The organism is Microbacterium sp. SORGH_AS_0505, from assembly GCF_030818715.1.
Lineage (GTDB): Bacteria > Actinomycetota > Actinomycetes > Actinomycetales > Microbacteriaceae > Microbacterium.
The window spans coordinates 2,261,725-2,318,587 of sequence record NZ_JAUTAT010000001.1 but is presented as its reverse complement, the minus strand read 5'-3'; the positions used below and the strand labels follow the sequence as shown (position 1 = coordinate 2,318,587).

The 56,863-nt window shown below is 69.4% G+C and carries 51 protein-coding genes, 3 tRNA genes, 1 other RNA gene and 2 pseudogenes (2 of these 57 running past the window's edge); 21 read left to right on the top strand and 36 right to left on the bottom strand.

From position 1 onward, the window contains the following. The 4 genes from QE428_RS11420 to QE428_RS11405 all read right to left on the bottom strand — a co-directional run. On the bottom strand, positions 1–733 hold the 5' portion of the coding sequence (locus tag QE428_RS11420) for a DUF808 domain-containing protein (RefSeq protein ID WP_091353323.1). The gene continues 176 nt to the left of window position 1, outside the view; only the first 733 of its 909 coding nucleotides appear in the window; it begins with the start codon at positions 731–733; its stop codon lies off the left edge, out of view. A 31-nt stretch (positions 734–764) separates the two neighbouring features. Then, positions 765–3,746: a bifunctional [glutamine synthetase] adenylyltransferase/[glutamine synthetase]-adenylyl-L-tyrosine phosphorylase gene (locus QE428_RS11415; RefSeq protein ID WP_307469264.1), complete on the bottom strand. Its 2,982-nt coding sequence runs from the start codon at positions 3,744–3,746 to the stop codon at positions 765–767. A 4-nt stretch (positions 3,747–3,750) separates the two neighbouring features. Beyond that, positions 3,751–5,088 carry a type I glutamate--ammonia ligase gene (gene glnA, locus QE428_RS11410; RefSeq protein ID WP_091353318.1) on the bottom strand — a complete coding sequence of 446 codons (1,338 nt, stop codon included), beginning with the start codon at positions 5,086–5,088 and terminating at the stop codon, positions 3,751–3,753. Between the two features lie 79 nt (positions 5,089–5,167). Beyond that, complete coding sequence (locus QE428_RS11405) at positions 5,168–5,350, bottom strand: hypothetical protein (protein ID WP_091353315.1); 183 nt, start codon at positions 5,348–5,350, stop codon at positions 5,168–5,170. A 91-nt stretch (positions 5,351–5,441) separates the two neighbouring features. Here QE428_RS11405 and ppgK point away from each other — a divergent pair, with 91 nt between their 5' ends. Then, positions 5,442–6,263: a polyphosphate--glucose phosphotransferase gene (gene ppgK, locus QE428_RS11400; protein WP_091353312.1), complete on the top strand. Its 822-nt coding sequence runs from the start codon at positions 5,442–5,444 to the stop codon at positions 6,261–6,263. Positions 6,264–6,283: 20 nt separating this feature from the next. On the opposite strand, the gene rnpB is transcribed toward ppgK, so the two are convergent. From rnpB to QE428_RS11385, 3 genes are all read right to left on the bottom strand, one after another. Next, positions 6,284–6,644, bottom strand: an RNA gene (gene rnpB, locus QE428_RS11395) — RNase P RNA component class A. 31 nt (positions 6,645–6,675) lie between these two features. Continuing rightward, complete coding sequence (locus tag QE428_RS11390; protein WP_307469255.1) at positions 6,676–8,439, bottom strand: bifunctional 3'-5' exonuclease/DNA polymerase; 1,764 nt, start codon at positions 8,437–8,439, stop codon at positions 6,676–6,678. Then, positions 8,397–9,128, bottom strand: a complete 732-nt coding sequence (locus QE428_RS11385) for a zinc ribbon domain-containing protein (RefSeq protein WP_091353306.1) — start codon at positions 9,126–9,128, stop codon at positions 8,397–8,399. The genes QE428_RS11390 and QE428_RS11385 overlap by 43 nt, the downstream gene beginning before the upstream one ends. A 107-nt stretch (positions 9,129–9,235) precedes the next feature. Here QE428_RS11385 and QE428_RS11380 point away from each other — a divergent pair, with 107 nt between their 5' ends. Further along, the gene (locus QE428_RS11380) at positions 9,236–10,735 is read left to right on the top strand and encodes an amino acid permease (protein WP_133399540.1); all 1,500 of its coding nucleotides are present in this window, start codon (positions 9,236–9,238) and stop codon (positions 10,733–10,735) included. Between the two features lie 23 nt (positions 10,736–10,758). Here the strand turns inward: QE428_RS11380 and QE428_RS11375 are convergent. Next, positions 10,759–10,834, bottom strand: a tRNA-Val gene (locus tag QE428_RS11375). A 151-nt stretch (positions 10,835–10,985) separates the two neighbouring features. On the opposite strand from QE428_RS11375, the gene aceE reads away from it, so the two are divergent. The 6 genes from aceE to QE428_RS11345 all read left to right on the top strand — a co-directional run bounded on the left by aceE (position 10,986) and on the right by QE428_RS11345 (position 18,534). Continuing rightward, complete coding sequence (gene aceE / locus QE428_RS11370; protein ID WP_307469249.1) at positions 10,986–13,712, top strand: pyruvate dehydrogenase (acetyl-transferring), homodimeric type; 2,727 nt, start codon at positions 10,986–10,988, stop codon at positions 13,710–13,712. 8 nt (positions 13,713–13,720) lie between these two features. Further along, positions 13,721–14,923, top strand: coding sequence for a CdaR family transcriptional regulator (locus QE428_RS11365; protein ID WP_133399538.1), 1,203 nt, complete (start codon positions 13,721–13,723; stop codon positions 14,921–14,923). A gap of 87 nt (positions 14,924–15,010) precedes the next feature. Further along, positions 15,011–15,928, top strand: coding sequence for an ACP S-malonyltransferase (locus tag QE428_RS11360; protein WP_307469246.1), 918 nt, complete (start codon positions 15,011–15,013; stop codon positions 15,926–15,928). Then, the gene (locus tag QE428_RS11355) at positions 15,925–16,926 is read left to right on the top strand and encodes a beta-ketoacyl-ACP synthase III (RefSeq protein WP_307469243.1); all 1,002 of its coding nucleotides are present in this window, start codon (positions 15,925–15,927) and stop codon (positions 16,924–16,926) included. The genes QE428_RS11360 and QE428_RS11355 overlap by 4 nt, the downstream gene beginning before the upstream one ends. 70 nt (positions 16,927–16,996) lie before the next feature. Further along, positions 16,997–17,245: an acyl carrier protein gene (locus tag QE428_RS11350; RefSeq protein ID WP_065570643.1), complete on the top strand. Its 249-nt coding sequence runs from the start codon at positions 16,997–16,999 to the stop codon at positions 17,243–17,245. Positions 17,246–17,295: 50 nt separating this feature from the next. Further along, complete coding sequence (locus QE428_RS11345) at positions 17,296–18,534, top strand: beta-ketoacyl synthase (protein ID WP_133399535.1); 1,239 nt, start codon at positions 17,296–17,298, stop codon at positions 18,532–18,534. A gap of 170 nt (positions 18,535–18,704) precedes the next feature. Here the strand turns inward: QE428_RS11345 and QE428_RS11340 are convergent, their stop codons facing one another. Next, on the bottom strand, positions 18,705–19,208 hold the full coding sequence (locus tag QE428_RS11340) for a DUF3145 domain-containing protein (protein WP_065570645.1): 504 nt from the start codon (positions 19,206–19,208) through the stop codon (positions 18,705–18,707). 199 nt (positions 19,209–19,407) lie between these two features. On the opposite strand from QE428_RS11340, the gene QE428_RS11335 reads away from it, so the two are divergent. Beyond that, complete coding sequence (locus QE428_RS11335; protein ID WP_165971350.1) at positions 19,408–19,554, top strand: hypothetical protein; 147 nt, start codon at positions 19,408–19,410, stop codon at positions 19,552–19,554. A gap of 64 nt (positions 19,555–19,618) precedes the next feature. Then, complete coding sequence (locus QE428_RS11330) at positions 19,619–20,239, top strand: hypothetical protein (RefSeq protein WP_307469238.1); 621 nt, start codon at positions 19,619–19,621, stop codon at positions 20,237–20,239. Between the two features lie 265 nt (positions 20,240–20,504). On the opposite strand, the gene QE428_RS11325 is transcribed toward QE428_RS11330, so the two are convergent. After that, a tRNA-Ile gene (locus tag QE428_RS11325) sits at positions 20,505–20,578 on the bottom strand. Between the two features lie 14 nt (positions 20,579–20,592). Beyond that, entirely contained in the window at positions 20,593–21,669 is a 1,077-nt protein-coding gene (locus QE428_RS11320) for a DMT family transporter (protein WP_133399533.1), read from the bottom strand. A gap of 41 nt (positions 21,670–21,710) precedes the next feature. Here QE428_RS11320 and def point away from each other — a divergent pair, with 41 nt between their 5' ends. Together def and QE428_RS11310 are read left to right on the top strand one after the other, a co-directional pair. Beyond that, positions 21,711–22,277: a peptide deformylase gene (gene def, locus QE428_RS11315; protein ID WP_307469235.1), complete on the top strand. Its 567-nt coding sequence runs from the start codon at positions 21,711–21,713 to the stop codon at positions 22,275–22,277. A 9-nt stretch (positions 22,278–22,286) separates the two neighbouring features. Next, positions 22,287–22,676: an ester cyclase gene (locus QE428_RS11310; RefSeq protein WP_091353270.1), complete on the top strand. Its 390-nt coding sequence runs from the start codon at positions 22,287–22,289 to the stop codon at positions 22,674–22,676. A gap of 3 nt (positions 22,677–22,679) precedes the next feature. Here the strand turns inward: QE428_RS11310 and QE428_RS11305 are convergent, their stop codons facing one another. Then, positions 22,680–23,423, bottom strand: a complete 744-nt coding sequence (locus QE428_RS11305; RefSeq protein ID WP_307469231.1) for a DUF4328 domain-containing protein — start codon at positions 23,421–23,423, stop codon at positions 22,680–22,682. Between the two features lie 72 nt (positions 23,424–23,495). Here QE428_RS11305 and QE428_RS11300 point away from each other — a divergent pair, with 72 nt between their 5' ends. Continuing rightward, entirely contained in the window at positions 23,496–23,933 is a 438-nt protein-coding gene (locus tag QE428_RS11300) for a hypothetical protein (protein ID WP_307469228.1), read from the top strand. Between the two features lie 64 nt (positions 23,934–23,997). Here the strand turns inward: QE428_RS11300 and QE428_RS11295 are convergent. Both QE428_RS11295 and QE428_RS11290 read right to left on the bottom strand, forming a co-directional pair. After that, positions 23,998–24,073, bottom strand: a tRNA-Asn gene (locus tag QE428_RS11295). A gap of 61 nt (positions 24,074–24,134) precedes the next feature. Then, positions 24,135–24,902 (bottom strand): ATP-binding cassette domain-containing protein, encoded by a 768-nt coding sequence (locus QE428_RS11290; protein WP_205803075.1) that lies wholly within the window; start codon positions 24,900–24,902, stop codon positions 24,135–24,137. Between the two features lie 100 nt (positions 24,903–25,002). On the opposite strand from QE428_RS11290, the pseudogene QE428_RS11285 reads away from it, so the two are divergent. Beyond that, positions 25,003–25,686, top strand: a pseudogene (locus QE428_RS11285) (HNH endonuclease). A 77-nt stretch (positions 25,687–25,763) separates the two neighbouring features. Here the strand turns inward: QE428_RS11285 and dnaG are convergent. The 3 genes from dnaG to dusB are packed head-to-tail and all read right to left on the bottom strand — an operon-like array spanning position 25,764 to position 30,143. Continuing rightward, positions 25,764–27,614: a DNA primase gene (gene dnaG / locus QE428_RS11280; RefSeq protein ID WP_091353263.1), complete on the bottom strand. Its 1,851-nt coding sequence runs from the start codon at positions 27,612–27,614 to the stop codon at positions 25,764–25,766. Beyond that, positions 27,614–29,011 (bottom strand): deoxyguanosinetriphosphate triphosphohydrolase, encoded by a 1,398-nt coding sequence (locus tag QE428_RS11275; RefSeq protein ID WP_240741329.1) that lies wholly within the window; start codon positions 29,009–29,011, stop codon positions 27,614–27,616. The genes dnaG and QE428_RS11275 overlap by 1 nt, the downstream gene beginning before the upstream one ends. Beyond that, positions 28,983–30,143 (bottom strand): tRNA dihydrouridine synthase DusB, encoded by a 1,161-nt coding sequence (gene dusB, locus QE428_RS11270; protein ID WP_133399528.1) that lies wholly within the window; start codon positions 30,141–30,143, stop codon positions 28,983–28,985. The genes QE428_RS11275 and dusB overlap by 29 nt, the downstream gene beginning before the upstream one ends. Before the next feature lie 63 nt (positions 30,144–30,206). Here dusB and QE428_RS11265 point away from each other — a divergent pair, with 63 nt between their 5' ends. Further along, complete coding sequence (locus QE428_RS11265) at positions 30,207–30,701, top strand: glutathione peroxidase (protein WP_091353256.1); 495 nt, start codon at positions 30,207–30,209, stop codon at positions 30,699–30,701. Between the two features lie 67 nt (positions 30,702–30,768). Here the strand turns inward: QE428_RS11265 and QE428_RS11260 are convergent, their stop codons facing one another. Further along, entirely contained in the window at positions 30,769–31,446 is a 678-nt protein-coding gene (locus QE428_RS11260) for a DsbA family protein (RefSeq protein WP_307469214.1), read from the bottom strand. A 60-nt stretch (positions 31,447–31,506) separates the two neighbouring features. Here QE428_RS11260 and QE428_RS11255 point away from each other — a divergent pair, with 60 nt between their 5' ends. After that, positions 31,507–32,070: an AAA family ATPase gene (locus tag QE428_RS11255; protein ID WP_307469211.1), complete on the top strand. Its 564-nt coding sequence runs from the start codon at positions 31,507–31,509 to the stop codon at positions 32,068–32,070. A 3-nt stretch (positions 32,071–32,073) separates the two neighbouring features. Here the strand turns inward: QE428_RS11255 and QE428_RS11250 are convergent, their stop codons facing one another. Next, complete coding sequence (locus QE428_RS11250; RefSeq protein WP_307469209.1) at positions 32,074–32,880, bottom strand: isoprenyl transferase; 807 nt, start codon at positions 32,878–32,880, stop codon at positions 32,074–32,076. Then, a complete protein-coding gene (gene recO, locus QE428_RS11245; protein ID WP_307469207.1) occupies positions 32,877–33,605 on the bottom strand; it encodes a DNA repair protein RecO in 729 nt (242 codons plus the stop codon). Before recO ends, QE428_RS11250 begins: the two co-directional genes overlap by 4 nt. Before the next feature lie 35 nt (positions 33,606–33,640). On the opposite strand from recO, the gene QE428_RS11240 reads away from it, so the two are divergent. Further along, positions 33,641–34,327: a trimeric intracellular cation channel family protein gene (locus QE428_RS11240; protein ID WP_091353241.1), complete on the top strand. Its 687-nt coding sequence runs from the start codon at positions 33,641–33,643 to the stop codon at positions 34,325–34,327. Positions 34,328–34,360: 33 nt separating this feature from the next. On the opposite strand, the gene leuA is transcribed toward QE428_RS11240, so the two are convergent. Beyond that, complete coding sequence (gene leuA, locus QE428_RS11235) at positions 34,361–36,121, bottom strand: 2-isopropylmalate synthase (protein WP_307469204.1); 1,761 nt, start codon at positions 36,119–36,121, stop codon at positions 34,361–34,363. Positions 36,122–36,307: 186 nt separating this feature from the next. Here leuA and QE428_RS11230 point away from each other — a divergent pair, with 186 nt between their 5' ends. Next, positions 36,308–36,934, top strand: a complete 627-nt coding sequence (locus QE428_RS11230) for a hypothetical protein (protein WP_307469201.1) — start codon at positions 36,308–36,310, stop codon at positions 36,932–36,934. A 7-nt stretch (positions 36,935–36,941) separates the two neighbouring features. Here QE428_RS11230 and QE428_RS11225 read toward each other — a convergent pair whose 3' ends face one another. The 12 genes and pseudogenes from QE428_RS11225 to lepA form a co-directional block, all read right to left on the bottom strand. Further along, the gene (locus QE428_RS11225; protein ID WP_307469198.1) at positions 36,942–37,871 is read right to left on the bottom strand and encodes an NADP-dependent oxidoreductase; all 930 of its coding nucleotides are present in this window, start codon (positions 37,869–37,871) and stop codon (positions 36,942–36,944) included. Between the two features lie 33 nt (positions 37,872–37,904). Further along, positions 37,905–38,801, bottom strand: a complete 897-nt coding sequence (gene era / locus QE428_RS11220) for a GTPase Era (protein ID WP_091353227.1) — start codon at positions 38,799–38,801, stop codon at positions 37,905–37,907. Further along, entirely contained in the window at positions 38,798–40,114 is a 1,317-nt protein-coding gene (locus QE428_RS11215; RefSeq protein WP_307469192.1) for a hemolysin family protein, read from the bottom strand. The genes era and QE428_RS11215 overlap by 4 nt, the downstream gene beginning before the upstream one ends. Beyond that, a complete protein-coding gene (ybeY, locus tag QE428_RS11210; protein ID WP_091353220.1) occupies positions 40,111–40,578 on the bottom strand; it encodes an rRNA maturation RNase YbeY in 468 nt (155 codons plus the stop codon). Before ybeY ends, QE428_RS11215 begins: the two co-directional genes overlap by 4 nt. Continuing rightward, positions 40,575–41,699 (bottom strand): PhoH family protein, encoded by a 1,125-nt coding sequence (locus tag QE428_RS11205; protein ID WP_373457705.1) that lies wholly within the window; start codon positions 41,697–41,699, stop codon positions 40,575–40,577. The genes ybeY and QE428_RS11205 overlap by 4 nt, the downstream gene beginning before the upstream one ends. Continuing rightward, the gene (locus tag QE428_RS11200; RefSeq protein ID WP_091353211.1) at positions 41,650–41,997 is read right to left on the bottom strand and encodes a histidine triad nucleotide-binding protein; all 348 of its coding nucleotides are present in this window, start codon (positions 41,995–41,997) and stop codon (positions 41,650–41,652) included. The genes QE428_RS11205 and QE428_RS11200 overlap by 50 nt, the downstream gene beginning before the upstream one ends. Positions 41,998–42,041: 44 nt before the next feature. Next, positions 42,042–42,780: pseudogene (locus QE428_RS11195) on the bottom strand (16S rRNA (uracil(1498)-N(3))-methyltransferase). Between the two features lie 2 nt (positions 42,781–42,782). Continuing rightward, positions 42,783–43,898, bottom strand: coding sequence for a molecular chaperone DnaJ (gene dnaJ / locus QE428_RS11190; protein WP_307469188.1), 1,116 nt, complete (start codon positions 43,896–43,898; stop codon positions 42,783–42,785). Between the two features lie 31 nt (positions 43,899–43,929). Further along, entirely contained in the window at positions 43,930–44,964 is a 1,035-nt protein-coding gene (hrcA, locus tag QE428_RS11185; RefSeq protein WP_307469185.1) for a heat-inducible transcriptional repressor HrcA, read from the bottom strand. A gap of 70 nt (positions 44,965–45,034) precedes the next feature. Further along, positions 45,035–46,252 (bottom strand): radical SAM family heme chaperone HemW, encoded by a 1,218-nt coding sequence (gene hemW / locus QE428_RS11180; RefSeq protein ID WP_307469182.1) that lies wholly within the window; start codon positions 46,250–46,252, stop codon positions 45,035–45,037. Further along, positions 46,252–46,902 (bottom strand): DUF1990 family protein, encoded by a 651-nt coding sequence (locus QE428_RS11175; RefSeq protein ID WP_307469179.1) that lies wholly within the window; start codon positions 46,900–46,902, stop codon positions 46,252–46,254. Before QE428_RS11175 ends, hemW begins: the two co-directional genes overlap by 1 nt. Before the next feature lie 9 nt (positions 46,903–46,911). Then, entirely contained in the window at positions 46,912–48,762 is a 1,851-nt protein-coding gene (lepA, locus tag QE428_RS11170; RefSeq protein WP_091353190.1) for a translation elongation factor 4, read from the bottom strand. Positions 48,763–49,053: 291 nt separating this feature from the next. On the opposite strand from lepA, the gene QE428_RS11165 reads away from it, so the two are divergent. From QE428_RS11165 to rpsT, 3 genes are all read left to right on the top strand, one after another. Further along, a complete protein-coding gene (locus QE428_RS11165; protein ID WP_307469173.1) occupies positions 49,054–53,706 on the top strand; it encodes an ExeM/NucH family extracellular endonuclease in 4,653 nt (1,550 codons plus the stop codon). Between the two features lie 84 nt (positions 53,707–53,790). Continuing rightward, positions 53,791–54,525 carry an alpha/beta fold hydrolase gene (locus tag QE428_RS11160; protein ID WP_307469170.1) on the top strand — a complete coding sequence of 245 codons (735 nt, stop codon included), beginning with the start codon at positions 53,791–53,793 and terminating at the stop codon, positions 54,523–54,525. A gap of 127 nt (positions 54,526–54,652) precedes the next feature. Continuing rightward, positions 54,653–54,913 (top strand): 30S ribosomal protein S20, encoded by a 261-nt coding sequence (gene rpsT, locus QE428_RS11155; protein ID WP_065570668.1) that lies wholly within the window; start codon positions 54,653–54,655, stop codon positions 54,911–54,913. Positions 54,914–54,981: 68 nt separating this feature from the next. On the opposite strand, the gene holA is transcribed toward rpsT, so the two are convergent. The 3 genes in view from holA to QE428_RS11140 are tightly spaced (at most 20 nt apart) and all read right to left on the bottom strand, a layout consistent with a single transcriptional unit that may run on beyond the window. Then, positions 54,982–56,016 (bottom strand): DNA polymerase III subunit delta, encoded by a 1,035-nt coding sequence (gene holA, locus QE428_RS11150; protein WP_307469166.1) that lies wholly within the window; start codon positions 56,014–56,016, stop codon positions 54,982–54,984. Positions 56,017–56,036: 20 nt separating this feature from the next. Next, positions 56,037–56,675, bottom strand: coding sequence for a Pr6Pr family membrane protein (locus QE428_RS11145; RefSeq protein ID WP_307469164.1), 639 nt, complete (start codon positions 56,673–56,675; stop codon positions 56,037–56,039). Positions 56,676–56,693: 18 nt separating this feature from the next. Continuing rightward, positions 56,694–56,863, bottom strand: partial view of a ComEC/Rec2 family competence protein gene (locus tag QE428_RS11140; protein ID WP_307469159.1) — the final stretch only. The gene runs 2,134 nt beyond the window's last position; the window shows 170 of its 2,304 coding nt (coding positions 2,135–2,304); the start codon falls outside the window, past its right edge; the stop codon is at positions 56,694–56,696.

Genomic DNA, 56,863 nt, shown 5'->3' with positions numbered 1-56,863 from the left:
CACCGTGCAACAGGTCCGTCGTCCAGTGCCAGCCGACCTTCCCCACGTTCTCGAGCACGAGGTGGCCGCCGACCCACAGCATGGCGACGGTGCCGAGGATGCTGATGCCGCGGAAGACGGCGGGCATCGAGCGGACGATGCGAGCGCCGTTGTGACGCACGCGCTTGACCGGGCTCTTCGCCATCTTGAGACCGATGTCGTCGATCTTGACGAGGAGGGCGACGGCGCCGTACACGAGGAGCGTCATCATGAGGGCGATGACGGCGAGGATGGCCAGCGTCTGCCACACGCCCAGATCCTCCTCGAGGCTGTCGAGGGCGATGAGCATGATCTCGCTGGACAGGATCAAGTCCGTCCGCACGGCGCCGAGGACGAGCTTCTTCTCGTCGCGCTCCGCCTCCTCCTCCGCGTGCAGATGGAACCCGAACCATTCGAGGACCTTCTCCGCACCCTCGAAGCACAGGAACGCTCCACCGATGATGAGGAGGTACGGGAGGACCCACGGGGCGAACGCGGTCAGCACGAGCGCGATGGGGATGATGATGAGGAACTTGTTGACGAGCGATCCCAGAGCGATCTTGCCGACGATGGGGAGCTCGCGGGCAGGCGTCACGCCCTGCACGTACTGGGGCGTCACCGCGGCGTCGTCGATCACGACGCCCGCCGTCTTGGAGGATGCCTTGAGGGCGGCGCTCAGGATGTCGTCGACGACGGCCAGCAGTCCAACGGACATAGGTGGTGACCCTTTCGGTCTGGTTCGGCGATCAGCCGTAGAAGTGATTCTCGAAGGCACGTCGTGCGCGACGCGCCGTCCGCAGCCAATCCTCCTCCACCTGAGTGGCGGAGCGGGGCTCGTACTCCAGAAGCCTGCCGATACCGTCGAGCTTGCCTCGGTCACTGGGCAGGACATCGCTCGTCTGGCCTGACAACAGGGTGTTCGCCGATCGGAGCCGGCTCGCGAGCCACCATGCCTCCGACAGCCGTTCGGCCGCGTCATCCGGGATGAGGCCCGTTGCCCGCGCAGCCTCCAGCGCAGCCGTCGTCGACGTCGTGCGGAGCCCCTCGATGTCGGCGCCGTGCTGCAGCTGCAGGAGCTGGACGAGCCACTCGACATCGCTGAGGCCGCCGGGGCCGAGCTTCAGGTGCCGCGATCGGTCGACACCCTGCGGGAGCCGCTCGTTCTCGACGCGGGCCTTGATGCGTTTGATCTCGCGCAATCCCTGCGCGTCCGGATCCTGCGGGTACCGGAGGTCGTCTGCCAGCGCCATGAACCGCTCGATCAACCGGATGCTGCCTGCGACACCGCGGGCGCGCAGCAACGCCTGCGCTTCCCAGGACAGCGACCACCGCCGGTAGTACTCCGCGTACGAGTCGATCGATCGAGCCATCGGACCGTTGCGTCCCTCAGGGCGGAGTCCGGCATCGAGGTCGAACGGCGCCCGCTGGTCCTCGGAGTGCGTCCGGAGGCCCTGCACGATCTTCAGCGCGAGTTCCTGGGCTCGTTGCGGCGGAACGCCGTTCGCGTCGTAGACGAACATGACGTCGGCGTCCGACCCGAATCCGAGTTCGGCGCCACCGAACCGGCCCATCGCGATCACGGCGAAATCGAGCGCATCGTCCTCGGGCGGCACGACCTCGCGCCAGACCGCCCGCAGTGTCGCCTGGATCGTCACCTCGCTGATCGAGGTCAGCCCCTGCGCGAGTTCGGCGATGGTGAGCTCGCCGAGCAGCCCGCCCAGGGCGAGACGCAGCAGCTCGCGGCGGCGGAGCGCGCGAACCGACCGCATGGCGTCGTTGATCGACTCGTGCCGAGCCTGGATCGCGCGGGCCTCCTGCTGCAGCGCGAAACCCGACCGCGGCCGCAACTGCTCCGACGAATCGAGCCAGGCCACCGCCTCGGGGATCCACTCCATGAGGTCGGCCGCGTATCGGGAGCCCGACAGGACGTGCGTCAGCCGCTCCGCCGCGCCCGACGAGTCGCGGAGCATGCGGAGGAACCACGGCGTGTCCCCGAGCCGCTCGCTGATCCGCCGGAACGAGACCATGCCGTAGTCCGGGTCGACGCCGTCGGCGAACCATCGGATCATGACCGGCATGAGGTGCCGCTGGATGGTCGCCTTGCGGCTCAGACCGCTGGTGAGCGCACCGATGTGGCGGAGGGTCCCCGCCGGGTCGCGGAATCCGATCGCCGCCAGACGGTCGTGCGCCTGAGCCGAGGAGAGCGCACCCTGCTCGTCGGCGGGCAGCGCAGCCACCGCAGACAGGAGCGGCCGGTAGAAGAGGCGGATGTGGATCTCGCGCACCTGGAGCTTCACGCGCTCCCACACCGCGCCGATGCCCGCGGCATCCGATGCCAGTCCCGTCGCTCGAGCGAGCACGCGCAACTCATCGGAGGAGGTCGGCATCAGGTGCGTCCGCTGAAGTCGACGCAATTGCAGGCGGTGCTCCATGACACGGAGCGTGCGGTAGTGCTGACCGAAGGCGGCGGCATCCGTCCGACCGATGTACCCCTCGCCGACCAGGGCGACGAGGGCCCTCAGGGTGCTCTGCTGGCGGATGCCCTCATCGGCGAGGCCGTGGACGAGTTGCAGCAATTGCACGGTGAACTCGATGTCGCGGATGCCGCCCGGTCCGAGCTTGAGCTGGCGTGCGACCTCATCGGCCGGGATGTGGTCGGTGACGCGCTCCCGCATGCGCTGCACGCTGTCGACGAAGTTCTCACGCGCGCTGCTGGTCCAGACCAGCGGCTGCACGGCGGCGGAGTAGGCCTCTCCCAGTTCGAGGTCGCCCGCGAGAGGTCGCGCTTTGAGGAGCGCTTGGAACTCCCAGCTCTTCGCCCACCGCGCGTAGTAGGACAGATGCGAATCGAGCGTGCGGACGAGAGCGCCCTGCTTGCCCTCGGGACGCAGGTTGGGGTCGACCTCCCACAGCGGTGGTTCGATCTCGACGTCCGAGATGCCGCGCATCGTGAGGGTCGCGAGGCGGGTCGCGATGTCGACGGCGCGTCCTTCGGTGAGGTCGGTCCCCTCCTGCACGCCGGCGACGAAGATGACGTCGACGTCGCTCACGTAGTTCAGCTCGCGCGCACCGGTCTTGCCCATCGCGATGACGGCCAGCCGCGTCGCGGCGACCTCCTCGCGCGGGTACATCCCCGACACGGTCCTCGCCCGTGCCGCGCACAGCGACGCGTCGAGGGCGGCGCCGGCGGCGTCCGCGAGAGCCGCCGCGACGTCGGGCAGCACCTCGGTCGCGTCGTCTGCCGACAGGTCGTAGGCCGCGATCAGGGCGACGATCCGGCGGTAGCGGACACGCAGGGCGACCCACGCGGACTCATCGGATGCCGCGGCGAACCCCTCGGCATCCGCGTCGACGGCCTCGAGGAGGGTCTCGCGCATCGCCGTCGCCGATGGGAGCATCCGCCCGGCTCCGACGAGGTGCGTGAGCTCCTCCGGGTGGCGCAGGAAGAAGTCCGCGAGACCGGACGACGCTCCGAGGAGAGACCAGAGGACGTCCGACGCTTCCGTCAGGACGCGCGTCAGCGCATCCGCGTCGCGGCGCCCGATGCGGACGCTGGACTGAACGGCACCGTCGGGATCGGCCGCCCGCCCCGCCGCGACCACGAGGTCAGCCCGATCGATGCCGGTGAGCGAACTCAGTTCATCCAGCGCATCGGACGATGCCGCGAGATCGGAGAAGCCCGCACGGGCCAGGTCGGTGAGCGCCGCCCGTCGCTCGATGGAGGCCATCGCCTCAGAGCATCTCGAGGTTCTTCTGCAGCTCGAAGGGCGTGACCTGCGACCGGTACTCCTGCCACTCGCGACGCTTGTTCAGGAGCACGTAGTTGAAGACCTGCTCCCCCAGCGTCTCGGCGACGAGCTCGGACTCCTCCATGTATTCGAGGGCGTGGTCGAGGCTCGACGGCAGCGGACCGTAGCCGAGGGCCCGGCGCTCGGCATCCGTCAACGACCACACGTTGTCCTCGGCCTCGGGCGGGAGCTCGTACTCCTCCTCGATGCCCTTGAGGCCCGCGGCCAGCATGAGCGCGTAGGCGAGATAGGGGTTCGCTGCGGAGTCCAGGGCGCGGTACTCGACCCGAGTGGACTGACCCTTGTTGGGCTTGTACATCGGCACGCGCACGAGCGCGGAGCGGTTGTTGTGACCCCAGCAGACGAAGCTCGGCGCCTCGTCGCCGCCCCAGAGGCGCTTGTACGAGTTCACGAACTGGTTCGTGACGGCCGAGATCTCGTTCGCGTGACGCAGGAGGCCGGCGATGAACTGACGGCCTGTCTTCGACAGCTGATACTGCGCGCCCTCTTCGTAGAAGGCGTTCATGTCGCCCTCGAAGAGGGACATGTGCGTGTGCATGCCGCTTCCCGGCTTGCCGCTGAGGGGCTTCGGCATGAACGTCGCGTAGACGCCCTGCTCGATCGCGACCTCCTTGACAACGGTGCGGAAGGTCATGATGTTGTCCGCCGTCGCGAGCGCGTCGGCGTACCGCAGGTCGATCTCGTTCTGTCCGGGGCCGCCCTCGTGGTGGCTGAACTCGACCGAGATGCCGAGGTCCTCGAGCATCCGCACGGAACGGCGGCGGAAGTCGTGGGCCGTCCCGCCCGGGACGTTGTCGAAGTAGCCCGCCGAGTCGACCGGCTCGGGCCCGTCGGGACCGAAGGAGGACGACTTCAGCAGGTAGAACTCGATCTCGGGATGCGTGTAGAACGTGAAGCCCGCATCGCCCGCCTTCGCGAGCGCGCGCTTCAGGACGTTGCGCGGATCGGCGACGGCCGGCTGTCCGTCGGGCGTCGTGATGTCGCAGAACATGCGCGCCGTCGGGTCGATCTCACCCCGCCAGGGCAGGGTCTGGAACGTGGACGGGTCCGGGTGCGCGAGGAGATCGGACTCGTACGACCGGGTCAGACCCTCGATCGCCGAGCCGTCGAAGCCGAGGCCCTCGGCGAACGCACCCTCCACCTCGGCGGGAGCGATCGCGACCGATTTCAGGGTTCCGGTCACATCCGTGAACCACAACCGGATGAACTTGACCCCCCGTTCCTCGATCGTCCTCAGAACGAAGTCACGCTGCTTGTCCATCGCATCCTTCCCGGTGCCGAGCCGACTGCCAGACTAGCGGTCCGACGCCTCCGCCGAGTGACGCGACGCGGCGCCCCGGTCAGTCGTCTTCGGCGGCATCCTCTGCAGCCCACGCGCGCGAGCGCTCCCGCATGATCTCAGGCGCGCGCGACGCCTCCTCAGCCGTGTCGAAAGGGCCCGCACGGTCGACGGACGGGGCTTCGAACCCCTGCTGGACCTCGCCGGTCTTCAGGTTGTACCAGTACTTGTCGGCGTCGCTCATGGGTCCTCCTCGGCCTCGTGGCGTTCATCCTACGGATGCCGCGGCCGGACGCCTACGGTCTGCCCGCCGGGAGCGCACTAGGCTCGAAGGCATGACTGGGACCGCCACCACCGCCGTCGGAATCGACATCGGAGGGACGGGCATCAAGGGTGCCCTCGTCGACCTCTCGCAAGGAACCCTCCTCACCGACCGGATCAAGGTTCCGACGCCGAAGGGCGCCGAACCGGACGACGTGCTGACGGCCGTCCGTGAGGTGCTCGAGAAGCTCGACGTCACCGACGCCGACGTCCCGCTCGGTGTGGCCTTCCCCGCGATCGTGAAGAACGGCCGCACCCTGTCGGCCGCCAACGTCGCCGACACCTGGATCGACTTCGAGGCCGAGGCGTTCTTCGAGAAGGGCCTCGGACGCCAGATCCACTTCGCCAACGACGCTGACGTCGCGGGCGTCGCCGAGATGCGGTACGGCGCCGCGAAGGACCGGAACGGCCTCGTCCTTCTGACCACGCTCGGCACCGGCATCGGCACCGCGATGATCTACAAGGGCGTGCTCGTCCCGAACACGGAGCTCGGCCACCTGCACCGCCCGGGTCACAAGAAGGACTTCGAGCACTTCGCGGCCTACTCGGCCATGGAACGCGAAGAGCTGGAGTGGGATGCCTGGGCTGACCGCCTGCAGCAGTACTACAGCCACCTCGAGTTCCTCTTCACCCCCGACCTGTTCGTCGTGGGCGGCGGCGTCTCCAAGCACGCCGACAAGTTCCTGCCCCTGCTCGATCTGAAGACCGAGATCGTCCCCGCCGTGCACCGCAACAATGCGGGCATCATCGGAGCGGCCGCCCTGGCGCTCGCCGGCGACGACTCCGGCGCGTCGGTCGACGAGGGCGAGGACCTCGCGGGTACCACCGCGCGCTGATATCCAGGGGCCGGCGGAGGCGAATGGGCCGGCCTGTACGCCGGGTTCTGTCCGGGGGTCGAAACCCCGTGGACGGTCATCTCTCTCGGCGACACGTTGCCGTGCCGCTCCAGCGGTCTACCCGGGGACTCGGCGGGCCGCGTCGGCATCCCCTGTCTGACCTTGCTCCGGGCGAGGTTTACCGTGCGGGTCGTGTCACCACGACCCCGGTGGTCTCTTACACCACCCTTTCACCCTTACCCCGGTCGGAACCGAGGCGGTCTGCTCTCTGTGGCACTGTCTCGCGGATCACTCCGGGTGGGTGTTACCCACCGCCCTGCCCTGTGGAGCCCGGACGTTCCTCGGTGCGCTCTCGCGCCACGCGACCGTCCAGCCGACCCATTCGCGGGGTCGAGTCTAGTCGTCCGGACGGTCAGTCCTTCGCCGCGTCGATCCGCACCTGCAGGTCGAGACGGAAGTCGAGCGGGATGTCGCCGAACAGCAGCCGGGTCGCCGCGTCCGCGGCCAGGCGCACCGCGTCCGCAGCCTGTTCCGCGTGCGCCGCGGGTGCGTGGACGATGACCTCGTCGTGCAGGAAGAACCCGAGATGCGCCTGCCGTGAGTGGAGCGCGCCCGACCGCGGTGCGGCATCCGCGTCATCGACCGGCGGCAGCGCAGCCAGCCGGGCGCGGAGGTCCCCCAACCACGCGAGAGCCCATTCGGCGGCCGTGCCCTGCACGACGAAGTTCCGGGTGAACCGGCCCCGGTCGCGCGCGATACGCCGGGCCTGGGTGCGGTCCGTCTCGGTCGCGTCGGGGTCGCCCGCTCGGCTCTGCACCGCGCGCCATCCAGGCGAGGGAGCCGGGCTGGACCGCCCGAGCCAGGTCGAGACGACGCCGCCCTCCTCCCCCACGCGGGCCGCGTCGTCCACGAGACCCATCGCCCGCGGGTATGCCCGTCGGAGGGCTGGGACGAGGCGGCCGCTGTCGCCCGTCGTCGCGCCGTACATCGCTCCCAGCAGGGCGAACTTCGCTTCGGAGCGGGTGCTGACCACGCCGCGCGAGACGATCCCCTCGTAGAGATCGGTGCCGCGCGCGCTGTCGGCGAGGGCGGCATCCCGTGACATCGCCGCGAGGACACGCGGCTCGAGCTGGGCGACGTCGGCGACCACCAGCGTCCACCCCTGATCGGCGCGCACGGCGGGCCGGAGCTGCCGCGGCAGCTGCAGGGCGCCGCCGCCCGACGATGCCCACCGACCCGTCACGACACCGCCCGGGACGTACACCGGTCGGAACCGGCCGGCGGGAGCCCATTCCTCACGCCACGCCCAGCCGTTCGCCGTGTACATCCGCATGAGCCGCTTGTACTCCAGGAGCGGAGCGACGACCGGGTGGTCGTATTCCGTGAGCTCCCACTTGCTCGTGGACGTGGCCGCGACGCCGACGCGATGCAGCGCCCGCAGGAGCTTCGGCTGCGAATCGAGGCTCGCGCCGGGATCACCGAGAAGTCCGCGGATCTCGGCGGCGAGGGCGACGATGCGAGCGGGTGGCCGACCGCCGGCATCCCGCTCGCCGAGCATCCCGGTCAGGATCTCGTCGTGGACCCTGCCGTCCCACGGCACGCCTGCCGCATGCATCTCTGCCGCGACGAGCGCACCGACGGACTCTGCTGCGACCAGCAGTCGAAGGCTCGGCGAGCCGGCGGCGATCACCTCCCGTTGCCGTTCGAACTCCGCGAGGGCGGCTTCGATGTCGTGCGGCGCCTCGCGGGAGCCGGGATCGAGATCGAAGAGGGCGCTCGGGCCATCGTCGGCGACGGATGCCGCGGCATCCCATTCCGTCGCTCGTCGAAGCGCCTCCGCATCGACCGCGAGCGCGCTGTCCCGCAGGATCGCGTGTGCGAGGCGGAGATCATGGCAGCGAGCGACGCGGACCCCCGCCGCGATCAGCGCCGGGTACCAGTGCGAGGTGTCGCTCCACACCCAGCGGGTGGACTCGTCCGCCCGTCGGACCCGATCCGCGAGGCCGGTGGCGTCAGCGAGCACGCGTTCCGTCGGGCGGCCGTCGACATCGAGCAGGACGAGGGAGATTCGCCCCTCGGCAGCGCCCACGACGATCCACGGGACGGCACCCGCCGCGGGAGCACCCGGATCGGTCAGAGCCCGGAGTCGTCGTCGCGGACCAGGATGCACCCGCACTCCGGGCAGGTGACGACGTCGTCCTCCGCCGCGGCACGCACGACGTTGAGGTCGGTGCCCGAGAGCACCATGTGGCAACCGCCGCACGTGCGGCGCTGCAGGTGACCGGCACCGTTGCCGCGTGCGGCGAGACCGTCGTACATCGCGACGAGATCGGCGGGCAACGATGCGGCGATCGCCGCACGATCGCGGGTCGCGGCGTCGAGGCGGGTCGTCGCCTCGGCGACGGTGGCCTTGGCCTCGGCGCTCAGTCGCGCGCCTTCCTCGTTCACCGAAGCGATGAGCGCCTCTTGCTCCGCCACCGCGGCGTCCGCAGCCTCGAGGCGCTCCATGAGCTCGAGCTCGGCGTCCTCCAGGTCGCTCTTGCGCCGGGCGAGCGACGCGATCTCGTGCTCGAGGCCCTGGGCGTCCTTCGCACTCGACGTCGACGCCAGCAGATCGTTGTCGCGCGCCGTGCGGGCGTCGACGACGGCGACGTCGGACTGGATGCGTGCGAGCTCGGCCTTCGCGTCGTCACGCTCGCCGAGGCGGCGGGTGAGCTCGGCCGAGTGGGTCGCCCGCACCGACAGCAGCTCCTTCACACGCGCGGCCTGCGCGGGGTTCTGTCGCGCGTGATCCGCACGACGCACGGCGATGTCGGCGTCGGCGAGATCGAGGAGGCGGCGCTGGTCGGTAAAGCTGGCTTTCACGTCCTCCAACCTACCCCGCGGGTGACCGGCCGTCGGGGCGTGGTCTTCAGACGGGATGCCGCGACGCACTAGCATTGCGTGCCGGAATCGCGCGGGAGGAGATCAGCATGAGTGTGCTGCGCACCAAGACGGTCGAGCAGTCGATCGCCGACACGGAGGAGCCGGAGTTCCGGCTCAAGAAGTCGCTCTCGGCCCTCGACCTCACGGTCTTCGGCGTCGGCGTCGTCATCGGCGCGGGAATCTTCACGCTCACCGGGCGCGCCGCCCACGAGGTCGCCGGTCCCGCGATCGTCATCAGCTTCGTCGTGGCCGCCATCGCGTGCGGGCTCGCCGCCATGTGTTACGCCGAGTTCGCCTCCACGGTCCCCGTGTCGGGGTCGGCCTACACCTTCTCCTACGCATCGCTCGGCGAGCTCTTCGCCTGGATCATCGGCTGGGATCTGATCCTCGAGATGTTCCTGGGGGCGAGCGTCGTCGCGCAGGGGTGGAGCGCCTACCTCGGATCGCTCATGGAGCAGCTCGGCGCCCCGATCCCGGCCGCGATCGGATACGGCGGGTCCATCGACCTGATGGCCGTCCTGCTGGTGGTCATCCTCGGCGTGCTGATCACCGTCGGCATCCGGGAGTCCCTGCGGGTGAACCTCGTGCTCGTCGCGGTGAAGCTGTTCATCGTCCTGTTCGTGATCGTCGCGGGACTCATGTTCGTCAACCCCGCGAATTACTCCCCCTTCGTGCCCGACGCAGCTCCCCGCGAGACCGCCTCGGGACTCACGCAGCCGCTTCTGCAGTTCTTCTCGGGCATCGAGCCGACCGCCTTCGGCGTGGGGGGCATCTTCGCGGGTGCGGCCCTCGTGTTCTTCGCATACATCGGATTCGACGTCGTGGCGACGACCGCGGAGGAGACCAAGCGCCCGCAGCGCGACCTGCCGATCGGCATCATCGCCTCGCTCATCATCTGCACGGTGCTCTACGGCGCGGTCGCACTCGTCGTGACGGGGATGGTTCCCTACGACAAGCTCGACCCGGCCGCAGCGCTCGCGAACGCCTTCGCCTTCCACGGGCAGACCTGGATGGCGACGGTCATCTCGGCGGGCGCCGTCGCCGGTCTCACGACGGTCGTGCTGACCCTCATGATCGGCGCGACCCGCATCATCTTCGCGATGTCGCGCGACGCCCTCCTGCCGCGCGGGCTCGCGAAGGTGCACCCCCGGTTCCGGACGCCCTGGGTGATCTCGATCATCGTCACGGTCGTCGTCGCCCTCGTCGCCGGACTCACGCCGGTAGGGGTGCTCGAGGAGATGGTGAACATCGGCACGCTCTCGGCATTCGTGCTCGTGTCGGTCGGCGTCATCGTCCTGCGCCGCCGTCGCCCCGATCTCGAACGCGGGTTCCGTGTGCCGCTGAACCCGTGGCTGCCGGCGCTGTCGGTGATCGTCTGCGTCTACCTCATGCTCAACCTGACGGTGGAGACGTGGCTCCGCTTCCTCATCTGGCTCGCGCTCGGGTTCGTCATCTACTTCGCGTACTCGCGTCGCCACTCGCGCCTGGGCAAGGGCGGCGACCTGTACATCGACCCCGCGGCGCCGAAGGTCGTCGGCCGGGACTGAGCCCGGAAGCGGCGGGATGCCGGTGGTGGGCCCTGCCGGGATCGAACCGACGACATCCACGGTGTAAACGTGGCGCTCTACCAGCTGAGCTAAAGGCCCTGACGTACCGAGTCTAGAGGGGGCGCAGCGGCGTCCAGCACCGGGACCGTATGGGTAGGCTGAAGACAAGCGAGTTGTGCGCGGCGAACAAGCGCGCCCTCGCTCGATCCCTCCTTCCTGGCACGATCTGCCAGGCGACGAAAGGCCTCTTGTGACTGTCAACGATCAGGATCCGTACTCGCAGGGCCCGCAGGACAGCGACCCGGAAGAGACGTCGGAGTGGCAGGATTCCCTGCGCCAACTCGTCGACGCCCGCGGAGCGAGCCGCGGCCGCGAGATCATGCTGAGCCTGCTGCAGAGCTCGCGTGAACTGCACCTGGGCGTCCCGCAGGTCCCCACGACGGACTACATCAACACGATCCCCGTCGACAGCGAGCCCGAGTTCCCCGGCGACGAAGAGGTGGAGCGCCGCTACCGCAGCTGGATCCGCTGGAACGCCGCCCTCACGGTCCACCGCGCGCAGCGCCCCGGCATCGGCGTCGGCGGCCACATCTCCACGTACGCGTCCTCGGCGGCACTGTACGAGGTCGGGTTCAACCACTTCTTCCGCGGTCCGGATCACTCCAGCGGCGGCGACCAGGTCTTCTTCCAGGGCCACGCCTCCCCCGGCATGTACGCCCGCTCGTTCCTCGAGGGTGGCCTGTCGAGCCAGCAGCTCGACGGGTTCCGCCAGGAGGCATCCGCAGCGCCCCACGGCCTGCCCTCCTACCCGCACCCGCGCCTCATGCCGGACTACTGGCAGTTCCCGACCGTGTCGATGGGTCTCGGTCCGATCAACGCCATCTACCAGGCGATGACGAACAAGTACCTCACCAACCGCGGCGTGAAAGACCTCTCGGACGCTCACGTCTGGGCCTTCCTCGGTGATGGCGAGATGGATGAGGTCGAGAGCCGCGGGCAGCTCCAGGTAGCCGCCAACGAGGGCCTCGACAACCTGACCTTCGTCGTCAACTGCAACCTGCAGCGCCTGGACGGCCCCGTGCGCGGCAACGGCAAGATCGTGCAGGAGCTCGAGAGCTTCTTCCGCGGCGCCGGCTGGAACGTCATCAAGGTCGTCTGGGGCCGGGAGTGGGACGACCTGCTGTCCCGCGACACCGAGGGCGCCCTGCTGAACCTCATGAACAGCACGCCCGACGGCGACTTCCAGACATACAAGGCCGAGAACGGCGCCTACGTCCGTGAGCACTTCTTCGGCCGCGACGAGCGCGCCGCAGCCCTCGTCAAGGACTACTCCGACGAGCAGATCTGGAACCTCAAGCGCGGTGGCCACGACTATCGCAAGGTCTTCGCGGCGTACAAGGCGGCCATGGAGCACAAGGGCCAGCCGACCGTCATCCTGGCGAAGACCGTCAAGGGCTACGGCCTCGGTCCGCACTTCGAGGGGCGCAACGCGACGCACCAGATGAAGAAGATGACCCTCGACGACCTCAAGCTGTTCCGCGACCAGATGCACATCCCGCTGACGGACGCCCAGCTCGAGGAGAACCCCTACGAGCCGCCGTACTACCACCCGGGTGCCGAGGACGAGACCATCAAGTACATGGTCGAGCGTCGTCGCGCGCTGGGCGGCACGCTGCCGCAGCGTCGCAGCACCCACACCTCGCTGAGCCTCCCCGACGACAGCGTCTACGCGCTGCCGAAGAAGGGGTCGGGCACGCAGGAGGTCGCCACCACGATGGCGTTCGTCCGACTGCTCAAGGACCTGCTGCGCTCGAAGGACTTCGGCCACCGCATCGTCCCGATCATCCCCGACGAGGCGCGCACGTTCGGTATGGACGCGTACTTCCCGACGGCGAAGATCTACAACCCGAACGGGCAGAACTACACGTCCGTCGACCGCGAGCTGCTCCTGGCCTACAAGGAGAGCCCGCAGGGTCAGATCATGCACGTGGGCATCAACGAGGCCGGCGCCCTCGCCGCTTTCACCGGTGTCGGCACGTCCTACGCGACCCACGGCGAGCCGCTCATCCCGGTCTACGTCTTCTACTCGATGTTCGGATTCCAGCGCACGGGCGACGCCCAGTGGGCTGCCGGCGACCAGATGGCGCGCGGGTTCATCATCGGCGCCACGGCCGGCCGCACCACCCTCACGGGTGAGGGCCTGCAGCACGCCGACGGACACTCGCACCTGCTCGCCTCGACCAACCCGGCGACCGTCTCGTACGACCCGGCCTACGGCTACGAGATCGCGCACATCGTGCAGTCGGGACTCGAGCGCATGTACGGCGGGGAGCACGAGGACCCGAACGTCATGTACTACATCACGGTCTACAACGAGCCGATCGTCCAGCCGAAGGAGCCGGAGGATGTCGACGTCGACGGCATCATCCGCGGCATCCACCGCGTCGCGACCGGAGAGGGCGAGGGCCACCGCGCCCAGATCCTCGCATCGGGCGTGGGCCTGGCGTGGGCGCACGAGGCGCAGAAGCTCCTTAAGGACGACTGGGGTGTCGTGGCCGACGTCTGGTCGGTGACCAGCTGGACCGAGCTCCGCCGCGACGGTCTCGCCGCCGACGAGCACAACTTCCTGCACCCGACCGACGAGCCCCAGACGGCCTACATCACCGAGAAGCTCCGCGACTCGGAGGGCCCGGTCGTCGCCGTGAGCGACTTCATGCACGCCGTGCAGGACCAGATCCGCCAGTGGGTGCCCCGCCGCTATGCGACGCTCGGTGCCGACGGCTTCGGCTTCTCGGACACGCGTGCCGCCGCCCGTCGTCAGTTCAAGATCGACGGTCCGTCGATCGTCGTGCGCACCCTGCAGGCCCTGGCCGAGGACGGCGTCGTCGACCGCGGCCTGTCGGCACAGGCGATCGAGAAGTACCGTCTGCACGACGTCAACGCCGGCACCTCCGGCAACGCGGGCGGCGAAGCCTGACCCGCGCGATGACCGAACGGCCGACCGCCCAGGAGAAGGCGGAGACACTCGCGTGGCTCCGCCGGATCTCGGGTGATCTCGCGACCACGACGCTTCGGAGGCTCGAGGAGTACCTGCCCTGGTACGCCGAGATGCCTCCGGGGCGCCGGTCGGCCGTCGGTCTCGTCGCGCAATCAGGCATCTCGTCCTTCGTCGACTGGTACGACGACCCGAACTCGACGCCCTGGATCGCGGCCGACGTCTTCGCGTCGGCGCCGCGCGAGCTGCTCCGGAGCATCAGCCTCACCCAGACGCTCCAGCTCATCAAGGTGACGGTCGAGACGACCGAAGAGCGGGTCGCCGGACGGGGCAACGGACTGCGCGAGAGCATCCTGCTCTACTCGCGCGAGGTGGCCTTCGCCGCGGCGGATGTCTACGCCCGCGCTGCGGAGGCACGCGGCCTGTGGGACGCCCGCCTCGAAGCGCTCGTCGTCGACTCGATCCTCACGGGCGAGGCCGACGAAGAGCTCCCGAGCCGCATCGCCGCCCTCGGCTGGCACGGCCACGGCGAGGTCGCCGTCCTCGTGGGCACGACTCCCCCGCAGCTCGACGTCGACCAGGTGCGCCGCACCGCCCGCAAGCTCGGCGTCGACGTCCTCATCGGTGTGCAGGGCTCCCGCCTGGTGCTCGTCATCGGCCGTGCCGACCAGGCGGGGCGAGAGGATGCCGAAGAACTCCCGTTCACCGAGATCGCGACGCGTCTCGAGCCGGGGTTCGGAAGCGGCCACCTCGTGCTCGGCCCGACGGCCCCTGCTCTCCTGGACGCGGGCGTCAGCGCGCGTGCCGCTCTTGCGGGCTTCGCGGTGGCGAAGTCCTGGCGGCACGCCCCGCGCCCCGTGGATGCGGACGATCTGCTCCCCGAGCGCGCACTTGCGGGCGACCCGCTCGCGAAGTCGACTCTCATCGAACGGATCTACCGTCCCCTGCAGTCGCACTCCACCGATCTCGTCACGACGCTCTGGAGCTACCTCGACAACGGGCGCTCTCTGGAGGCGACGGCGCGCGAGCTCTTCGTGCACCCCAACACGGTCCGCTACCGCCTGAAGCGGGTCTCGGACGTGATCGGGTGGGATGCCACGGGCCCGAGAGAGGCGCTGATCCTTCAGACGGCGCTGATCCTCGGATCCATCGGCGGCGATGTGACCCGCCGCCGCGCCGTGCGCCGCACCTGATCACCTGTACGACTCGAACAAACGGATCGCACTTTCTTGTGCGCTGACCGACAGCATCGCCGACGCGAACTTGCAAGGATGGACATCGTGATCATTGCCGTCTTCCCGGGCCAGGGCTCTCAGACCCCCGGGTTCCTCACACCGTGGCTCGAGACCGAAGGCACGCGCGAGCTGCTCGACCAGTACTCCACGTACGCCGAGATCGACCTGGTCGCCGCCGGCACCGAGTGGGATGCCGACCGCATCCGTGACACGAAGGTCGCCCAGCCCCTCATCGTCGCCGCGAGCCTCCTCTCGTGGCGTGCGCTCGTCGATGCGGGCCGCCGACCCGACGGCGTCGCGGGTCACTCCGTGGGAGAGATCGCCGCGCTCGTCGCCGCGGGCGTACTCACCGAGGAGGACGGAATGCGCCTCGTCGGCATCCGCGGGCGCGCCATGGCCGAGGCGGCTGCGCTCGAGAAGACCGGCATGAGCGCCGTCGTGGGCGGCGATGAGGCCACCGTCCTCGCACGCCTGGAGGAGCTCGACCTCACCCCCGCCAACTACAACGGCGGTGGTCAGATCGTGGCTGCCGGCGCGCTCCCCGCCCTCGCTGAGCTGACCGCTGACGCACCCCGCGGCAGCCGGGTGATCCCGCTGCAGGTCGCCGGCGCATTCCACACGCGCTACATGGCGCCGGCCGTCGACACCCTCCGCTCCGCGGCAGCCGAGGTCGCGGCATCCGATCCTTCCCTGACCCTGTGGAGCAACCGCGACGGCGGCACCGTCTCGGACGGGCGCGCCGCGCTCGACCTCCTCGTGGCGCAGGTCGCCAACCCCGTCCGGTGGGACCTGTGCATGGCGTCGTTCGCAGAGAACGGCGTCGCCGGCATCATCGAGCTCGCTCCCGCGGGCACCCTCGTCGGACTCGCCAAGCGCGGGCTGCGCGGCGTACCGTCTGTTGCGGTGAAGACGCCCGAGGACCTCGCCGCCGCGAACGGCCTCCTGACCGGAGAGAACGCATGACCCCCCAGCTGATCCAGCCGACCGGCGCTGCCCACACCCGCATCTACTCCTACGGCGCCGCGCGCGGCGAGAACGCGGTCCCCAACGAGGACCTGATCGAGCCGATCAACTCCAGCGACGAGTGGATCCGCCAGCGCACCGGCATCATCACGCGCGTGCGGGCGGATGCAGGCACGACGGCGATCGATCTCGCGGCCGACGCCGCCGCCGAGGCCATCGAACGCTCCGGCATCCCGGCCGACAAGATCGACGCCGTGATCGTCGCCACGATCTCCAACCCGAAGCAGACGCCCTCGGTGTCGGCCATCGTCGCGGACCGCGTCGGCGCGAACCCCGCGGCCGCCTACGACCTGAACGCGGCGTGCGCAGGATTCGCCTACGGCGTCGCGCAGGCCGACGCCCTCATCCGTGCAGGCGCCGCCCACTACGCCGTCGTCATCGGCACCGAGAAGCTCAGCGACGTCGTCGATCCGACCGACCGCTCGATCTCGTTCCTCCTGGGCGACGGCGCAGGCGCTGTCGTCGTCGGGCCGAGCGAGACGCCGGGCATCGGCCCCACCATCTGGGGATCGGACGGCTCGAAGGCGGATGCCGTCGGCATGAACCACACGCTGACCGACTTCCGCGACGGAGTAGCCCCCTGGCCGACCCTCCGCCAGGAGGGTCCCACCGTGTTCCGGTGGGCGGTCTGGGAGATGGTCAAGGTGGCTCGTCAGGCCATCGAAGCCGCGGGCATCACGCCCGACGATCTGGCGGCGTTCGTGCCGCACCAGGCCAACATGCGCATCATCGACGAGTTCGCCAAGCAGTTGAAGCTCCCGGACACCGTCGTGATCGGCCGCGACATCGAGACCACGGGCAACACATCCGCGGCATCCATCCCGCTGGCGACCCACCGTCTTCTGGAAGAGCACCCCGAGCTCAGCGGCGGACTCGCCCTGCAGATCGGTTTCGGCGCCGGGCTCGTGTTCGGCGCTCAGGTCGTCGTCCTCCCGTGATGACCGCCCTCCCCCACCTAAACTGACTAGCGGCCCGGCTGGGCCCGACCACCACAGAAGGAGAAATCCCATGGCATTCACCAACGACGAGGTCCTCGCCGGCCTGGCCGAGCTCATCACCGACGAGACCGGCATCTCGGCCGACGAGGTCGCGCTCGAGAAGTCCTTCACGGACGACCTCGACATCGACTCGATCTCGATGATGACGATCGTCGTCAACGCCGAGGAGAAGTTCGGCGTCACCATCCCCGACGACGAGGTCAAGAACCTCAAGACCGTCGGCGACGCCGTCACCTACATCTCGTCCAACCAGGCCTGATCCGCGCGTCCGGTGGGGGTCCGCCCCCACCGGAGCAGCACGAGGGAATCATGAGCAACACGCGAATCTTCGTCACCGGCATCGGTGCGACCTCCCCCATCGGCGGCACGGCGAGCGAAAGCTGGGAGGCACTCCTCGCCGGAGTGTCCGGCACCCGCACGCTCGAGCACGACTGGGTGGAGCAGTACCAGCTGCCCGTCACCTTCGCCGCTGAGGCGAAGGTGCGGCCCGAGACGGTCCTCGACCGTCCCGTCGCCAAGCGCCTCGACCCGTCGTCGCAGCTCGCGATGGTCGCGGCGAAGGAGGCCTGGGAGGACGCCGGCGCGCCGGAGGTCGACCCCGAGCGGCTCGGCGTCGAGTTCGCCACCGGCATCGGCGGCGTCTGGACGCTGCTGGATGCGTGGGACACGCTGCGCGAGAAGGGCCCGCGGCGCGTCATGCCCATGACGGTCCCGATGCTCATGCCCAACGCCGCGGCGGGCAACCTCTCGCTGCACTTCGGCGCGCGCGCCTACGCCCGCACGTTCGCGAGTGCCTGCGCCTCGAGCACCGAGTCGATCGTCAACGCTCTCGAGCACATGCGGGCCGGCCTCGCCGACATCGTCATCGCGGGCGGCACGGAGTCGGCGATCCACCCCATCACGATCGCGTCGTTCGCCTCGATGCAGGCGCTGTCTCGCCGCAACGACTCGCCCGAGACCGCATCCCGTCCGGGCAGCATCGACCGCGACGGATTCGTCATGGGCGAGGGCGCCGCGGTGCTCATCCTCGAGACCGAGGAGCACGCGAAGGCGCGCGGCGCGAAGATCTACGCCGAGCTCGTGGGCGGCGGCGTCACCGCCGACTCGTATCACATCACCGCCAACGACCCCGAGGGTACCGGCGCGGCGCGAGCCGTCCGTCTCGCGCTCGACATGGCGGATGCATCGCCCGACGACGTCACTCACGTCAACGCCCACGCGACGTCGACCCCCGTCGGCGACCCGAACGAGTACGTCGCCCTGAAGTCCGTCTTCGGCGACCGGGTCGACGAGATGCCGGTGTCCGCCACGAAGGCGTCCACCGGTCACCTCCTGGGCGGCACGGGTGCACTGGAGGCGATGTTCACGGTACTGGCGCTCCGCGATCGCGTCGCTCCCCCGACCATCAACATCACAGAGCCCGACCCGGCCGTCCCGTTCCGCCTCTCCGGCGACACGGTCGCCCTCGGCGACGGCGACCAGCTTGCCATCAGCAACTCGTTCGGGTTCGGCGGCCACAACGCCGTCGTCGCATTCCGCTCGGTCTGACCGCGAACACGATGAACGCCCCCGGGAAGCCACCGGGGGCGTTCATCGTTTCAGATCAGGCGGGGCGGTAGCCGCCCCGGTCTCCGGGAAGCCGTCCGAAGCCGGTCGAGGCCCACTCACCCCGCCTGAAAACCCTTCGTTCTTGGAGTGTCGATTCGCGTGGAGTCGTCTCAACCGACCTTGTGGAGCCAGACGACGGGGGCGTCGTCGCTCGCGTGGCGGAACGGCTCGAGCTCCTCGTCCCACGACGCGCCGAGCGCGACGTCGAGCTCCCGCTGCAGTTCGCTCATGTCGCCGGCGGCGATCTCCATGGCGTAGCGGATGCGATCCTCTCCCACGACGACGTTGCCCGAGGCATCCGTCTGCGCGTAGTGGATGCCGAGGCTCGGCGTGTGGAGCCAACGTCCGCCGTCGCTGCGCGGCGTCGGATCCTCCGTCACCTCGTATCGCAGGTGCTCCCACCCGCGCATCGCAGTGGCGAGGGCCGCGCCACTGCCTACCGGGCCCTCCCAGTAGAACTCCGCGCGGCGGCTGCCGGGCTGGACGGGCTGGTCAGCCCAGTCGAAGCTGACGGCATGCCCGAGGGCACGACCAGCAGCCCACTCGAGGTGGGGGCACAGCGCGCGTGGCGCGGAGTGGATGAAGATCACTCCGCGCGCGTGAGGTGTGGCCATCGATCTCTCCGTTTCGTTCAGGTACGTCTTCCCCTACGACCTGATGGAGAGTGCTGGCCGGATATCCGGTTGTGCGGCCATTATCGCTCATCCTGAGGTCGAATCACAACCGTGTAACACCAGGTCGCACAGCATTCGTCAACCCCGTGGGCCGCGCGATGTCGCGGGGGCAGGCTGAGCGCCCGACGAAAGGAACATCATGAGCGACAACACCCCGCACACGCGCGACGCCGACGACGCGCACGCCGACGACGCTCCTCCCACCGATGCCGTCAGCGACGAGGTGAAGGACGACGCCGCCCGCGCCGGTGACGAGGTCACCGAGGAGGACGACGAGAATCGCTGACGCGCCGACTCCCCTCGGCGTGCTCGGTCGCGCGCTGCAGCGTCTTTTCCTCGCGTTGCAGGGGGTGCGCTCACCGCGCCCCATCCATCCGCGTGGGCTGCTCCTGGGTGGCGATGTGTTCTGGGGAGACCGAGACCGTGCTTCCGGGATCGAGTGGATCGACGCGCCCTCGAACAGGACCCGAGCGAACGTCACCGCTCGCTACTCGCGCTCGCTGGGGTTGCCGGATCCATTACCCGACGTCCTCGGGCTCGCGCTGCGCGTCGAGACGGACACCGGGCACGCGGACCTCGAACTCGCCTCGACCGGGTCGGGCCTGCCGCTCCGGTTCGCTCTCGTGCCGCGGTGGGTCCCGTCGCGGGGAGTCTTCACGACGCTGCTCCCCTACCGAGGCGACGCGGGCCCGGTCCTCATTCGCGCCCGTCCGCTTCGACCGTCGTTGCCGGCGGACCTCCCGGGCATCGAGATAGCTCTGCGCGAAGAGACGTGGCGCCTGTCCCTCTCTTTCGCCACCCCGGGCGGGCCGTGGCATCCGTTCGCGCTCCTGAGTCTGAACGCCCGCGGAGGAGACTCCGACATCCGATTCGATGCGGGGAACAGTGTCCTGCCTGGCGCGCGCATGTATCGCTGGGCGAATGCCGTCCGACAGCCGTCCTACGACGCCGTCCAGCGTCGGAATCGGTAGGGCTGTCAAGCCCCTGCGGGTTCAGGGCCGCCGGGGCGTTCGATGTGCGTGTCGAAAGGAGACATCATGAGCGATTCCATCCCCGATAAGCCGAGCCAGGCCGAAGGTGACATCGGCGACGACGACATCACGGCTGCCGAGCAGGAGAACGACGAAACGGAGCCCGACGCCAACAACGGCTGAGCCCCCGCGCGAAAAAGAACGCCCCCGCTCTCTCGTGAGGAGCGGGGGCGTTCTTTCACGTCTCATCGCGTGCCGGGCCGTGTAGGGCGGGTGGGACTTGAACCCACGATCGTCGGGTTATGAGCCCGCTGCCTTGACCAGCTTGGCCACCGCCCCCTGTGCAGACGAGCCTAGCGTTTGCGTCGGTCCTCGTCCTTCACGGGAGGGTCGGGCCACACCTTCGCCACCGCTTCCGTGATGCGCACCGAACCCGTGGAGGGCTGCGGCCCGTCCGCGTCGCCGCTGCCGCGCGTGATCGGGATCTCCTGGCTCTCGCTCACCACCTGCGGGTGGTAGCGGGCCAGCTGGAACACCCCGGTCACGGCGAGGGCGCCGGCGATGGCGAATCCGATGTAGGCGCCGAGCGGTGCACCCTGAGCCTCATTGAGGACCGCGAGCCCGATCACGATGGCCACGATCGGATCGATGACCGTGAGGCCCGCGATCACGAGGTCCGGCGGTCCGGACGAATACGCCGTCTGGACGAAGTAGGCGCCCATTGCGGTGCCCGCGAGCAGGGCGACGATGCAGAGCACGGTGAGCCACTCGAAGTCGCCGTTCGAGATGCGGTTGATGACGACCTTCGCGAGGGTGGCGACGAATCCGTAGACCACGCCGGCAGCCACGATGTAGAAGAGCGCCCGCATCCGCTTGCGGAGGGTGCCCCAGAGCACGCCGAGGACGACCACGACGCCCAGGAGGATGAAGAGAACGGTCAGGAGCTGACCGTCGCTGATCGGGCGCTCGGTGGCGTACAGCGCTGCCACCGTGACGAAGATGAAGATGCCGCCCACGCACAGCGCGATGGACGTGATCGACCGCCGCGTCGGCTTGTGGCCGCTGATCCGCGCGTTGAGAAGCGTCGTGATCACCAGCGAGATCGCACCGATCGGCTGGACGAGGATCAGCGGCGCGAACGACAGCGCCGCCAACTGGCACACGATCGCGAGCCCCAGCATGACGGTCCCGAGAACCCATGAGGGGCGGGTCAGGAGCCGGACCAGCTGACCGCCGGTCAGCCCCGAGACGCCGGCCTGCGCCGTCAGCCGCTCGACCTTCTGCACGCCGCGGTGCTGATACTGCGCACCGAACGACATGAAGACCGCACCGATGACGGCCAGCGGGATGCCGATGAGGATCGCCGGGTTCCCGAACACACCCACCAGCTCATCGGTGAGATCGTTGATCGGTGTTCCGGCGTAAACCACGCCTCGACGATACCGGGCTGGAGCCTCGTTAGGCTTCTGACGTGGCCGTACTTCCGATTCGCATCATGGGCGATCCCGTCCTCCACTCCGTCGCCGCTGCCGTCCCGGAGGTGACCGATGAGATCCGAGCCCTGGTCGCCGACATGTTCGAGACGATGGACACCGCCCCCGGCGTCGGCCTCGCCGCGCCTCAGGTGGGGGTGGGTCTGCGGATCTACACCTACTCGTATCAGGACGACGACGGCGCCCCGTGGCGCGGCGTGATCATCAACCCTGAGCTCTGGATGTCTCCTCCCGAGCCCGGCTGCCCCGATCCGGACGACGAGTCGGAGGGATGCCTGTCGTTCCCCGGCGAGCGGTTCCCTCTCCGCCGCGCCGACGAGGTGCTCGTCACCGGGACCGACCTCGAGGGCGCCGATGTCCGCATCCGTGTCGACGGCTGGCGCGCCCGCATCATGCAGCACGAGTTCGACCACCTCAACGGCATCCTCTACATCGACCGGCTGTCGGATTCCGACTGGAAGACGACGCAGAAGATCGCGCGCAAGCGCGGCTGGGGCAAGCCGGGACAGAGTTGGATGCCCGGCGTCGACGACCTCGACGCGTGAGGCGCCCGCGTGGAGCCGTGGGAACTGCACGGGTGGTTCGAGGAGTACCTCGACGCCTGCAATCGACATGACCTGACCGCGGTTCGCGCCTCCCTCGATCCCGCGGTGCGCAGAGCGCACCTGGCCGCGGGGGCGGATGCATGGATCGACGACCTCGCAGACCTGTTCCACGGCTTCGCGGACTGGCGATGGAAGACGATCCAGCTCGTCGCGGAGGACGACCGCATCGCGGCGCACCTGCGCGGCAGCGGCACGCACACCGGGCCGTGGCGCGGCATCCTGCCGACGCGCCGTCACGTGAACGTGGCCGAGTTCCAGTTCCTCCGGCTCGAGCGAGGTCGCATCGTGGCATCCAGCGGGTCCGGTGACGCCGAGGTGCGAGCGCTGCTCACGGCGTGAGGCTCAGCGCGCAGCCGGATCCATGGCATCTGTCGTTCGCGTCAGAACCATGATGGCCAAGGGGACCGCGGCGATGGAGAGCAGCTCCCCCACCAGCGACGTGGCCATCACGGCAGGGTAATCCGAGAGGCTTTGGGCACTCCACGACAATCTGCCGGACAGCCCCACGAACGCCGTCGAGGCGATCCAGAGGCCCCACCAGGTGCCCAGGATCCCGGCCGTCAGGTTGGCGCGCGAGGCCACCACGAGGTCCTTCACGTTCTGGAAGGGGAACCACCAGGAGACCACCGGGATGAGCCACGACACGACGTGCCACACGGGCGCGCGCCGGATGGCGGTCGGGTTCGCCGCGCGGACGCGGACTGCGGCGCGGTACTGCCACACCAGCCAGCAGATCCCTGCCGCCAGCAGGAGCGCCGACGACCCGAGGCTGCCCGGCACGGAAAGCCTGTCGTAGAGCTCGAGATCCGAGACCGGCGCGACTCCCCTGTCGAACGCCTCGATGGCGACGAGCCCCCACGCCTCGATGAGAACCGCGAAGAAGGAGAACACCGCGCCGACGATGAGGAGGATGCGGGTGGCCCCCGCGATGCCACGGAGAGGTCGAACGATCGCGGGCGTCGGCCACGACGCCGGCGCAGCAGGCGGGGGCGTGGCCGTCCACTCCCTGCCGTTCCAGTACCGCAGCTCGTTGCCGGCGTGCGGCGCCGGGTACCACCCGGCAGGCGCGCTCGTATGATCCGTCATCGTGATTCCCCCCACGTGTTCCTGCAATCCGCTCAGCACACTATCGGGTTCAGGTCGCGGTACCGTCACGTCATGGACCGAGCGCGCACGAGGATCCTCACCGAGGTCGAGCAGACCTTGGACCCCGGCGAATCGGTCGTCGTCGCGCTCCATACGTCCAACGGCGATACGGGACACGTGCAGCCTCACGAAGGGGTCCTCGTCGCCACTGATCGGCGGCTGCGCTTCCGCGGGAAGAGCGGGTGGGCTGGCCGGCAGGTTCACGACGAGTCTTTCCCATACTCGGAAATCCGCGAGCTGGCGTTCTCCCGCATCGATGTCACCTCCTCAGCCGGCACATACGGCCGGATCATCACAAAGGGTCGTCTCGCCTTGACCTGTGGCGGCGTCTCCTGGGTGTTCGAGCGTCAGGGCCTTGTGGCCGTGGCGGACGATCGGGAGGTCGAGGCGCTCGCCGACGAGGTCGAAAACCGGATTCGCGCTCTGGATGTGCCTCCTGCGGAGGCGTGACGCAGAGGCAGCGGCTCGCGTCGAACGACGAAAGCCCGGACCTTTCGAGGTCCGGGCTTTCCGTTGGCTCCCCGGCTTGGACTCGAACCAAGAACCTATCGGTTAACAGCCGATTGCTCTGCCAATTGAGCTACCGAGGATCAGCCGCCCGTCACCGGGCAACCACACAATCGTAGCAAAGCCGAAGGGGTGCTCGTGACATCAGCCGCCGATGCGTGTCGCCTCGTCGGGCGTCCAGAGGACGTCGTCCAGAGTCCGTCCGATACCGACGGGGTGCCCCGCGCGCAACACCAGAACCTGCGCGTCGAGATCGGTGACGAGTTCCCTCTCGTTCGTCACGACCAGCAGTGCCATGCCCTCCGCCGTCCGTCGCAGGAGGGCGTCACGGACAGCGGGACGGACGTCCACGTCGAGATTCGCATACGGCTCGTCGGCGATGAGCACTTTCGGGTCGAGGACGAGGCTGCGGGCGATCGCGACGCGCTGACGCATGCCCGAACTGAGCTCGTAGGGGTACTTCTCCGAGGCGCCGATGGGTAGCTGCAACTCGTCCAGGAGCGCGGCGACGCGGAGGGCGAGCGCGCGCTCGTTGACACGGCGATCGCGCGCCGTGATGGGTTCGGCCACGATCTCGGAGATCGTCAGCCTCGACGGCAGCGCCGAGTTGACGCCCTGCGCCAGGTGGCCCGTCCGGTAACCGCGGATGCGGCGTGCACGACCACGGGCCCGCAGGGAGATCCCGGCGACTTCGCCCGTGCCGCCGACGACGCGGAGATCACGGTGGTCAGCGCCCGCGAGACCCGACGCGAGGCTCGACTTGCCCGAACCTGTCGCACCCATGACCGCGACCGTCTCACCGGGCAATATCCGCAGAGAGACCCCGTCGACGACGCGGGTGTCGGCGGAGAGCCGGGCGATCGACAGATCCGAACAGAAGATCGCCGCATCCGCGTCCGTCAATCGAGGCATGCGATCCATCCTCATCCCTCCGGGCGCACGATGCCAGTCCAGCCCGCTGCCTCCGGCCACGCACGAACGGGATGTGCGTGGCTGGTGCAAGAGTGCGGGTATGACGGAAGCAATGGAAACCCCCGATGGTGAGGTCTATCTTGCTGCCGTCGCGGGAACCGTTGCGGACGTCGAAGACATCTGGGTCGAGTTCGCCCGGGTGAAGATTCGTGAGCTCCGCGCCTTGGCTGCCGCGGGGCAGTTGGCGGAAGCCCAGGGCGCACCTCGGAACGCGAGAGTCCGGGTGCACGGCATGGTGCTGCGGTCGATCTCGGCCGAGGTCGCCGGAGTGATGCGGATGACCGACCGGCCGTTCAACGTCGGATCGGCGAGGCTCGGACGATCATCGAAGGATTCCCCGCCGCGGTCGCCGCATGGGAACGTTCAGGGGCACGTGAAAGCGATCGTCGACGCCGGATTGAACTTGCCTGGAGAGATGTGGGCGGAGTTCGAAGCGATCGCGATCGAACGATGCGACCGCCAGACGCCGAACCGGGTTCGGGGTGAGATCGACCACACCCACGGCCACACCATCGGCGGCAAGACCGAACTCTCCAACCTCGCCCACCTGTGCCAACGGCATCACTCGATGAATCAGTTCACCGCCTGGCGCGTTCGACAAGTCCAGGGTGGAGTCCTGGAATGGACCTCACCCCTCGGCAGGACCTATCGAGAAGACGCACCCACGCCGGCCGTCGCCTTCATGCCTGCCCCAGCACAACCCGGAGACCCGGCTCCGTCCTGACCGCCGTGCCCTTCCGAGAGACCGCGCACCCTCAGTGCTCGAGTCCCACGTGCCGACAACCTCCGGGACTTCGAGGGTCAGATCGAGTCGGCCAGCGTCCGCCGTCGCTGATCGAGGTCGCGGAGAGCAACGCGGACAGCCCGACCCTGCTCCGACTCCGCGGATACACGCTGAACCTCGCCGAGCAACTCGGCCTTCTCGCGATCCATCGCACGGAGCCGTAGGCGCCGGCACATCGCGCGCGCGGACGTCTTCGCTTCGATCTCCGTCAGGGCCGGGAAGGACGAGGTCAGCAACTCCGCGGCGAGTCCCCGGTACGGCTCACGGGTCGCATCGACCGCCGCCGTCGACCACCCCACGCGCGACCGGTCCGGCTGCGCGATGACCGCCTGCCGGACCGCCTCGAGCGCGGGATGCTCCATGGGGATCTGGAGCGCCGCATCCACCTCACCGGCATCCAAGACGTGCCCGTACTGCAGCACGCCCATCAGCGCGTCACGCTCGAGTGTCGCGCTCGCGGTGCGCGGCAGACTCGCCATCGTCACCCGGACCGGGGCCGCACCCTCGTCAGGTGTCTCAGCCGGAGCGGGACCGCGCTCGCGGGGCGCATGGCTGCCCCGCGCGGCCCGCTCGACGGCCGGCGTCACCTCGCCCAGGTCCATTCCGAGCTTGCGCGCCAGAACGCGGGTGTATCCCGGCCGCAGCGACGGGTCGCGGATCTCGGCGACGATCGGGGCGGCGGCGCGCAGCGCACCGACGCGACCTTCGACACTGCGCAGGTCGAACCCCGCCAGCTTCTGGTCGATGACGAACTCGAACATCGGAGCCTTCGCGTCCATCAGCGCCCGCACGGCACCGTCGCCCCGGTTCAATCGCAGGTCGCAGGGATCCAGGCCGTCCGGCGCGACGGCCACGTACGTCTGAGCGGCGAATCGCTTCTCATCGGCGAAGGCGCGCAGTGCCGCCTTCTGGCCCGCGGCATCCGGGTCGAAGGTGAAGATCACTTCGCCGGCCGCGCTGTCATCGCCCATGACCCGACGGAGCACCGTGATGTGGTCCGAGCCGAATGCCGTCCCGCAGGTGGCGATGGCCGTCGTGATGCCGGCGAGATGGCACGCCATGACGTCCGTGTAGCCCTCGACGACCACGACGCGGTGAGACCGCGACACGTCCTTCTTCGCGAGGTCGAGGCCGTACAGGACCTGCGCCTTCTTGTAGATCGGCGTCTCGGGGGTGTTCAGGTACTTCGGGCCCTGGTCGTCGTCGTAGAGCTTGCGGGCACCGAAGCCGATCGTCTGCCCGGTCAGGTCGCGGATGGGCCAGACGACGCGACCTCGGAACCGGTCGTACACCCCGCGCTGCCCCTGTGAGACGAGACCCGCCGTCGCGAGCTCCTCGTCGCTGAACCCCTGGGCGCGGAGCGCGTCGCGCATGTTGTTCCAGCCCTTGGGCGCGTACCCGACCCCGAAGTGCGCGGCGGCCCCGGCGTCGAAACCCCGCTCGCCGAGGAAGCGACGCCCGGCATCCGCCTCAGCCGTCGCCAGCTGCGAGCGGAAGTACTCCGCAGCCGCCGTGTTCGCCTGGTAAAGGCGCGTGCGACCGCTCGTCTCGGGCGCGGCGCCGCCGTCCTCGTAGTGCAGCTGGTAGCCGATGCGCGCGGCCAAACGCTCGACGGCCTCCGTGAACGTCAGGTGGTCCATGTTGCGCAGGAACGAATAGACGTCACCCGATTCGCCGCATCCGAAGCAGTGGTAGTACCCCGCCTGAGGCCGGACGTTGAAGCTCGGGCTCCGCTCATCGTGGAACGGGCAGAGCCCCTTCATCGAGCCGACGCCGGCGGACTTCAGCGCGACCCGCTCACCGACGATGTCGACGATGTTGGTGCGCGCCTTCACCTCGTCGACGTCAGCCTGACGGATGCGAGCCATCAGAGACCTTCGATCGGTTCGGGCAGCGCGTACCCGGGGTTCGCGGCGACACGCGAGCCCGCGGGCCACAGGCCGAGTTCGCGCAGGTCGACAGGACCCACCAGCGCGGAGTGCCATTCGATGGCGAACCGGTCGGTCAACGTCGCTACCTGGTCGACGACGACCCGCTTGCGCTCGGCATCCGTCTGCGCCGCGGCGAAGTCGACAGCGTGGATCCGGTCGAGGTGTTCGGGACGCTCCAGCAGGGCCGACGCGAGCCGCTTCAATACCCGACGCTGCTCCTTGTAGAGACCCTTGCGACCGTCGATCGACACGACGAACGCGCCGATCGTTCCCTTCAGGACCGCCATTTCGGCTTCGATGACGCGCGGCACGATCATCCGACCGCGGTAGCGCGTCAGTGCGGGGGTGTCGTAGTGCTCACGCGTCGCGGCGGTCGCGGCCCGCGCGAAGCGGCCGATGAAGTCCGAGGTCAGGTTCTTGAGGCGTGCGACCGACGCGCGCGTCCCGTCGAACTCTGTCATCCACTCCGGCAGGCGCACCAGACGGTAGAGCGCATCGGCGAGCTCGTCACGGCTGAAGCCGAGGCCCACCCACGCCTGGATCGCCGTCAGCAGCGACTCGCGCTCGCGGCTGTCCGCGAGGCGCCGAGGGTCGAGATAGCCGTTGAGCACCGCATCCTCGAAATCGTGCACCGAGTAGGCGATGTCGTCGGAGAGATCCATGACCTCGGCCTCGATGCACCGCACCCGGCCGGGCGCACCCTGCCGCATCCAGTGGAAGATCGCCTCGTCCTCGGCGTACACACCGAACTTCTGCCGCCCGCCCGGATCAGGGATGGCGTGATCGGCCGTCCACGGGTACTTGCACGTCGCATCGAGGCTCGCGCGGGTCAGGTTGAGGCCGAAGCTCTCGCCGTCGTCGTCGACGACCTTGGGCTCCAGCCGCGCGAGGATGCGCAGCGACTGCGCGTTGCCCTCGAAGCCGCCGATGTCCTCAGCCCACTCGTTGAGTGCTCGCTCGCCGTTGTGTCCGAAGGGCGGATGCCCGAGGTCGTGGCTCAGGCAGGCGGTGTCGACCACGTCGGGCGAGAGCTCGAGCGCGATCGCGAGTTCGCGGCCGACCTGCGCGACCTCGAGCGAGTGCGTCAGTCGGTTGCGCGCGAAGTCGTCGGGACTCGCCGGGCTCAGCACCTGGGTCTTCGCGGCTAGGCGACGGAATCCGGCGGAGTGCAGAACTCGCGCCCGGTCACGCGCGAAACCGTCGCGGAGGGAACGGTGCTTCTCGGGGTGGAACCGCTCGGCGTCGTGGTCGTCGTAGCCCGTGGGACGTCCGGCCGCGATGCCCACGCTCGCGCCGGTCACCGTCTCAGCCGCCACTGGTGTCGAGCTCCGCATCGGCGAGGGCGGTGGATGCCGCATATCCGATCTCGCGCGAGTCCAGCCAGCCGTCGGGGAGGGCTGGGCGCTTCGGCGTACCCGCACGCCCTCGTTGGCCCTCGGCGGCCGCGCCGGGATACGGCGCCTCGAGATCGAGGGTCGCGAGCAGCTCGTCGATCTCCTCGAGACTGGAGACCGTCGCGAGCTTCGCACGGAGGTCACCGCCCACCGGGTACCCCTTGAAGTACCAGGCGACGTGCTTGCGGATGTCGCGGCAGCCGCGGTCCTCGCTCTCGAAGAACTCGACCAGGAGCTCCGCGTGGCGTCGGAAGGCGGCCGCGACGAACCCGAGCGTCGCGTCGACCGGAGCGGCGGCGTGACCGGTGCCGAGCTCGCGCGCGAGGTCACCGAAGAGCCAGGGGCGGCCGAGGCATCCACGTCCGACGACGACACCGTCGCAGCCGGTCTCCGACATCATGCGGCGCGCGTCCTCCGCCGACCAGATGTCGCCGTTGCCGAGGACGGGGACGCTCGTCACCGTCTCCTTCAGCTTCGCGATCGCGGACCAGTCGGCGTGCCCCGAGTAGAACTCGGACGCCGTCCGGGCGTGCAGCGCGACGGCGGCGACACCGGCGCCCTCGGCGATCCGACCGGCCTCGAGGTAGGTCAGGTGGTCCGAGTCGATGCCCTTGCGCATCTTCACGGTCAGCGGGACGGAACCTGCGGCTTTCGCGGCGCGCTCGACGATCTCGCGGAACAGTTCCGTCTTCCACGGCAGGGCCGCGCCGCCGCCCTTGCGGGTCACCTTCGGGACCGGGCAGCCGAAATTGAGGTCGACGTGATCCGCGTGGTCCTCTTCGACGATGATCCGGACGGCAGCCTCGACGGTGGCCGGGTCGACGCCGTAGAGCTGGATCGAGCGCGGGGTCTCGGACTCGTGGTGGCGGATCAAGCGCATGGTCGTGGCGTTCCGCTCGACGAGCGCGCGAGTGGTGATCATCTCGCTCACGTACAGGCCGGCACCGTACTCGCGGCACAGGCGTCGGAAGGCGGTGTTGGTGATGCCCGCCATGGGCGCCAGCACGACGGGCGCGTCGAGGGTGATGGGCCCGATGCGCAGCGGCGCGGGCGGAGCGAGGGTCGTGGACATATCCTTCACATTCTCCCAGACGGCGAGCGCATCGGGCATCTGCGCGAGTCCTATCGTGGACACATGACCGAAACCTCCTCCCTGCGAGAGATCCCGTTCACCACCGCAGACGGGAAGGAGGCAACCCTCGGCGACTTCGGCGACAAGGCGTTCCTCATCGTGAACGTCGCGTCGAAGTGTGGGCTGGCTCCCCAGTACGAGCAGCTCGAGGAGCTGCAGAAGCAGTACGGCGACCAGGGCCTGCAGGTCATCGGCTTCCCCTGCAACCAGTTCATGGGCCAGGAGCCGGGGTCGATGGAGGAGATCCTCGACTACTGCGCCGTCAATTGGGGCATCACGTTCCCCATCATGGACAAGGTGCGCGTCAACGGTTCGCACGCCGCTCCGCTCTACAAGGCGCTGAAGAAGTCCCCGAACGCCGAGCGTGCCAAGGGACCGGTGATGTGGAACTTCGAGAAGTTCCTCGTGACCCGTGACGGCGAGCTGCACCGCTTCCGCCCGCAGACCAAGCCGAACGAGCCCGAGGTCATCTCGGCGATCGAGAAGGCCCTCGCCTGATAACTCGCACGAACGACGAAGGCCGCATCCCCGATCCGGGGTGCGGCCTTTGTCGTAGGAGAAGAGGTCAGCTCGCGGCGGGCGCCTCGGCGCGCTCGGCCCACACCTGGCGGGCGATCTGCGCGAACGCCGCGGGAGGCTGCGCACCGCTCACGCCGTACTTGCCGTCGATGACGAAGAACGGAACGCCCTGGATGCCGTAAGCCTGTGCCTGTGCTTGGTCGGCGCGCACCGCCTCGAGGTAGCGACCAGAATCCAGCGCCTCGCGCGTCTGGTCGGGGTCGAGACCCGCCTCAGCGGCGAGGGCGACGAGGTCATCGATCTTCCCGACGTGACGGCCCTCGGTGAAGTACGCCGACATGAGGCGCTCGGTCATCTCCTTCTGGAGACCCTGTTCCTTCGCGAAGTGCAGCAGCTCGTGGGCCTTGACCGTGTTGGTGTGCTTCAGGATGTCGAAGCGGTAGCCGAGTCCGGCGTCGGCGGCGACGCCGGTCACACGGTCGAGCATCTGCTGCACCTGGTCGGCCGGCATCCCCTTGTACTCGGAGAGGAAGTCGATCTCGGTTCCGTCGAAGTCGACGGGGGTGTCCGGGGACAACTCGTACGAGTGGAAGGTCACCTCCACGCGGGGGGCGTCGGCGTCTGCAGCCGTCTCCGCCAGCCCGGTCTCGAGGTTGCGCTTTCCGATGTAGCACCACGGGCAGGCGATGTCGCTCCACACGTCGATCTTGATGGGTTCCGTCACACCTGCTGCAACGCGCATTCGCCCTCGCGCTATTCCCCCGTGCGCTCCTAGGCTGACGGGATGCTCTCGGCCGACGACCCGCTCCCGTTCCGCCCGCAGCGCGTCGTGATCGCCGGGACCACGGGCGTCGGCAAGTCGACGCTGGCTCGGCGGCTGGCGGAGCTGTGGGAGCTCGAGTACACCGAGCTCGACTCGCTCTTCCACGGTCCCGGGTGGACGACCCGACCCGAGTTCTTGAGCGACGTCCGCCGCGTGGCGGACGGGGAGCGGTGGGTGTCGGAGTGGAACTACTTCGGTTCCGGCGGCGGACAGATCCTCGGGGAGCGCGCCGACCTCGCCGTCTGGCTCGACCTGCCGCGCCGGATCGCCCGCGCCCGGCTGCTCCGCCGCACGCTGCGCCGCCGCATCCGTCGCGAACACCTGTGGAACGGGAACGTCGAGCCGCCGCTGTGGACCGTCTTCCGGGACCCCGGTCACATCCTCCGGTGGGAGATGCGCACGCACGCCACGTGGAGGACGCGGATGCCGGTGGTCGCCGCCGAGTACGCCCTGCCCGTCGTGCGTCTCACTCACCCCCGCGAAGTCGGTCGCTGGCTGGCCGGCCCCGCTGTCGACGCCCCCTGACCGTCAGGACGCGGTCGGCGCGTCCTTCGCCCCGCCGAATCGGCGATCGCGCGAGAGGTACAGCTCGATCGCGCCCCACAAGTCCGTGCGGGAGAAGTCGGGCCAGAGCGTGTCGAGGAAGACCATCTCGGCGTAGGCCGCCTCCCACAGCAGGAAGTTCGACGTCCGCTGCTCCCCGCTGGAGCGGACGAACAGGTCCACGTCGGGCATGTCGGGCACGTACAGGTGGCGGCGGAGCGTCTTCTCTGTGATGGCAGAAGGTGTGAGCTTCCCGCGGGCGATCTCATCTCCCATCGCCCGCATCGCGTCGACGATCTCGTGTCGTCCCCCGTAGTTGACGCACATCGTCAGGGTGAGTCCCGTGTTGCCGGAGGTGAGCTCCTCCGCGTACTGGAGCTCCTTGATGACGGAGCCCCAGAGCCGGGGCTTCCGTCCCGCCCAGCGGATGCGGACGTCCCACTCGTTGAGCTGATCGCGACGTCGGTGCAGCACGTCGCGGTTGTAGCCCATGAGGAAGCGCACCTCCTCGGGCGAGCGCGCCCAGTTCTCGGTCGAGAAGGCGTATACGCTCAGGTGCTTCACGCCCGCCTGGACCGCACCGGCGACGACGTCGAGGAGGACCTCCTCGCCCGCGCGGTGTCCCTCGATGCGCGTGAGACCGCGGCGGTTGGCCCAGCGGCCGTTGCCGTCCATGACGATCGCGACGTGAGCGGGGACCGAGCCCTTGGGGAACTCCGGCGGGTACACGCCGGTCCAGTCGAGGGGGCGGTAGGGCACCGCGTCGCGATGCGTGTACGGCTTGGGACTCACCGAGGCGCCTCCAGGTGGGACAGGGAACGGATGCCTCGTTCAGTGTGCCACTGCGCATAGGCCGCGATGAGACCGGAGGATGCCGCGGTGGCGCCGTGGGTGGCGGCATCCACCACGTCCCACTCCCCCGCCAGCAGGGCACGGAGCAGGCCCGCGGTCTCGGGACTGATACGCGGTGAACCGGCCGGCGCACACGCGCAGCAGACGATGCCGCCCAACTGCGCGACGAACCATTCGTGCGGTCCGGGCGCGCCGCACCGGGCGCACTCCTGCAGCGACGGGGCCCACCCCGAGAGCGACATGACGCGGAGCAGGTAGGAATCGAGGACCGATCGCGGTGCGTGATCGCCGCGCGCCAGCGCGCGGAGACCGCCGACGAGGAGCAGATACTGCTGCGGCGTCGTCTCGGCCTCGTTGAGCCGATCGGCTGTCTCGGACATGGCGGATGCCGCGGTGTAGCGGTCGTAGTCCGTCGCGATGTCGGCGCCGTAGGCCCCGAGGGACTCCGCCTGCTGCACGATGTCGAGCGAGCGGCCCTTGTACATCTGCACGTCCGCCACCATGAACGGCTCGAGCCGCGCACCGAACTTCGACGACGTGCGGCGGACGCCCTTCGCGACGGCGCGCACCTTGCCGTGACGACGGCTCAGCATCGTCAGGATGCGGTCCGCCTCACCCAGCTTGTGGGTGCGCAGGACCACGACCTCGTCGCGGTAAGTGGGCACCCATCGATTATCCCGTGACCAGGCACAATGAAGGCGTGACCGAGCCGCAGTTCCTCATCCCCCTCTGGGCGGACCTCACCGCCGTAGGCCTCGGCGGCGTGCAGGGCGCCCTCTTCGCCTCAGGGTTCCAGGGTCAGCGTCGCCTCGATCTCCTCGGGGTCGCCATCATCGGCGTCGTCATGGGTCTCGGCGGCGGCATGATCCGCGACCTGCTGCTCAGTACGACCCCCGTCGCCCTGCAGAGCGACGGCTACCTGATCACCGTCACCGCCGCTGCGCTGGTCGGGATGCTGCTCGCGAACGTGTTCCAGCGCCTCAACGCGGTCATCGTGGGCCTCGACGCCGTCGCGATCGGCATGTTCGGAGCGCTCGGGACGACGAAGGCGCTCGCCCTCGGTCTCCCGCCCATCCCCTCGATCTTCGTCGGGGCGTGCGCCGCCGTCGGCGGGGGTCTGCTCCGTGACGTGTTCATGGGACTTCCCGTCGCCATGATGCACGTCGGCTCGCTCTACGCCGTCGCTGCCGCTGTCGGATGCGCCGTCCTGGCGGTCCTGGACGTCCTCGGCGTCTCCGCCGTTCCTGCCGCGATCACGTGCATCGCGGTGACCGCCGTCATCCGCGTGCTCGCGGTCGTCTTCGATATCTCCCTGCCCGAGCAACGCGCGCTGTACCGCAGGAAGGTCGCCGTCGAGACCTCGACGATCCCGATCATCAAGCCCTGATCGGGCGCCGATCGACGGCGACCCCTGCGAGAGTCAGACGCCCGCCAGCTCGCTCTCGTGGGTGCGGGTGCGGATCGCGCGGTTCACGGCCGACACGATCGCCTTGAGGCTCGCGGTCGAGATGTCACCGTCGATTCCGACGCCCCACAGGCGCTGGTCCTCGACCTGCAGCTCGACGTAGGCGGCCGCGTGCGCATCGCCGCCGGCGCCGAGGGTGTGCTCGACGTAGTCGTACAGCGAGATGTCGAACCCGCGCTCGCCGAGGACCTTCAGGAAGGCCGCGATGGGACCGTTGCCCGCGCCCGTCGCCGCGACACGCTCGTCGCCGTCGCGGAGCGTCACCTCGAGGGCCACGTCCCCGGACATGTCGCTCTGCGTGCGGGTCGACAGGAGCTCGAACCGACCCCACTTGTCGTCGGCCGCACGGGCAGGCAGGTACTCGTCGGAGAAGATCGACCAGATCTGACCGCTGGAGACCTCGCCGCCCTCCGCATCCGTCTTGGCCTGCACGACCCCGGAGAACTCGATTTGAAGCTTGCGGGGCAGATCCAGCGAGTGGTCGGACTTGAGCAGGTAGGCGACGCCGCCCTTGCCCGACTGCGAGTTGACGCGGATGACCGCCTCGTACGACCGCCCCAGGTCCTTCGGGTCGATCGGCAGGTACGGGACGGCCCACTCGATCTCGTCGACGGTGACGCCGGATGCCTTCGCCCGCGCCTCCATCGCCTCGAAGCCCTTCTTGATGGCGTCCTGGTGCGAGCCGCTGAATGCGGTGAACACCAGGTCACCCGCCCAGGGGCTCCGTTCGGGGACCGGCAGCTGGTTGCAGTACTCCGCCGTGCGCTTGACGTGGTCGATGTCGCTGAAGTCGATCTGGGGGTCGATGCCCTGCGTCAGCAAGTTGATCCCCAGGGCGACCAGGTCGACATTGCCGGTGCGCTCGCCGTTGCCGAAGAGGCATCCTTCGATCCGGTCGGCGCCGGCCATGTAGCCGAGCTCCGCGGCGGCGATCGCGGTGCCGCGGTCGTTGTGGGGGTGCAGCGACAGGATGACGTTCTCGCGGTGAGCCAGGTTCCGGCTCATCCACTCGATCGAGTCGGCGTAGACGTTCGGCGTCGCCATCTCGACGGTCGCCGGCAGGTTGATGATGACCTTGCGCTCGGGCGTCGGCTCGAAGACCTCGATCACCTGGTTGCAGACGTCGACGGCGAACTCTAGCTCGGTCCCGGTGTAGCTCTCGGGCGAGTACTCGTAGTAGACGGCGGTCTCGGGGATCGTCTTCTCATACTCGCGGCACAACCGCGCACCCTCGAGGGCGATGTCGATGATGCCCTGCTGGTCGGTCCGGAAGACGACCTCGCGCTGCAGCACGCTCGTGGAGTTGTAGAGGTGGACGATCGCCTGCTTGGCGCCGGCGATGGACTCGTACGTGCGCTTGATGAGGTGCTCGCGTGCCTGCGTCAGCACCTGGATCGTGACGTCCTCGGGGATGAGGTCCTCGTCGATCAGCTGCCGGACGAAGTCGAAGTCGGTCTGGCTCGCGCTCGGGAAACCGACCTCGATCTCCTTGTAGCCCATCTTCACGAGCAATTCGAACATGACGCGCTTGCGCTCGGGACTCATCGGATCGATGAGCGCCTGGTTGCCGTCACGGAGATCGACGGCGCACCAGCGGGGCGCGACCTCGATGCGGTTGCTCGGCCACGTGCGGTCGGGCAGATCGACGCGGATCTGCTCGTGGTACGGGCGGTACTTGTGGATCGGTGCGCCCGAGGGCTTCTGGGTGTTTCGCATGATGGGTGCTTCTTCTCTCGTCACTGGTGCGGACCCACGACAACCTCCGCGACGAGTTGGTCCTAGATCGAGGACTCGTCGCGGCGACGAAGAAGGAGGCCGCAGAAGCGCATACCGACACGTTACACCCCGCTCGCGGCGCTCGACATTCTGAGACGGATGCCGCGCCGCCGACACTCTCGGGGCATGATGCACCGTCGCTCCCTCGCCGCCCTCGTCGCCAGCGCCGCCCTCCTGCTCACCTCGTGCGCCGCCGCCGCCGATGCGGGGGGCTCCGCCGCCCCTCCGGGAGCGGCGCTCGCCGCGCTCACCCCCGAGGCCCCCACCGGCGAGGTCATCGCCCAGGGAACGGTCCTCGACGACGGATCGTCCGTCGAGCTGTGCCTCGGGGCCGTCGCCGAATCCGCGCCGCCGCAGTGCAGCGGCATCCCGCTCTCCGGCTGGTCGTGGGCGGGCCTCGACGACGCCGCCTCGATGGGCGACGCCACCTGGGGGACGTATGCCGTCTACGGCACCTACGACGGCGACGCGTTCACGGTGACGCGCACCCCCGTGCCCCTCGCCCTTTTCGACCCGGTGGCCGCTCCCGACCCCACGGAGGGGAAACCGGGCACGGCCACGGCGGCGGACGTCGCGTCCGTCCAGGACGCGATCCCCGACGCGATCGGGGACGCCTACCTCGCATCCTCGGAGCAGGACGGCTGGGTGTTCGTCGACGTGGTGTGGGACGACGGCACCTGGCAGGAGGCCGCCGATCAGGACTTCGGGGCCGGCAAGGTGATCGTGCGCTCGGCGATCCGGGAGATCAGCTGACGGCGCCTCAGGTCAGCAGGGCGAGCTTGCCGCCGGGGTGCCCCTCCTTGAGGAAGCGCGCCGCCTCGACCGCGTCGGCGAACGGGTAGGTGCGTGCGACGGGCACCTCGAGCAGCCCGCGACGCGCGAGATCGACGAGCTCTCCCCGGACGGCATCGCGGAACGCGGCGCTCGCGGGCAGCATCCCGCCGATCGCGACGATGCCTTCGGACTCCAGGTCGCGACGGACGATCGTGATGATGCGCTTACGGTCCTCGATGAGCGCGAGGGAGGCGTCGATCGCCTCATCGGTCCCCACGCCGTCGAGCGATGCGACGAAGGCGGCGCCACCCGCGGCATCCTTCGCTCTGTCGATGAGGCCCGGACCGTAGGCGATCGGGATGCCGCCGTAGCGCCGGACGACGTCGGCGTTGCGCTCGCTCGCCGTCCCGACGACGCGGACGCCGCGCACCGCCGCCTGCTGCAGGAAGCTGACACCGACGGCGCCGGATGCCGCGTGGAAGAGCACGGTGTCGCCGCGGCCCGCGCCGCTCAGCTCGAGCAGCTCGGCGGCCGTGGCGCCCGCCAGGAACAGGTTGGCCGCCTCGGGATGCGTCACCGTCGCCGGCTTCGCGAAGGCCTTCTCTGCCGGAATGGTCACCTCGGTCGCGTACCCGCCACGCAGTCGGAACGCGAGGACCTCGTCGCCGATGTTCGCGTGCCCCGAGCCGATCTCCGTGTCAGGACCCAGAGCGGTGATCTCACCGGAGACCTCGTAGCCGAGAGGGAACGGGAACGACGCATCGGGTCGGGTCGGGTACTTGTAGTCGGCGGGGTTCATTCCGATGGCGTGCACCCGGATCGTCACCTCGCCGGCTGCGGGCGCGGGGACGTCCACCTCTCGTAGCTCCCAGTCGTCCAGCCCGTCGGGACCGGTCGCGAACCATGCCTGTGCCATGACGTCGTCCTTCCGTGGTGCCGGTGTCGCCGGTCAGAATCCGAGGCGCCCCAACTGCTTGGGGTCGCGCTGCCACTCCTTCGCGACGCGCACGCGCAGCGAGAGGAACACGCGACCGCCGACGAGCGGCTCGATGCCGGCGCGCGAGCGCGCGCCGACGTCTTTCAGTCGCGATCCGCCGCGACCGATGATGATCGCCTTCTGACTGTCGCGCTCGACGACGATGTTGGCGTACACGTCGGTGAGGTCGCTGTCCTCGCGGGCGGCGATGTCCTCGACGGTCACGGCGATCGAGTGCGGCAGTTCATCGCGGACACCGTCGAGCGCCGCCTCGCGGATGATCTCGGCGATCCGATCCTCGAGGCTCTCGTCCGTGACGATGCCCTCCGGGTACAGGGCGGGACCGGTCGGCATGAGCTTCAGCAGCTCGTCGGCCAGCACGTCGAGCTGGTCGTCGGTCACGGCGGACAGCGGGATGACGGCGTCCCAGTCCTCGCGGAGCGCGTCGACCTCCATGAGGCGCTCGGTGATCTCCTCGCGCGACGCGATGTCGACCTTCGTGACGATGGCGACCTTCTTCGCCCGGCCGTAGCCGTCGAGAGATGCCGCGATGCGCCGGTCGCCGGGGCCGACCTTCTCGGTGGCCGGCACGAGGAACCCGATCGCGTCGACGTCGCCGAGCACCTGCTCGACGAGGTCGTTCAGCCGCTGGCCCAGAAGGGTCCGCGGCTTGTGGATGCCGGGGGTGTCGACGATCACGAGCTGACCGCCCGGGCGGTTGAGGATGCCGCGGATCGCCTTGCGCGTGGTCTGGGGCTTGTCGCTCGTGATCGCGACCTTCTCGCCGACGAGGGCGTTGGTCAGGGTCGACTTGCCGACGTTGGGACGTCCGACGAACGTCACGAAACCGGAACGGCTGCTCACGGTCACTCCGATCCCCGCGCAACGCGGATCTCTGCGGTGGAAGGGGTTCCGGGTTCGGCGACCGGGCGCTCGGCGCGCTCGACGAACACCGTCGCGAGGCCGCGACCCCGGCCGAGGGACGTGCCGCCGGTGAGGACGAGGCCGCTGTGCTCGACGCGCACTCCCGGGACGGGGACGCTGCCGAGCGCCTTGCCGAACAGGCCGCCGATCGAGTCCACGTCGTCGTCCTCGAGTTCGATCCCGAACAGGTCGCCGACCTCGTCGAGCGCCAGACGGGTGCTCACACGGAAACGGCCGCCGCCGAGGTCCGAGACCTCGCTCGTGCGCAGGTCGTACTCGTCGGCGATCTCGCCCACGAGCTCCTCGATGAGGTCTTCGAGCGTCACGAGTCCCGACACCCCGCCGTACTCGTCAACGACGAGGCAGACGTGCACGGCTTCGCGCTTCATCTGCTGCAGGAGGGTCTCGGCGCGCATCGATTCGGGGACGAAGACGGCGGGCCGGGCGACCTGGGCGACCGGCACTCCGCGCCAGGCGGTCTCGTCGCGGTAGGCGAACTGCACGAGGTCCTTGAGGTACACGACGCCGGTGATGTCGTCGGCCTCGCCGTCGGCGATCGGGATGCGCGAGACGCCCTTGTCGAGGAAGAGGGTCATCGCCTCCTGCGTCGTGGCCGCGGCATCCATCGTCACCATGTCGGTGCGGGGCACCATCACGGCACGCACGAACCGGTCGGTGAAGTCGAAGACGGAGTGGATCAGGTCGCGGTCATCGGCCTCGATGAGGTCCTGCGAGGCGGCCTCGTCGACCATGCTCAGCAGCTGCTCCTCCGACGCGAAGGACGCGCCGCGGTGGATGCCGGGGGTCAGGCGGTCGCCGAGGAGGACCAGCAGGTGCGCGAGCGGCCCCAGCACGATGCGCGCCCCGCGGATGAGCCCGGCGCACGCCTTCAGGAACCCCTTCGCGTGCTGACGGCCCACGGCGCGCGGCGATGCGCCCACGAGGACGAACGAGGCGACCGTCATGACGACGACCGCAGCGAGCATGGCCCACCAGATGTTGTCGAAGACGAGGGTGAGGGCGACCGTGACGAGGACGGCCGCTGCAGTCTCGATGAGGATGCGGATGAAGACGACGGCCGTGCGGTGCGCGTCCGGGTCCGCCGCGATCCGCCGCAGACTCGCGCCGGTGCGCGCCTCATCGGCCAGATCCGCGAGGTCCGTACGCGAGGTCACATCGAGCGCGGCCTCCAGCGAGGCCATCAGGCCGCCGAGCGCGACGAGGAGCCCCGCCGCGACGAAGAGGAGGATCTCGGTCATGCGCGCCGGTGGCGCTCACTCGTGTGGAACGCCCCGATGAGCTCCTTCTGGAGTCCGAACATCTCGCGTTCCTCTTCGGGCTCCGCGTGGTCGAATCCGAGCAGGTGGAGCAGGCCGTGCGTCGTCAGGAGGATGAGCTCGTCCATCGTGGTGTGCTTCGCCGCCTGCGCCTGGGTCTCGGCGACCTGGGGGCAGAGCACGATGTCGCCGAGCAGCCCGGGAGGGGTGGGGGCCTCATCGGTGCCGGGGCGAAGCTCGTCCATGGGGAAGCTCAGCACATCGGTCGGCCCGGGCTCGTCCATCCACTGGACGTGCAGCGCCTCCATCGCTCCCTCGTCGACGAGAAGGATCGCGACGTCGGCATCCGGGCTCACGTGCAGCTCGGCGAAGTTGTTCTCGGTGAGGCGGAGGAGGACGGTCTCATCGACCTCGACGCCGGACTCGTTGGTGATCTCGATGGTCATGAACGTCCTCGCTTGGGCTGTCGATCTCGGGGGCCGGCGGGGCGCAGCCCCGTCCGGCGCTCGGCGCGGTTGGCGAACTCGCTCGCCTCGTCGCGCTCACGGCGCGCCACGAGCTTCTCCTCGTCGTAGGCGGTGTAGGCGTCGACGATGCGGCCGACCAGCGTGTGACGCACGACGTCGTCGCTCGTGAGGCGTGAGAAGTGGATGTCGTCGATGTCCTTCAGGACTCGGGTGACCAGGCGCAGACCCGACGCGCCCTGCGGCAGGTCGACCTGCGTGATGTCACCGGTCACGACCATGCGGGTGCCGAAGCCGAGGCGCGTGAGGAACATCTTCATCTGCTCGGGCGTCGTGTTCTGCGCCTCGTCGAGGACGACGAACGAGTCGTTGAGCGTGCGACCGCGCATGTACGCGAGGGGGGCGACCTCGATGGTTCCCGACGCCATGAGCTTGGGGACGAGCTCGGGGTCCATCATCTCGTTCAGGGCGTCGTAGAGCGGGCGGAGGTACGGGTCGATCTTGTCGGTCAGCGTTCCGGGGAGGAATCCGAGCCGCTCCCCCGCCTCGACGGCGGGACGGGTCAGGATGATGCGGCTGACCTCCTTGCGCTGCAGCGCCTGGACGGCCTTCGCCATCGCGAGGTAGGTCTTGCCGGTGCCGGCGGGGCCGATGCCGAAGACGATCGTGTTCTCCTCGATCGCGTCGACGTACTCCTTCTGACCGCGCGTCTTGGGCCGGATGACCTTGCCGCGCGAGGACAGGATCGCCTCGCCGAGCACCTCGGAGGGACGCATGCCGCTGTTCTCGCGGAGGATGCGGTTCGATTGGGTCACGTCGCTGGGGTCGAGGCCCTGACCCGCTCGCGCCATGCCGATCAGCTCGTCCACGAGCTCGTGGGCGCGGGCGACGGCGCCCTCGTCACCGGTGAGGGTGATCTCGTTGCCGCGGACGTGCACCTGCACGTCGGGGTGTTCGCGTTCCACGGTGCGCAGCAGACGGTCCTGCGGACCGAGTAGCTGCACCATGGCGACACCGTCGGCGTAGATGTGCGCGACGGTGGGTTCGGCGCTGTCAGCCACCGAGGCTCCCTTCCGTGAGCCCCCCGCCCAGCACGTGTGCATGGACGTGGAACACGGTCTGTCCGGCATCGGGGCCGGTGTTGAATACGAGTCTGAAGTCTCCGCCGGCGTGCTCGGCGGCGACGCTGTTCGCGAGGCCGATCAGCTCGGCGAGGAGGGCGGGGTCGCCTGCCGCGAGCTCGACCACGTCGCGGTAGTCCTCGGTCTTGGGGATCACGAGGAGATGGACGGGTGCCTGCGGGGCGATATCGCGGATCGCGAACGCATTGTCGGTCTCGGCGACGATCTCGGAGGGGATCTCACCCCGGAGGATGCGGGTGAACACCGATGGCTCGCTCATCCCCCCAGTCTACTCAGCGCCTTCCCGCGCCGGTCGGGGCCGCCTCACCAGCGACCGAGGGCGGCATTGACGACCGCGAGGGCAGCAGGACCCGCTGTGGAGGGTGCGCAGCACCGTGTCGCCGAGCCGCACCAGCGTCGCGCCCGCGGCCTGCAGCAGATCGAGTTCCTCGGGCGAGATGCCCCCTTCAGGCCCCACGACGAGGATCACGTCGCTCGCGTCGTCCGCATCGATCTCTATGCGCGACAGGGCGACGGATGCCGTGGGTTCGAGCACCAGCATCCGCGCGTCCCGGGCACGTGCCGCCAGCTCCCGCGTGGTCACCGGCTGGTCGAGGTCGGCGAGCCAGGGCCGGTGGGCCTGCTTCGCCGCCTCCCGGGCGATGGTCTCCCAGCGCGCGACGCCCTTGGCGACCTTCGGGCCCTCCCACCGCGAGACCGAACGGGCGGCCTGCCACGGCGTGATCGCATCGACACCGAGCTCCGTCGCGGCCTGTACGGCGAGCTCGTCGCGGTCGCCCTTCGCGAGGGCCTGGACGAGGACGGTGCGCGGCGACGCCGGCGGCACCGACGTACGACCGGAGAGCTCCACCGAGACCTCCTTCGGGGCGGCCTCGGACACCGTCCCGCTCAGCCACACGCCGCGGCCGTCGCCGACCGTGACCGCCTCGCCCACGCGGATGCGGCGGACGGCCGCGGCGTGGTGGGCTTCGGCCCCCGTCAACCGGACGACATCGCCCGGACCGGCGGACCCGGCATCCTCGATCAGGAAGTGGAGGGCCACGATCAGCGCTTGAACTTGCCGCGGAGCTTGGAGAACAGGCCGGGGTGGAACTCCGCCAGGTGCGGCGGCGCCGGACGCATCCGCTTCGCGAGCTCCTGCACGAGAGCCCGGGACTTGGGGTCGAGGTGCGAGGGAGTGACGACCTGCACGCCGACGCGGAGGTCGCCGCGCTGGTCGCCGCGGAGAGGCGTGATCCCCCGGCCGCGGATCGTGAGCTCGTCGCCCGCCTGGACGCCGGAGCGGATGTCGAGGTCGACCGAGCCGTCGAGCGAGTCGATCGTGACGCTCGTGCCGAGGATCGCGTCGACCATCGAGACCTCGAGGGTCGCGAGCAGGTCGTCGCCGTCACGGCTGAATACGTCGTGCGGGGCGACGGTGACCTCGAGGTACAGGTCGCCGTTCGGACCGCCGGCGGGGCCGACCTCGCCCGAACCGGGGAGCTGGAGGCGCAGACCGGTCTCGACACCGGCGGGAATGTCGATCGACACGGTGCGGCGCGCGCGCACACGGCCCTGGCCCTGGCAGGTGGAGCACGGGTACGGGATGGTCGTGCCGTACCCCTGGCACGTGGTGCAGGGCTGGGAGGTGACGACGTTGCCGAGGAGGCTCCGGACCGTCCGCTGGATCTGGCCCGATCCGTGGCAGATGTCGCACGTGACCGGCTGGGTGCCCGGCTGGCAGCACGAGCCCTGGCAGGTCTCGCAGAGGACGGCGGTGTCGACCTCGATATCGCGGTGGACGCCGAAGACGACGTCGCCGAGGTCGAGGTCGACGCGGACGAGGGCATCCTGACCGCGCTCGCGACGGGACCGGGGCCGTCCCGCGCGGGTTCCGCCTCCGCCGCCCCCGAAGAAGCTCTCGAAGATGTCGCTGAAGCCGCCGAAGCCGGCACCGGCCCCGCCGAAGCCGTCGGCGTCGCCGCCCATGTCGTAGCGCTGGCGCTGATCGGGGTCGCTCAGCACGTCGTATGCGTGCGTCACGAGCTTGAACTGCTCGGACGCATCCTCTCCGGGGTTCACATCCGGGTGCAGCTGGCGCGCCAGACGCCGGTATGCCTTCTTGATCTCCTCGGGGCTCGCGTCACGCGCGACGCCCAGGACCTCGTAGTGGTCAGCCACAATCACCTCTCCGGCCCGCGGGCCGATTCGTTCAGCGCGACGTCTCGTCTTCTTCGAGCAATCGCGTCAGATAGTGCGCGACGGCGCGAACCGCCGCGAGATTCGTGGGGTAGTCCATCCGTGTGGGCCCGAGCACGCCGATGCGGGCGTGAGAACCCCCGGCGTCGTACTCGCCCGCGACGATGGATGCCTCGGACAGTCCGAACGGCTCGTTCTCGCGCCCGATGCTGGTCGCCAGTCCGCGATCGTCGGCGACCATCTCGCCCATCAGACGCAGAAGGGTCACCTGCTCCTCGATCGCCTCGAGGAGGGGATAGATGCTGCCGCGGAAATCCGACTCGCGTCGCGCGAGGGTCGCCGATCCTGCCATCACCATGCGGTCCTGACGGAACTCGTCGAGCTCCTCGCCGATCGCGCGCAGCACGATGCGGCGGTTCTCCTCCCGCGGGACAGCGGTGTTCTCCTCGAGGATGCGGGCGATCGCTGCAACGCCGTCCTTGACGCTCTTCCCGGTGAGGAGCGTCGCCATCGCGAGCTTGAGCTGCGACGCCTCGTCCGCCGACGGCTCGGTCGCGAGGAAGACGACGCGCTGCGAGACCCGGCCGGTATCGGTCACGACGATGAGGACGAGGCGCGTGCCGCCGAGGTGCACGACCTCGACGTGGGAGATGTTCGCCCGCGAGAAGGACGGGTACTGCACGATCGCAACCTGGCCCGTCAGCCGGGTGAGGGTGCGGACCGTCCGGACGAGCAGATCGTCGAGGTCACCGGTGTCCTCGAGGAAGGACCCGATCGCCGAGCGCTGCGCCGACGTGAGCGGACGGACGTCGGCGAGGTGGTCGACGAAGACGCGGTAGCCCTTGTCGGTGGGCACGCGGCCCGACGAGGTGTGCGGCGCGGTGATGAGTTCCTCGTCCTCGAGGAGCGCCATGTCGTTGCGGATGGTCGCAGCCGACACGCCGAACTGGTGACGGTCGACGATCGCCTTGCTGCCGACCGGCTCGCGCGTGTCGACGTAGTCCTGCACGATCGCACGCAACACCTGGAGACCGCGTTCCGAGACCATCACCCCTCCTCCGCTGGCACTCTCGTTCTGGGAGTGCCAATTCTATCGCGCGAGAAGCGATCTGCTCGGATCACGCGGTGAGCGCGCGGACGACGGCGTCGGCCAGGAGCCGCCCGCGCCTGGTGAGGACGACGCGCCCGCGGACGGCCTCAGCGCCGTCGACGAGTCCGTCGGCGATGAGGGATGCCACGTTCCGCCGCCCCGCGACGGTCGCCTCGTCGACCGCGACACCGTCGACGATGCGCGAGCGGAGCAGGATGACCTCGAGGCGGCGGGCCTCGGCATCCGGTCGCTCCCGTCCCGCCGCCGGGGACTCCCCCAGCGCCAGGCGCTGCGCGTACGCGGCGGGGTGCTTGACGTTCCACCAGCGCAGCCCGCCGACGTGGCTGTGGGCACCGGGGCCGTAGCCCCACCAGTCCTGACCCCGCCAGTACGACAGGTTGTGGCGGGAGCGCTGGGCGGGAGTCGTCGACCAGTTCGAGACCTCGTACCAGCCGTAACCGGCTGCCGCGAGCAGCTCGTCGGCGAGCTCGTACATGTCGGCCTGCAGATCGTCGTCGGGGGCGGGTACCTCGCCGCGGCGGATCTGGCGCTCGAGCTTCGTCCCGTCCTCCACGATGAGGGCGTACGCCGAGATGTGATCAGGTGCGAGCGCGATCGCCGTCTCGAGCGAGGTGCGCCAGTCCTCGAGCGACTCCCCCGGCGCGCCGTAGATGAGATCGAGGCTGACCGCGAGCCCGGCCTTCCGCGCCGCCGCGACGGCCGTCGCGATGTTCGCGGGGTCGTGCGTGCGGTCGAGTGCCGCGAGGACGTGCGGCACGGACGACTGCATCCCGATCGAGAACCGTGTGACGCCGGCAGCGGCAAGGGTCTGCGCGACCTCATCGGTCAGCGTGTCGGGGTTCGCCTCGACCGTGACCTCGGCGCCGTCCGCGAGACCGAAGGTTCCCCGGATGCCGTCGAGCATGCGCGCGAGGTCGCCCGGCGGAAGGAGCGTGGGGGTGCCACCCCCGAAGAAGACGGTGCGAGCCGGACGCAGGGGTCCCTGTGCCGCGAGGACCTCACGGGACAGCGCGATCTCGTGGAGCACCTCGTCGGCGTAGGTGTCCTGGCGTGCACCGCGCAGCTCGGTCGCGGTGTACGTGTTGAAGTCGCAGTATCCGCAGCGGACCCGGCAGAACGGCACGTGCAGGTACACGCCGAAGTCGACGTCGGGATCGACCGGGACGTCGTGCGGCAGCGCGCCGTCGGCGGGTGCGGGATCGCCGAGGGGAAGAGCAGAGCCCATCAGGAACCGGTGGCGTACATGGGCGACATCGCCTGCAGGTACCCCTGGAACAGCGCACGGCGACGCCGCTTCACGAGCGGACGCCACAGGCGGTAGAGGACGCCCGTCGGCTTGTCGAACGCGCGGACCGTGAACCAGACCTCGTCGTCGTCCCGCCACTCGAGCAGGAACGACTCCTCGCCGCTGACGACCGATCCGCCGACGGTGCCGAGCGAGAACCCGACCCGACGCGGCTCGTCGATGACCGAGATGACGCGGAGTTCGGCATCCGCCCTCATCCCCGCGACCCGGCCGTGGAGGTGCGCCGTCGTGCCGGCGCCCACGAACGGGGTGCCGTCGGCGTCGAAGCGCTGTTCATCGTCCAATCGGCTCGGCTGCACGGCGTTGCCCTCGGCGTCGAAGCCGACGCCCGAGTACATGGGGCCGGATGCCGGGCGCACGTCGACCACCTGCAGACCCGCCCCGCGCTGGGCACCCCACCCGAGGAGTTGCTCGGTCGAGGTGACGAACCGGTCCTCACCGCTGCCGAGGCGCCATGACGCCTCCGCCGGGATCGTACCCCGCGGCGGATAGCCCATGAGGTCGGGGGCTTGCGTGGCCCCGACGGCGGCGTAGTCGACGGTCCCTGCCTGGAAACTCCCGCGGCGCATCGTGTCAGCCTACTTCTTGTCCTTGCCCTCGACATCGCCCGAGAGGGCGGCGATGAACGCCTCCTGGGGGACCTCGACGCGGCCGACCATCTTCATGCGCTTCTTGCCCTCTTTCTGCTTCTCGAGCAGCTTGCGCTTGCGACTGATGTCACCGCCGTAGCACTTGGCGAGGACGTCCTTGCGGATGGCACTGATGTTCTCGCGGGCGATGATGCGGGCGCCGATGGCGGCCTGGATCGGCACCTCGAACTGCTGGCGTGGAATGAGCTTGCGCAGGCGCTCGGTCATCAGCGTGCCGTAGGCGTAGGCCTTCTCGCGGTGGACGATCGAGCTGAACGCGTCGACCTTCTCGCCCTGCAGCAGGATGTCGACCTTCACGAGGTCCGCGGTCTGCGAGCCCGCCGGTTCGTAGTCGAGGCTCGCGTAGCCCTGCGTCTTCGACTTCAGGTGATCGAAGAAGTCGAACACGATCTCACCGAGCGGCATGTTGTAGCGGAGCTCGACGCGGTCCTCGCTGAGGTAGTCCATGCCGAGGAGCGTGCCGCGACGCGACTGGCAGAGCTCCATGACCGTGCCGACGTAGTCCTTCGGCAACAGGATGCCGACCTTGACCACCGGCTCGGACACCTCGGCGACGCGGCCGTCCGGGTACTCGGACGGGTTCGTCACCGTGACCGTCTCGTTGGTGTCGGTCGTGACCGTGTAGGTCACCGAGGGCGCCGTGGTGATGAGATCGAGGTCGAACTCCCGCGAGAGGCGCTCGGTGATGATCTCGAGGTGCAGCAGTCCGAGGAACCCGCAGCGGAAGCCGAAGCCGAGGGCCACGGAGGTCTCGGGCTCGTACTGCAGGGAGGCGTCCGAGAGCTTCAGCTTGTCGAGTGCCTCCCGGAGCACGGCGTAGTCGCTGCCGTCGATCGGGTAGATCCCCGAGAACACCATCGGCTTCGGGTCGGTGTAGCCGGCCAGCGCATCGGTCGCGGGCTTGCGGTGGTTCGTGATCGTGTCGCCCACCTTGGACTGGCGGACATCCTTCACACCCGTGATGAGGTAGCCGACCTCCCCGACGCCGAGGCCCTTGGTGGGCACCGGCTCGGGGCTCGACACGCCGATCTCGAGCAGGTCGTGGGCGGCGCGCGTCGACATCATCTGGATCCGCTCGCGCGGCTCGAGCTTGCCGTCGACCATGCGGACGTAGGTGACGACGCCGCGGTAGGCGTCGTAGACCGAATCGAAGATCATGGCGCGCGCGGGGGCGTCGGGATCGCCCACGGGAGCCGGGATGCGCTCGACGATCCGGTCGAGGAGGGCTTCGACGCCCATGCCGGTCTTGCCGCTCACCTTGAGGACGTCGGCCGGGTCGCCGCCGATCAGGTTCGCGAGCTCCGCCGCGTACTTCTCGGGGTCGGCCGCCGGCAGGTCGATCTTGTTGAGGACCGGAATGATCTCGAGATCGTTCTCGAGGGCGAGGTAGAGGTTCGCGAGCGTCTGGGCCTCGATGCCCTGTGCGGCGTCGACCAGGAGGATCGCGCCCTCGCACGCGGCGAGCGACCGGCTGACCTCGTACGTGAAGTCGACGTGACCGGGGGTGTCGATCATGTTGAGGGCGAACGTGCCGTCGTCGGTGGCCCACGGCATCCGGACAGCCTGGCTCTTGATCGTGATGCCGCGCTCACGCTCGATGTCCATGCGGTCGAGGTACTGGGCGCGCATGTCGCGGTCGGCGACCACGCCGGTGATCTGCAGCATGCGATCGGCCAGCGTGGACTTGCCGTGGTCGATGTGGGCGATGATGCAGAAGTTGCGAAGCTGCGCGGGCGGCGTGGCCGCAGGCTGCAGGGGCGTGAGTGCGCGGGGTGACATGACCAGGCGAGTCTACCGGCGACCGGCTGCGAGCTCGGTGCGCAGATCGGGCAGGATAACCGCTCGCGCCGACGACACGCCAGCGCTCGGAGTCATGAGAAAGAGTTAACCGATCTGACCCTTGCGGGGTGTCCCGGACCGCCCGAATGCTCAATGTGGCGGTCGGTTCCTGCGCGATAAGCCCCGCGCCCGAGCCGCCTGGGAGAACCCACCGTGTCGCACCCACCTGCCCCCGCGCCCGTCGCGCCTCCGGTTCTCCGCCGGACCTGCGCGGTGCTGACCGCCGCCACCATGACGGCAGCCGGACTCGCCCTCGTCCCCTCCGCAGCGTCCGCGGCCGTCTCGCCGGACTCGCCCGTCGTCATCTCGGAGGTGTACGGCGGCGGCGGCAACAGCGGCGCCGCCTTCAACCGTGACTTCGTCGAACTGGCCAACACCGGCGACGAGACGGTCGGCCTGAGCGGCTACAGCGTGCAGTACGCCTCCGCGACCGGCGCTTCGTGGCAGGTGACGAAGATCGGCGACGTCGATCTTCCCGCCGGCGCGAACCTCCTGATCGGTCAGGCTCCCGGCAGCAACACCTCGCTTCCCGGCTTCGACGCCGACATCGAGGGCTCGATCGCGATGAGCGGCAGCGGCGCCAAGGTCGCCCTGGTCTCGAGCGAGACGGCACTCACCGGCAGCACCGGCATCGCGACCCTCGACCAGGTCGTCGACCTCGTCGGCTGGGGGTCGACGGCCACGGCCTTCGCCGGATCCGCGCCTGCGCCCGGAACCTCGAACGCGACCAGCGTCTCGCGAGACGACGACGCCACCAACACCGCCGACAACGCGGCGGACTTCGCGGCCGTTGCCCCCACGCCTACCGGGCTCGGCGCCGGCACCGACCCGGAGCCCGAGCCCGAGCCCGAGCCGCAGAGCGCGACGATCGCCGAGATCCAGGGCACGACGGATGCCTCCCCTCTGGTAGGCCGCACCGTCACCACGACCGGTGTCGTCACCGCCCACTACCCCTCGGGCGGGTACAACGGCTACGTCATCCAGACGGCCGGGACCGGCGGCGAGCTCGACCTCGCCACGCACACGGCCTCCGACGCCGTCTTCGTCTACGCGCCCGGAGCGACCGGCGAGGTCGCCCTTGGCGACACCGTGACAGTCACCGGTGCCGTGTCGGAGTTCAACGGGCTCACCGAGATCACCGTCAAGGCCGGAGGCGCGAGGGTCCTCGCCGACGCCGAGGCGCCGACGCCCGCCACGATCGCCTGGCCGACCACGGCCGGTCAGCGCGAGTCGCTCGAGTCGATGTTGATCGCCCCGCAGGGCGAATTCACGGTCAGCGACACGTACAGCACCAACCGTTTCGGCGAGGTGGGTCTCGCCGCCGGCTCCGAGCCGCTCCGTCAGCCGACGGACGCCGCCCGTCCCGGAAGCGACGCCGCAGCCGCGGTCGCCGCGGACAACGCCGCGCGGGGTGTGCGCCTCGACGACGGAGCCGGACTCGACTACACGTCGGCCGCCAACCAGGCGCTGACGCCCGCGTACGTCTCCCTCACCGAGCCCATCACGGTCGGCGCGGGGGTCACGTTCACGGCACCGCTCATCGTCGACTACCGCAACGACTCGTGGAAGCTGAACCCGACCCAGCCGCTCGTCGGCGACGGCACGGGCACCGACGAGGTCGTCTTCGAGAACGTCCGCATCGACGCTCCTGCCGAGGTCGGCGGGGACCTCTCGATCGCATCATTCAACGTCCTCAACTACTTCACGACCCTCGGGACCGACACCGCGAGCTGCGAGGCGTACACCGACCGATTCGGCGACGGAGTGACCGTCCGAGACGGCTGCGCCCAGCGGGGTGCATGGGATGCCGACGACCTCGCGCGTCAGCAGGCCAAGCTCGTCGAGGCGATCACCTCGGTGGACGCCGGCGTCGTCGGTCTCATGGAGATCGAGAACTCGGCGGCCCTCGGCGAGGAGGCCGACGAAGCGACGTCGACCCTCGTCGCCGCGCTCAACGCGAAGGCCGGCGCCGGCACGTGGGCGTTCGTGCCCTCGTCGACGGACCTGCCCCCGGCATCCGAGCAGGACGTCATCACGAACGCGATCATCTACCAGCCCGCTCTCGTCTCCCCCGTCGGCGCGTCGCGCGCCCTCGGCGACCAGAGCGCCGACGGCGAGGCCTTCGGCAACGCGCGCGAACCCATCGCCCAGGTGTTCGAGCCCGCAGCGGGCGGCGACCCGTTCCTGTTCGTCGTGAACCACTTCAAGTCGAAGGGCTCCGCCGGTCCCTGGCCGGGCGACGCCGACACCGGCGACGGCCAGGGGTCGTCGAACGAGTCGCGCGTGCGTCAGGCGACCGCCCTCCGCGACTGGGTCGCGACGATCCAGGGCGACGTGGACGCGGTCGCCCTCGCGGGAGACTTCAACTCCTACAGCCAGGAGGACCCGCTGAAGGTCCTGTACGACGCCGGTTACGCGGATGCCGAGCAGGCCTTCGACGTCGACTCGTCGTCGTACAGCTTCTCGGGGCTGACGGGATCGCTCGACCACATCCTCCTGAACGAGGCGGCTCTCGCCCGCTCGACGGATGCGGACATCTGGAACATCAACTCGGGCGAATCGATCGCGCTGGAGTACAGCCGGTTCCGCACGCACGGCACGGAGTTCTACTCCGCCGACCCCTTCCGCTCGAGCGACCACGACCCCGTGATCGTCGGGATGAACGCGAAGGCCGCTCCCGTCCAGCTGACCCTCCTCGGCATCAACGACTTCCACGGACGCATCGACGGCAACACCGTCGCGTTCGCGGGGACCGTCGAAGAGCTGCGGAAGGCGGCATCCGGCCCGACCCTGTTCCTGTCCGCGGGTGACAACATCGGGGCGTCGCTGTTCGCGTCGTCGGTCGCGAAGGACCAGCCGACCATCGACGTCCTCAACGCGATGGGTCTGCAGGCGAGCGCGGTCGGCAACCACGAGTTCGACCGCGGGTTCGACGACCTTGCGGGCCGCGTGTCCGACGCGTTCGACGCGCCGCAGCTCGGCGCCAACGTCTACAAGAAGGGCACGACGACCCCGGCGCTCGACGAGTACACGCTGGTCGAAGCCGACGGTCTCACGGTCGGTGTCGTCGGCGCTGTCACCGAGGAGACTCCGACGCTCGTCACGCCGACCGGCATCGAGTCCGTCGACTTCGGCGACCCCGTCGAGGCGGTCAACCGCGTCGCCGCTCAGCTGAGCGACGGCGTCGAGTCCAACGGTGAAGCCGACGTCATCGTCGCGATGTACCACGAGGGGGCCGGCGCGGGCACGCCCGACGGTGCCACCCTCGATGAGGAGGTCGCCGCCGGCGGCGCCTTCGGTGCGATCATCACCGAGACGTCCGCAGAGGTCGACGCGATCTTCACCGGCCACACGCACAAGGAGTACGCGTGGTCGGCGCCGATCCCCGGCACGGACCGCACCCGACCGGTCGTCCAGACCGGCTCGTACGGCGCCAAGATCGGCGAGATCACGCTGACGGTGGATCCTGCCACGGGCGATGTCTCCGCACACACCGAGCGCAACGTGGCACGGACCGCGACGCCCGCCGCGGACCTCGTCGCCGCCTATCCCCGCGTCGCGGAGGTCGACCGCATCACGAAGGCGGCCCTCGCCAACGCCGCGGCCGTCGGCAACACCGAGGTCGGTCAGGTCGCCGGCGACATCACGACCGCCTACAGCGGCGGATCGTACGTCGACGGCGTCTACACCGGGGGCTCGCGCGACAACCGCGCCGCCGAGTCGACGCTCGGCAACACGGTCGCGAACATGCTGCGGGACAGCCTCGCCGACCTGCCGAACGGCGCCGTGATCGGCGTGACGAACCCGGGCGGCCTTCGCGCCGACCTGTTCGACACGCAGGCGGAGTTCGGCGCGGGCGCCGTGCCGGGTCTCGCGGACGGGTCGATCTCGTTCAGCCAGGCCAACGCGGTCCTGCCGTTCAACAACACCCTGGCGCTCGTCACCCTCACGGGCGAGGAGTTCACGCAGATGCTCGAGCAGCAGTGGCAGCGGGATGCCGCAGGCAACGTTCCGCAGCGGCCGTACCTGCAGCTGGGTCTGTCCGACAACGTCTCGTACACCTACGACCCGGCGCTGCCCGAGGGCGAACGCATCACGTCGGTGACGGTCGACGGAAAGGCGATCGATCCGGCCGGCACGTACCGCATCGGCACGTTCTCGTTCCTGGCGGCCGGCGGTGACAACTTCCGTGCCTTCACGGAGGGTGACGACTACGTCGACACGGGCCTCCTCGACTACGAGGCCTGGGTGGACTACCTCGCCGAGGGCTCCCCCGTCGCGCCGTCGTTCGCCAAGCACGGCGTGCAGGTGTCGGGTGTTCCTGAGACCGTCGCCGCAGGCGACACGGTGACCTTCGAGGTGGCGGGCATGGACCTGACCAGCAAGGGCGCTCCCGCCAACACCGAGGTGACCGTGAGCCTGGGCGACCAGGCGCTCGGCACCGCGCCGGTGACCGGCGGGGCGGCATCCGTCAGCGTCACACTGCCGGCAGGGACCCCTGCCGGGGCGGCGCAGCTGACGGTGACGGCAGCGCCCAGCGGCACCGTCGTTCGAGTTCCGCTGACGGTGGAGCAGGCGGCGGAGCCGGCGGCGACGACGCGCACGTCGCTCATCGCCCTCCCGCCGGTGCACATCAACCGCCTGCTGCCGGCGACGCTCCTCGCGATCGTCACGCAGGACGAGGGTCGTGCGGAGGGCGTCGTGGAGTTCCGCGAGGGCGACAAACTGATCGCGACGGCAGAGGTACGCGGCGGGTTCGCCTCGACCACGCTCGGTCGACTGTCCCGCGGCCTGCATTCGTACACCGCGACCTTCGTCCCGAAGGACCCGGCGGTCTCGGAGAGGTCGGTCAGCAACCGGTCGTCGGTGCTCGTCCTGTTCTGATCCCGGCGCATCGAGAACGGGGGCGGATCTTCGGATCCGCCCCCGTTCCGCGTTCCTGCAGGCGCCGGTTCGTAGGCTGGAGGCATGACGCCTCAGGTCGTGTTCGTCCACGGCATCCGGACCTCCGCGACGATGTGGCGCGCGCAGGTCGAGCACCTGACGACAGCCGGCATCGGCGCGAACGCCGTCGATCTGCCCGGACACGGTACCCGCATGAGCGAGACGTTCACGTTGGACGGCGCGTTCGAGACGATCGACGCCGCGGTGACGGATGCCGCGGCCCACGGCCCCGTGCTCCTGGTCGCCCACTCGATGGGTGGGCTCGTGTCCATCGAGTACATGGGCCGCGAGGATCGGCCGCCCGTCGAGGCGTTCATCGCGGCCGGGTGCACGTCGATTCCGCGCGGTGCGGGGTTGAGGATCTACCGGACGCTCGCGCGCGGCTTCGACCGCCTTCCGGGGCGCGGCCAGCGGCTGACCGACATGGTCCTGGATCGCACGCTGCCACCCGAGACCCGTGCCGACTTCGGCGCGGGCGGGTACGCATACGACACCCAGGACATCGCCCTGCGCAGCCTGTCCGTGCTCGACCTCGTGGCGGCGCTGAAGCGGATCTCGGTGCCGATGTGGTTCGTCAACGGGCAGTGGGACCAGCTGCGCCTGAACGAACGGCTCTTCACCGCGCTGAAGCCCGAAGCCGAGCTCATCGTGGTGCCCCGGACATCCCATCTGGTCACCGCCATGCGCCCCGGGGTGTTCAACGCGGTGATCGACCTCGCGCTCGCGACGATGGCGCAGGAGCGTTCGACTTCGGGATGAGCCTCCCACCTGATAGAATCGGTTTTTGGCTTGCGTGTGGGTTCCTCCCTCACACGACCGCTGTGCGACAGCCCTCTTCTGTTGCCGGCACATCCACCCGTAACTCCGAACGAAAGATACGTCGAACGTGGCGAACATCAAGTCGCAGATCAAGCGCAACAAGACCAACGAGAAGGCCCGCGAACGGAACAAGGCCGTCAAGAGCGAGCTGCGGACCGTCGTCCGTCAGACCCGCGCGGCGATCTCCGCCGGTGACAAGGCCGCTGCCGAGAAGGCTCTGGTGAAGGCGACCAAGAAGCTCGACAAGGCCGTCAGCAAGGGCGTCATCCACGAGAACCAGGCGGCCAACCGCAAGTCCTCGATCGCGAAGCAGGTCGCCGCTCTCTGAGCCGCGAACGCCTCGCCACGACGAAGGCCCGTCCCTCAAAGGATGGGCCTTCGTCGTTTCCGCGTGCGTCAGGCGCCGTACGGCGCGCGCGTGGCGACGACCGTGACGAGACGCTCGACCGCGAAGACGGCGTCGCGGGACGCGCCTTTGACTTCGGCATCCGCGCGAGCGGCGGCCTGGATCGCGATCCCGAGCGAGGACTCGGTCCAGCCCGCGAGGTCGCGACGGGCACGGTCGACCTGCCAGTCCTTCATGCCGATGCGGGCGGCGAGGGCGCCGGACGGTTCGCGCGTGCCGGCGACGCGCGCCATGGTGCGGAGCTTCGAGGCGATCGCGGCGACCATCGGCACCGGGTCCGCGCCCGAGGCGAGGGCGTGGCGAAGTGTCACGAGCGCGTCGCCGTAGCGGCCGGCGATCGCGGTGTCGGCGACGGCGAACGCGGTCGTCTCGACGCGGCCGCCGTAGTAGCGGGTGACGACCTGCTCGGTGATGTCGCCCTCGACGTCCGAGATGAGCTGCTGGCAGGCTGCCGCGAGCTCGGTGAGGTCGTCGGCGAAGGCCGAGACGAGGGCGCGGAGCGCGGGAGGGGCGATACGGCGTTTGGCGGCCTGGAACTCCCCCGCCGCGAAGTCGAACCGGTCGGAGTCGCGCTTGACCGCAGGGCACGCGATCTCGATGCCACCGCCGGTACCCGAGCGGATCGTGTCGAGCAGCTTCTTGCCGCGGACGCTCGCGCCAGTGTGGCGCAGCACGATGGTCGCGCCCTCCTGCGGGGCCTCGAGGTAGCGGATCGCCTCGGCGAGGAATGCGTCGGAGCACTTCTCGACGCCCGATACGCGCACCAGGCGCGGCTCGCCGAAGAGGGACGGTGAGGAGACCGCGAAGAGCGTGCCCGGCGCGTAGTCGTCGGCGCGGATGTCGGTGACTTCGAGGCTCGGATCCTCGGCGCGAAGGTATTCACGGATGCCGGCGGTCGCCCGCTCGGCGCAGATCTCTTCCGGTCCCGAGACGAGGACCACGGGCGCCGGCTGCGGCGCGCGCCAGGAGACCTGAGGTATCGCCGACTTGGTCGCTTTCGCGGCAGGACGACGGGGGCTCGGCATGATGTCCAGCCTACCGACGGCTACCGACGGTCCGCCGTCGTGGCGACGCGGAGTCGGGACAGCGCCCACACTGCGGCGGCAGCCGCGAGGAGCATCGCGAGGAGACCGAGGCTCGTGAGGACCAGCGCTCCGAACCCGCGGCTGGGCAGCAGGAACCCGTAAGGCACCCAGCCGTCGGTCTGGCCGCGCACGAGAACGACGACCAGCCAGAGAAGCGGGTAGGGCAGCACGAGCCACAGACTCCGCCACGGCAGGCTCGGGTGGTCTCGGACGAACGCCCAGTCGAGGACGGTGTATAGCGGGAGCGCGATGTGCAGGACGGCGCTCACCCACGGCGGGGCGGAACCGGTGCCGGGAACGAACCCGTTGTAGACGACGCCCACGACGATGAGACAGGCCACCGCGACCCCACGTGCCAGGGTCAGCCATGCGGGAACGATCCGATCGAGGAGGAGAAGGATCCCGGTCGCCCCGAGCACGATCGCGCTCCCCAGCGCGGTCTGGTTCGTGAAGTAGCCGAAGAAATCGAACGGATTGACGCTCCCCCGCTGCACGGAACGGGCGTAGGTCCACCCCAGGGCGACGAGGACGCCGACGGCCATGCCGACGCGCACGCCGCCGATCGCGACGACGGAACGCGGAATGCGGGAGGGCGGCATCCGGTCAGCCTACGAGAGTCAGCCGCCCTCCTCACGGGAGCGCCACAGCCGGATCCCGTCCCCGTCGCGCCAGAGGACGACGTCACCCGACGTGTCGGTGCGGGCGATGACCGCGTGCTCCTCTCGGAGGAGGTCGAGGATCTCGTCCCGCGGGTGGCCGTAGGTGTTCTCGCCGACCGTCACGAGGG

Bases quoted from the DNA above. Each gene is read 5' to 3' on its own strand.
- QE428_RS11415 (WP_307469264.1), bottom strand. From the start codon at position 3,746: ATGGCCTCCATCGAGCGACGGGCGGCGCTCACCGACCTGGCCCGTGCG.
- glnA (WP_091353318.1), bottom strand. From the start codon at position 5,088: ATGGACAAGCAGCGTGACTTCGTTCTGAGGACGATCGAGGAACGGGGG.
- QE428_RS11405 (WP_091353315.1), bottom strand. From the start codon at position 5,350: ATGAGCGACGCCGACAAGTACTGGTACAACCTGAAGACCGGCGAGGTC.
- ppgK (WP_091353312.1), top strand. From the start codon at position 5,442: ATGACTGGGACCGCCACCACCGCCGTCGGAATCGACATCGGAGGGACG.
- QE428_RS11380 (WP_133399540.1), top strand. From the start codon at position 9,236: ATGAGTGTGCTGCGCACCAAGACGGTCGAGCAGTCGATCGCCGACACG.
- QE428_RS11365 (WP_133399538.1), top strand. From the start codon at position 13,721: ATGACCGAACGGCCGACCGCCCAGGAGAAGGCGGAGACACTCGCGTGG.
- QE428_RS11355 (WP_307469243.1), top strand. From the start codon at position 15,925: ATGACCCCCCAGCTGATCCAGCCGACCGGCGCTGCCCACACCCGCATC.
- QE428_RS11350 (WP_065570643.1), top strand. From the start codon at position 16,997: ATGGCATTCACCAACGACGAGGTCCTCGCCGGCCTGGCCGAGCTCATC.
- QE428_RS11345 (WP_133399535.1), top strand. From the start codon at position 17,296: ATGAGCAACACGCGAATCTTCGTCACCGGCATCGGTGCGACCTCCCCC.
- QE428_RS11340 (WP_065570645.1), bottom strand. From the start codon at position 19,208: ATGGCCACACCTCACGCGCGCGGAGTGATCTTCATCCACTCCGCGCCA.
- QE428_RS11335 (WP_165971350.1), top strand. From the start codon at position 19,408: ATGAGCGACAACACCCCGCACACGCGCGACGCCGACGACGCGCACGCC.
- QE428_RS11305 (WP_307469231.1), bottom strand. From the start codon at position 23,423: ATGACGGATCATACGAGCGCGCCTGCCGGGTGGTACCCGGCGCCGCAC.
- QE428_RS11300 (WP_307469228.1), top strand. From the start codon at position 23,496: ATGGACCGAGCGCGCACGAGGATCCTCACCGAGGTCGAGCAGACCTTG.
- QE428_RS11290 (WP_205803075.1), bottom strand. From the start codon at position 24,902: ATGCCTCGATTGACGGACGCGGATGCGGCGATCTTCTGTTCGGATCTG.
- dnaG (WP_091353263.1), bottom strand. From the start codon at position 27,614: ATGGCTCGCATCCGTCAGGCTGACGTCGACGAGGTGAAGGCGCGCACC.
- QE428_RS11275 (WP_240741329.1), bottom strand. From the start codon at position 29,011: ATGCGGAGCTCGACACCAGTGGCGGCTGAGACGGTGACCGGCGCGAGC.
- dusB (WP_133399528.1), bottom strand. From the start codon at position 30,143: ATGTCCACGACCCTCGCTCCGCCCGCGCCGCTGCGCATCGGGCCCATC.
- QE428_RS11265 (WP_091353256.1), top strand. From the start codon at position 30,207: ATGACCGAAACCTCCTCCCTGCGAGAGATCCCGTTCACCACCGCAGAC.
- QE428_RS11255 (WP_307469211.1), top strand. From the start codon at position 31,507: ATGCTCTCGGCCGACGACCCGCTCCCGTTCCGCCCGCAGCGCGTCGTG.
- leuA (WP_307469204.1), bottom strand. From the start codon at position 36,121: ATGCGAAACACCCAGAAGCCCTCGGGCGCACCGATCCACAAGTACCGC.
- QE428_RS11230 (WP_307469201.1), top strand. From the start codon at position 36,308: ATGATGCACCGTCGCTCCCTCGCCGCCCTCGTCGCCAGCGCCGCCCTC.
- QE428_RS11225 (WP_307469198.1), bottom strand. From the start codon at position 37,871: ATGGCACAGGCATGGTTCGCGACCGGTCCCGACGGGCTGGACGACTGG.
- QE428_RS11215 (WP_307469192.1), bottom strand. From the start codon at position 40,114: ATGACCGAGATCCTCCTCTTCGTCGCGGCGGGGCTCCTCGTCGCGCTC.
- ybeY (WP_091353220.1), bottom strand. From the start codon at position 40,578: ATGACCATCGAGATCACCAACGAGTCCGGCGTCGAGGTCGATGAGACC.
- QE428_RS11205 (WP_373457705.1), bottom strand. From the start codon at position 41,699: ATGCACACGTGCTGGGCGGGGGGCTCACGGAAGGGAGCCTCGGTGGCT.
- QE428_RS11200 (WP_091353211.1), bottom strand. From the start codon at position 41,997: ATGAGCGAGCCATCGGTGTTCACCCGCATCCTCCGGGGTGAGATCCCC.
- hrcA (WP_307469185.1), bottom strand. From the start codon at position 44,964: ATGGTCTCGGAACGCGGTCTCCAGGTGTTGCGTGCGATCGTGCAGGAC.
- hemW (WP_307469182.1), bottom strand. From the start codon at position 46,252: ATGGGCTCTGCTCTTCCCCTCGGCGATCCCGCACCCGCCGACGGCGCG.
- QE428_RS11175 (WP_307469179.1), bottom strand. From the start codon at position 46,902: ATGCGCCGCGGGAGTTTCCAGGCAGGGACCGTCGACTACGCCGCCGTC.
- lepA (WP_091353190.1), bottom strand. From the start codon at position 48,762: ATGTCACCCCGCGCACTCACGCCCCTGCAGCCTGCGGCCACGCCGCCC.
- QE428_RS11165 (WP_307469173.1), top strand. From the start codon at position 49,054: ATGACGGCAGCCGGACTCGCCCTCGTCCCCTCCGCAGCGTCCGCGGCC.
- QE428_RS11160 (WP_307469170.1), top strand. From the start codon at position 53,791: ATGACGCCTCAGGTCGTGTTCGTCCACGGCATCCGGACCTCCGCGACG.
- holA (WP_307469166.1), bottom strand. From the start codon at position 56,016: ATGCCGAGCCCCCGTCGTCCTGCCGCGAAAGCGACCAAGTCGGCGATA.
- QE428_RS11145 (WP_307469164.1), bottom strand. From the start codon at position 56,675: ATGCCGCCCTCCCGCATTCCGCGTTCCGTCGTCGCGATCGGCGGCGTG.